Annotated in this window: 50 protein-coding genes and 1 tRNA gene (2 of these 51 only partly in view); 16 read left to right on the top strand and 35 right to left on the bottom strand. The window is 71.4% G+C overall.

The features are described 5' to 3' along the window. From ACFYW7_RS05975 to ACFYW7_RS05965, 3 genes are all read right to left on the bottom strand, one after another. A protein-coding gene (locus ACFYW7_RS05975) for a GNAT family N-acetyltransferase (RefSeq protein WP_389498281.1) crosses the window boundary here: on the bottom strand, positions 1–115 show its 5' end (the start). 443 nt of this gene lie to the left of the window's left edge; the window shows 115 of its 558 coding nt (coding positions 1–115); it begins with the start codon at positions 113–115; its stop codon lies beyond the left edge, outside the window. A 60-nt stretch (positions 116–175) separates the two neighbouring features. Then, positions 176–784 (bottom strand): DUF1349 domain-containing protein, encoded by a 609-nt coding sequence (locus ACFYW7_RS05970; RefSeq protein WP_389498279.1) that lies wholly within the window; start codon positions 782–784, stop codon positions 176–178. A 102-nt stretch (positions 785–886) separates the two neighbouring features. Continuing rightward, positions 887–2416, bottom strand: coding sequence for an aldehyde dehydrogenase (NADP(+)) (locus ACFYW7_RS05965; RefSeq protein WP_389498277.1), 1530 nt, complete (start codon positions 2414–2416; stop codon positions 887–889). A gap of 132 nt (positions 2417–2548) precedes the next feature. On the opposite strand from ACFYW7_RS05965, the gene ACFYW7_RS05960 reads away from it, so the two are divergent. Next, positions 2549–3322: an IclR family transcriptional regulator gene (locus tag ACFYW7_RS05960; protein ID WP_389498275.1), complete on the top strand. Its 774-nt coding sequence runs from the start codon at positions 2549–2551 to the stop codon at positions 3320–3322. A gap of 162 nt (positions 3323–3484) precedes the next feature. Continuing rightward, positions 3485–4936, top strand: coding sequence for a peptidoglycan D,D-transpeptidase FtsI family protein (locus ACFYW7_RS05955; protein ID WP_389498273.1), 1452 nt, complete (start codon positions 3485–3487; stop codon positions 4934–4936). Positions 4937–5022: 86 nt separating this feature from the next. Here the strand turns inward: ACFYW7_RS05955 and ACFYW7_RS05950 are convergent, their stop codons facing one another. Further along, entirely contained in the window at positions 5023–6474 is a 1452-nt protein-coding gene (locus ACFYW7_RS05950) for an NCS2 family permease (protein WP_389498270.1), read from the bottom strand. A gap of 312 nt (positions 6475–6786) precedes the next feature. On the opposite strand from ACFYW7_RS05950, the gene ACFYW7_RS05945 reads away from it, so the two are divergent. Further along, a complete protein-coding gene (locus ACFYW7_RS05945) occupies positions 6787–7353 on the top strand; it encodes a SigE family RNA polymerase sigma factor (RefSeq protein WP_389498267.1) in 567 nt (188 codons plus the stop codon). Beyond that, complete coding sequence (locus tag ACFYW7_RS05940; protein ID WP_389498265.1) at positions 7350–8204, top strand: hypothetical protein; 855 nt, start codon at positions 7350–7352, stop codon at positions 8202–8204. The genes ACFYW7_RS05945 and ACFYW7_RS05940 overlap by 4 nt, the downstream gene beginning before the upstream one ends. Before the next feature lie 328 nt (positions 8205–8532). Here ACFYW7_RS05940 and ACFYW7_RS05935 read toward each other — a convergent pair whose 3' ends face one another. From ACFYW7_RS05935 to ACFYW7_RS05860, 16 genes are all read right to left on the bottom strand, one after another. Continuing rightward, positions 8533–9327, bottom strand: a complete 795-nt coding sequence (locus ACFYW7_RS05935; RefSeq protein WP_389498263.1) for an HAD family acid phosphatase — start codon at positions 9325–9327, stop codon at positions 8533–8535. A gap of 115 nt (positions 9328–9442) precedes the next feature. Beyond that, on the bottom strand, positions 9443–10555 hold the full coding sequence (locus ACFYW7_RS05930; RefSeq protein ID WP_389498261.1) for a pectate lyase: 1113 nt from the start codon (positions 10553–10555) through the stop codon (positions 9443–9445). Between the two features lie 55 nt (positions 10556–10610). Continuing rightward, entirely contained in the window at positions 10611–11741 is a 1131-nt protein-coding gene (locus ACFYW7_RS05925; protein WP_389498259.1) for a pectinesterase family protein, read from the bottom strand. Between the two features lie 2 nt (positions 11742–11743). Further along, entirely contained in the window at positions 11744–13078 is a 1335-nt protein-coding gene (locus ACFYW7_RS05920; protein ID WP_389498257.1) for a polysaccharide lyase family 1 protein, read from the bottom strand. 50 nt (positions 13079–13128) lie between these two features. After that, positions 13129–13923: a rhamnogalacturonan acetylesterase gene (locus ACFYW7_RS05915; protein WP_389498255.1), complete on the bottom strand. Its 795-nt coding sequence runs from the start codon at positions 13921–13923 to the stop codon at positions 13129–13131. A 235-nt stretch (positions 13924–14158) separates the two neighbouring features. Then, positions 14159–15541 carry an ABC transporter substrate-binding protein gene (locus ACFYW7_RS05910; RefSeq protein ID WP_389498253.1) on the bottom strand — a complete coding sequence of 461 codons (1383 nt, stop codon included), beginning with the start codon at positions 15539–15541 and terminating at the stop codon, positions 14159–14161. 178 nt (positions 15542–15719) lie between these two features. Continuing rightward, positions 15720–17315 carry a family 43 glycosylhydrolase gene (locus ACFYW7_RS05905; RefSeq protein ID WP_389498251.1) on the bottom strand — a complete coding sequence of 532 codons (1596 nt, stop codon included), beginning with the start codon at positions 17313–17315 and terminating at the stop codon, positions 15720–15722. Continuing rightward, positions 17315–18157, bottom strand: coding sequence for a PmoA family protein (locus tag ACFYW7_RS05900; RefSeq protein WP_389498249.1), 843 nt, complete (start codon positions 18155–18157; stop codon positions 17315–17317). The genes ACFYW7_RS05905 and ACFYW7_RS05900 overlap by 1 nt, the downstream gene beginning before the upstream one ends. Then, positions 18154–19392, bottom strand: a complete 1239-nt coding sequence (locus ACFYW7_RS05895; protein WP_389498247.1) for a Gfo/Idh/MocA family protein — start codon at positions 19390–19392, stop codon at positions 18154–18156. Before ACFYW7_RS05895 ends, ACFYW7_RS05900 begins: the two co-directional genes overlap by 4 nt. Further along, positions 19389–20291, bottom strand: coding sequence for a carbohydrate ABC transporter permease (locus ACFYW7_RS05890; protein ID WP_389498245.1), 903 nt, complete (start codon positions 20289–20291; stop codon positions 19389–19391). The genes ACFYW7_RS05895 and ACFYW7_RS05890 overlap by 4 nt, the downstream gene beginning before the upstream one ends. Further along, on the bottom strand, positions 20288–21223 hold the full coding sequence (locus tag ACFYW7_RS05885) for a carbohydrate ABC transporter permease (RefSeq protein ID WP_389498243.1): 936 nt from the start codon (positions 21221–21223) through the stop codon (positions 20288–20290). Before ACFYW7_RS05885 ends, ACFYW7_RS05890 begins: the two co-directional genes overlap by 4 nt. 234 nt (positions 21224–21457) lie before the next feature. Next, positions 21458–23188 (bottom strand): L-arabinonate dehydratase, encoded by a 1731-nt coding sequence (gene araD / locus ACFYW7_RS05880; RefSeq protein ID WP_389498241.1) that lies wholly within the window; start codon positions 23186–23188, stop codon positions 21458–21460. Then, on the bottom strand, positions 23176–24084 hold the full coding sequence (locus ACFYW7_RS05875) for a dihydrodipicolinate synthase family protein (RefSeq protein WP_389498238.1): 909 nt from the start codon (positions 24082–24084) through the stop codon (positions 23176–23178). The genes araD and ACFYW7_RS05875 overlap by 13 nt, the downstream gene beginning before the upstream one ends. Then, positions 24081–24737 carry a GntR family transcriptional regulator gene (locus ACFYW7_RS05870; RefSeq protein ID WP_389498235.1) on the bottom strand — a complete coding sequence of 219 codons (657 nt, stop codon included), beginning with the start codon at positions 24735–24737 and terminating at the stop codon, positions 24081–24083. Before ACFYW7_RS05870 ends, ACFYW7_RS05875 begins: the two co-directional genes overlap by 4 nt. Positions 24738–24979: 242 nt before the next feature. Continuing rightward, entirely contained in the window at positions 24980–25795 is an 816-nt protein-coding gene (locus ACFYW7_RS05865; protein WP_389498233.1) for an MBL fold metallo-hydrolase, read from the bottom strand. Positions 25796–25834: 39 nt separating this feature from the next. Beyond that, complete coding sequence (locus ACFYW7_RS05860; protein ID WP_389498231.1) at positions 25835–26422, bottom strand: TIGR03086 family metal-binding protein; 588 nt, start codon at positions 26420–26422, stop codon at positions 25835–25837. A 253-nt stretch (positions 26423–26675) separates the two neighbouring features. Between ACFYW7_RS05860 and ACFYW7_RS05855 the strand changes: the two genes are divergently transcribed. After that, positions 26676–27845 (top strand): serine hydrolase domain-containing protein, encoded by a 1170-nt coding sequence (locus ACFYW7_RS05855; protein WP_389498228.1) that lies wholly within the window; start codon positions 26676–26678, stop codon positions 27843–27845. 201 nt (positions 27846–28046) lie between these two features. Here the strand turns inward: ACFYW7_RS05855 and ACFYW7_RS05850 are convergent, their stop codons facing one another. Continuing rightward, positions 28047–29216, bottom strand: a complete 1170-nt coding sequence (locus tag ACFYW7_RS05850; protein WP_389498226.1) for a hypothetical protein — start codon at positions 29214–29216, stop codon at positions 28047–28049. Continuing rightward, positions 29213–30154, bottom strand: a complete 942-nt coding sequence (locus ACFYW7_RS05845) for a 5-dehydro-4-deoxyglucarate dehydratase (protein WP_389498224.1) — start codon at positions 30152–30154, stop codon at positions 29213–29215. Before ACFYW7_RS05845 ends, ACFYW7_RS05850 begins: the two co-directional genes overlap by 4 nt. A 286-nt stretch (positions 30155–30440) precedes the next feature. Here ACFYW7_RS05845 and ACFYW7_RS05840 point away from each other — a divergent pair, with 286 nt between their 5' ends. Together ACFYW7_RS05840 and ACFYW7_RS05835 are read left to right on the top strand one after the other, a co-directional pair. Then, entirely contained in the window at positions 30441–31250 is an 810-nt protein-coding gene (locus ACFYW7_RS05840; RefSeq protein ID WP_389498222.1) for an NAD-dependent epimerase/dehydratase family protein, read from the top strand. A 143-nt stretch (positions 31251–31393) separates the two neighbouring features. Beyond that, on the top strand, positions 31394–32596 hold the full coding sequence (locus tag ACFYW7_RS05835; protein WP_389498603.1) for a TerD family protein: 1203 nt from the start codon (positions 31394–31396) through the stop codon (positions 32594–32596). 370 nt (positions 32597–32966) lie between these two features. Here ACFYW7_RS05835 and ACFYW7_RS05830 read toward each other — a convergent pair whose 3' ends face one another. The 4 genes from ACFYW7_RS05830 to ACFYW7_RS05815 all read right to left on the bottom strand — a co-directional run bounded on the left by ACFYW7_RS05830 (position 32967) and on the right by ACFYW7_RS05815 (position 38227). Continuing rightward, entirely contained in the window at positions 32967–34556 is a 1590-nt protein-coding gene (locus ACFYW7_RS05830) for a TROVE domain-containing protein (protein WP_389498220.1), read from the bottom strand. A 391-nt stretch (positions 34557–34947) separates the two neighbouring features. Then, positions 34948–35023 (bottom strand) — tRNA-Ser (locus tag ACFYW7_RS05825). Positions 35024–35088: 65 nt separating this feature from the next. Continuing rightward, positions 35089–36546 (bottom strand): alkaline phosphatase PhoX, encoded by a 1458-nt coding sequence (locus tag ACFYW7_RS05820; protein ID WP_389498217.1) that lies wholly within the window; start codon positions 36544–36546, stop codon positions 35089–35091. 253 nt (positions 36547–36799) lie between these two features. Further along, positions 36800–38227 carry a hypothetical protein gene (locus ACFYW7_RS05815; RefSeq protein WP_389498215.1) on the bottom strand — a complete coding sequence of 476 codons (1428 nt, stop codon included), beginning with the start codon at positions 38225–38227 and terminating at the stop codon, positions 36800–36802. A gap of 377 nt (positions 38228–38604) precedes the next feature. On the opposite strand from ACFYW7_RS05815, the gene ACFYW7_RS05810 reads away from it, so the two are divergent. Beyond that, complete coding sequence (locus ACFYW7_RS05810; RefSeq protein WP_389498213.1) at positions 38605–40431, top strand: endonuclease/exonuclease/phosphatase family protein; 1827 nt, start codon at positions 38605–38607, stop codon at positions 40429–40431. A gap of 82 nt (positions 40432–40513) precedes the next feature. On the opposite strand, the gene ACFYW7_RS05805 is transcribed toward ACFYW7_RS05810, so the two are convergent. Continuing rightward, entirely contained in the window at positions 40514–41245 is a 732-nt protein-coding gene (locus ACFYW7_RS05805) for an SRPBCC domain-containing protein (protein WP_389498211.1), read from the bottom strand. 19 nt (positions 41246–41264) lie between these two features. Further along, the gene (locus ACFYW7_RS05800) at positions 41265–42068 is read right to left on the bottom strand and encodes an ArsR/SmtB family transcription factor (RefSeq protein WP_389498209.1); all 804 of its coding nucleotides are present in this window, start codon (positions 42066–42068) and stop codon (positions 41265–41267) included. A 305-nt stretch (positions 42069–42373) separates the two neighbouring features. Between ACFYW7_RS05800 and ACFYW7_RS05795 the strand changes: the two genes are divergently transcribed. Both ACFYW7_RS05795 and dapA read left to right on the top strand, forming a co-directional pair. Beyond that, positions 42374–43453: a YihY/virulence factor BrkB family protein gene (locus ACFYW7_RS05795; RefSeq protein ID WP_389498207.1), complete on the top strand. Its 1080-nt coding sequence runs from the start codon at positions 42374–42376 to the stop codon at positions 43451–43453. 563 nt (positions 43454–44016) lie between these two features. Further along, positions 44017–44988 carry a 4-hydroxy-tetrahydrodipicolinate synthase gene (gene dapA / locus ACFYW7_RS05790; RefSeq protein WP_389498205.1) on the top strand — a complete coding sequence of 324 codons (972 nt, stop codon included), beginning with the start codon at positions 44017–44019 and terminating at the stop codon, positions 44986–44988. A 102-nt stretch (positions 44989–45090) separates the two neighbouring features. On the opposite strand, the gene ACFYW7_RS05785 is transcribed toward dapA, so the two are convergent. From ACFYW7_RS05785 to ACFYW7_RS05770, 4 genes are all read right to left on the bottom strand, one after another. Further along, the gene (locus ACFYW7_RS05785; protein ID WP_389498203.1) at positions 45091–46305 is read right to left on the bottom strand and encodes a WD40 repeat domain-containing protein; all 1215 of its coding nucleotides are present in this window, start codon (positions 46303–46305) and stop codon (positions 45091–45093) included. Further along, positions 46302–46859, bottom strand: coding sequence for a SigE family RNA polymerase sigma factor (locus tag ACFYW7_RS05780; protein ID WP_389498201.1), 558 nt, complete (start codon positions 46857–46859; stop codon positions 46302–46304). Before ACFYW7_RS05780 ends, ACFYW7_RS05785 begins: the two co-directional genes overlap by 4 nt. Positions 46860–47164: 305 nt before the next feature. Continuing rightward, positions 47165–48391 carry a WD40 repeat domain-containing protein gene (locus ACFYW7_RS05775; RefSeq protein WP_389498199.1) on the bottom strand — a complete coding sequence of 409 codons (1227 nt, stop codon included), beginning with the start codon at positions 48389–48391 and terminating at the stop codon, positions 47165–47167. Next, positions 48388–48957 carry a SigE family RNA polymerase sigma factor gene (locus ACFYW7_RS05770; RefSeq protein WP_389498196.1) on the bottom strand — a complete coding sequence of 190 codons (570 nt, stop codon included), beginning with the start codon at positions 48955–48957 and terminating at the stop codon, positions 48388–48390. Before ACFYW7_RS05770 ends, ACFYW7_RS05775 begins: the two co-directional genes overlap by 4 nt. 186 nt (positions 48958–49143) lie before the next feature. Here ACFYW7_RS05770 and ACFYW7_RS05765 point away from each other — a divergent pair, with 186 nt between their 5' ends. Continuing rightward, positions 49144–49641, top strand: coding sequence for a hypothetical protein (locus ACFYW7_RS05765; RefSeq protein WP_389498193.1), 498 nt, complete (start codon positions 49144–49146; stop codon positions 49639–49641). A 49-nt stretch (positions 49642–49690) separates the two neighbouring features. On the opposite strand, the gene ACFYW7_RS05760 is transcribed toward ACFYW7_RS05765, so the two are convergent. Then, the gene (locus ACFYW7_RS05760; protein ID WP_389498191.1) at positions 49691–50863 is read right to left on the bottom strand and encodes a N(5)-(carboxyethyl)ornithine synthase; all 1173 of its coding nucleotides are present in this window, start codon (positions 50861–50863) and stop codon (positions 49691–49693) included. Between the two features lie 165 nt (positions 50864–51028). Between ACFYW7_RS05760 and ACFYW7_RS05755 the strand changes: the two genes are divergently transcribed. The 5 genes from ACFYW7_RS05755 to ACFYW7_RS05735 all read left to right on the top strand — a co-directional run bounded on the left by ACFYW7_RS05755 (position 51029) and on the right by ACFYW7_RS05735 (position 54167). Further along, positions 51029–51394 carry a hypothetical protein gene (locus ACFYW7_RS05755; RefSeq protein ID WP_389498189.1) on the top strand — a complete coding sequence of 122 codons (366 nt, stop codon included), beginning with the start codon at positions 51029–51031 and terminating at the stop codon, positions 51392–51394. Between the two features lie 262 nt (positions 51395–51656). After that, complete coding sequence (locus tag ACFYW7_RS05750) at positions 51657–52277, top strand: hypothetical protein (protein WP_389498187.1); 621 nt, start codon at positions 51657–51659, stop codon at positions 52275–52277. Between the two features lie 36 nt (positions 52278–52313). After that, on the top strand, positions 52314–52580 hold the full coding sequence (locus tag ACFYW7_RS05745) for a DUF6234 family protein (RefSeq protein WP_389498185.1): 267 nt from the start codon (positions 52314–52316) through the stop codon (positions 52578–52580). Positions 52581–52783: 203 nt separating this feature from the next. Then, positions 52784–53185, top strand: coding sequence for a hypothetical protein (locus tag ACFYW7_RS05740; protein WP_389498183.1), 402 nt, complete (start codon positions 52784–52786; stop codon positions 53183–53185). A gap of 412 nt (positions 53186–53597) precedes the next feature. Then, positions 53598–54167: a DUF4232 domain-containing protein gene (locus ACFYW7_RS05735; protein ID WP_389498181.1), complete on the top strand. Its 570-nt coding sequence runs from the start codon at positions 53598–53600 to the stop codon at positions 54165–54167. A gap of 485 nt (positions 54168–54652) precedes the next feature. On the opposite strand, the gene ACFYW7_RS05730 is transcribed toward ACFYW7_RS05735, so the two are convergent. Together ACFYW7_RS05730 and ACFYW7_RS05725 are read right to left on the bottom strand one after the other, a co-directional pair. Next, on the bottom strand, positions 54653–54844 hold the full coding sequence (locus ACFYW7_RS05730) for a hypothetical protein (protein WP_389498179.1): 192 nt from the start codon (positions 54842–54844) through the stop codon (positions 54653–54655). A gap of 261 nt (positions 54845–55105) precedes the next feature. Beyond that, positions 55106–55859, bottom strand: the 3' portion of a protein-coding gene (locus tag ACFYW7_RS05725; protein WP_389498177.1) for a DUF6236 family protein. Its footprint extends 902 nt past the window's final position; the window shows 754 of its 1656 coding nt (coding positions 903–1656); its start codon lies off the right edge, out of view; the stop codon is at positions 55106–55108.

Here is a 55859-nt window from a genome sequence, read left to right as displayed (position 1 = left end):
CGCCGTCCGGGTAGTACGTAGAACGGGCCCGGAAGTGCAGATCGGCGATGGTCTCGGCCTCGGCGGGCAGGGCGGCGCGGATCACCAGCGCGCCGGTCACACGGTCACTGATCATGCAACGGAGGACGTCACGGTTCCGGTCACGGTTCCGTGCCTGGCACGGTGACGTCCGCCCTCAGCTGCCGTCGCGCAGGTCGCGCGGCCAGGCGGGGCGGAACTCGATGCCGTCGTACGTCACCACGCAGCCCTCCCCCATGGGCGACTGCGCCATGAAGCCCACCAGCGCCGCCCCGGTCTCCTTCTCCTCGCCCAGGGTGAAGAGGCGGACGAAGGTCCAGCGCTCGCCGTCGCGGGAGGCGTGGAAGGCGAACGCGCGACCCGTGCGGCTCACCCGGAGCCAGACGGAACTGCCGTCCACGGCGAAGGAGTTGGCGTCGTCCGAGTGTCCCCGGGTGACCACGGTGCAGACGGTGGGCACGTCCGGGGAGTACTCCAGGCACAGCTTCGCCCAGGCCCGCTCCCCCACGTGGACGTAGAGCACGCCCGCGTCGAAGGCCCCCCGGAAGCCGACCGTCACCCGGGCGATCAGCTGGAAGTCGCCCTCCGGGGCGCCGAGCAGCCGCGGCGCGTCCGAGGCCGGGTCGAGCCCTTCGCCGGTGGGCGGCACGAAGCGGTCCTGGCGGGGTCCGGACCAGCCGGTGAGGACGCCGTCCTCGTGCGACCAGTGCCCGTCGGGACCGTAGGTACGGAGGGGGAAGGGGAGTTCGGGGAGCGATACGTCCATGGGCCGAGTCTGTCAGGTCCGCGGCCGCGTCCTTCCGGGACGCGGGAAACCGCGTGGTCGTCCACGCGGCGCCCGCGTCCCGTCCGGGACACCTCCGGGGAACTACCGCTCCAGGCGCCCGTCGTGACGCCGGGGCAGGCCGAGCGGGTTGTCGTCCCGCAGCTCCGGCGGCAGCAGCGCCTCGGGCACGCCCTGGTAGGCCACCGGACGCATCCAGCGCTCGATGGCGCTGCCGCCGACCGACGTGGACGTCGACGTCGTCGCGGGGTACGGACCCCCGTGGTGCTGGGCCGGAGCGACGGCCACCCCGGTGGGCCAGCCGTTGACCAGCACGCGGCCCGCCAGCGCGGTCAGTTCGGCGAGGATCTCCGCGCCGCGCCCCTCGCCCGCGGCCTCCTCGGCGGAGAGCTGGACCGTGGCCGTGAGGTTGCCCGGCAGCCGCGAGAGCACCGCGCCGGCCTCGGACTCGTCCTCGTAGCGGGCCACGACCGTGAGGGGCCCGAAGCACTCCTCCAGGAGCAGGTCGTACTCCCCCTCGGCCGCGAGCCTTCGCGCGGGCACGGTCAGGAAGCCGGGGCTCACGGTGTGCTCGCCGGCCGCGCCGGGTGTCACCGGGCTCTGGACGTCCGGGAGCGCGGCGCGCTCGGCGACCCCGGCGACGAAGTTGTCGCGCATGCGGTGGTCGAGGAGCACCCCGGCGGCCGTGTCGCTGACCGCCTCGGTCAGCGACTTCAGCAGCCGGTCGCCCGCAGCGCCGGCCGGCGCGAGCACCAGGCCCGGCTTCACACAGAACTGGCCGACGCCCAGGGTCATCGAACCGGCGAGCCCCGCGCCGATCTCCTCGGCGCGCTCGGCGGCCGCGGCCTCGGTGACGACGACGGGGTTGAGGGAGCCCAGCTCGCCGTGGAAGGGGATCGGCACCGGACGGGCCGCGGCCGCGTCGAAGAGCGCGCGTCCGCCGCGGACCGAGCCGGTGAAGCCGGCCGCCGCGACCAGCGGGTGCCGGACCAGCTCGACGCCGGCCTCGAAGCCGTGGACGAGACCGATCACGCCCTCGGGGATGCCGTGCCGGGCGGCGGCGCGCCGCAGGACGGCCGCGACCAGCTCGGAGAGCGCCGGGTGGTCGGGGTGGGCCTTGACCACGACCGGGCAGCCCGCGGCCAGCGCGCTGGCCGTGTCGCCGCCGGGGACCGAGAAGGCGAAGGGGAAGTTCGACGCCGAGTACACGGCGACGACGCCCAGCGGCACCTTGTAGCGGCGCAGGTCCGGGATCGGCGGGGTCGCCGTGCCGTCGGGGTGGTCGATGACGACGTCGAGGAAGGCGCCCTCGTCGACGATCTCGGCGAAGGCGCGCAGCTGGTAGCAGGTGCGGGCGAGTTCGCCGGTGAGCCGGACCGGGCCGAGCGCGGTCTCCGCGTCGGCCGCCTCGACCAAGTGGTCCTTTGAGCCTTCGAGCAGGTCGGCGGCGGTGCGCAGGAACGCGGCGCGGACGGTGCGGTCGACGAGCGCGGGACGTGCGGAGTGCGCGGCGCGGACGGCCTCGTCCACCTCCTGGACCGTGGCCTCCACCGCGACCTGCTCCCGCTGCTTCCCGGTACGGGGGTCGACACTCCAGACTGGTGCTGCTGCCACCGCGGGTCCCTCCAGATGTGATGCCACAGTTCTTGTGTCACTCACCAGGGGTGTTCGATATGCTGAACGCTGTCTCTGATGGTGAATCTCCTGTTGGAGACTATTTCCCGTCCAACGAAGGGGTCAAGGGCGATGTCGGCAGGCGAGACAGGCGGCGGGGCGCAGGTCAAGTCCGCGGTGCGGACCGTGGAATTGCTGGAGTACTTCGCCGGCCGGCCCGGAATGCACTCCCTCGCCTCGGTCCAGGAGGCCGTCGGCTATCCCAAGTCCAGCCTGTACATGTTGCTGCGCACCCTCGTGGAACTCGGCTGGGTCGAGACGGACGCGACGGGCACGCGGTACGGCATCGGCGTACGGGCCCTGCTGGTCGGCACCTCGTACATCGACGGCGACGAGGTGGTCGCCGCGGCCCGGCCCACCCTCGACCGCCTCTCCGACGACACCACGGAGACCATCCACCTCGCGCGCCTGGACGGCACGAACGTCGTCTACCTGGCCACCCGGCAGTCGCAGCACTATCTGCGCCCCTTCACCCGGGTCGGCCGCCGGCTCCCCGCCCACTCCACCTCGCTCGGCAAGGCGCTGCTGGCCACGCACACCGACGAGCAGGTCCGCAAGCTGCTGCCCGAGACGCTCCCCGCGCTGACCGAGCACACGATCACCGACCGGGAGAAGCTCATCGAGGAGCTGCGCCAGGTGCGGGAGCAGGGCTTCGCGGTGGACCGCGAGGAGAACACGCTGGGGCTGCGCTGCTTCGGCGTGGCCATCCCCTACCGCACGCCCGCCCGTGACGCGATCAGCTGCTCGGTGCCGGTGGCCCGGCTCACCCCCGCGCACGAGCAGATGGTCAAGGACGCCCTGTTCGACGCCCGCGACCGCCTCACCCTGGCCACGCGCAGGCTCTGACCGGTCACGGCCACGGGCCGGACTCGGGGCGGGTCCGGCCCCGAGGCGCCCGCACGACGACGGGCCGCGCGGGACCGCGTGACGCGGCTCTCATGAAGGACTCATGAGAAATCCGGGCGGATGGGAACGATTCGCTCCCGTCCGCTCGTCCTTCTGTGCGGGATGAACAAGACGATCAGGCGTGCCGCCGTCTTCAGTCTGCTGCTCGTGCTCTCCCTGCTGATCAGGGCGACCTGGGTGCAGTTCTACGACGGCAAGGCACTCGCGGACGACAAGGACAACCGACGGAACGCGATCGCGCTGTACGCGAACCCGCTCGGGAACATCATCGTGGCCGGTGACGCGATCACCGGCTCCGCGCAGACGACGGGCGGCGATCTCAAGTACAAGCGGACCTACACGGACGGCAGCCTGTACGCGCCGGTCACCGGCTACAGCTCACAGGTCTACGGGGCGACCCAGCTCGAGGGCATCTACCAGAAGCTTCTCGACGGCTCGGACATCCAGCTCAAGAACCCGCTGGACACGCTCACGAACAAGCGCGCCGACCCCGGTGACGTGGTCACGACGATCGATCCGGACGTCCAGAAGGCCGGCTACAAAGCGCTCGGGGACAACAAGGGCGCGGCCGTCGCCATCGACCCGAAGACCGGCAAGATCCTCGCGGTCGTCTCGACACCGTCGTACGACCCGACGACGATCAGCACCGGCAACAACAGTGCCTGGAAGAAGCTGACGACCGACCCCGACAAGCCGCTGGTCAACCGCGCGCTGCGGCAGCCGCTGCCGCCGGGTTCGACCTTCAAGCTGGTCGTGGCCGCCGCCGCGCTGGAGGACGGGCTCTACGACGACGTGGACGCGAGGACGGACAGCCCCGACCCGTACACCCTGCCGGGCACGACGACCGCCCTGAAGAACGAGAACGCGTCCGCTCCCTGCGAGAACGCCTCGATCCGGGTCGCGCTCCAGTACTCCTGCAACAACGTCTTCGGCAAGATGGCGGTCGACCTGGGCCAGGACAAGGTCCGGGCGACGGCGGAGAAGTTCGGCTTCAACGACACGGAGCAGGACGTGCCGGTGCGGGCGTACACCAGCGTGTACCCCAAGGGCATGAACAGGTCGTCCACGGCGCTGACCGGCATCGGCCAGTACGACGTCACCGCGACGCCGCTCCAGATGGCCATGGTGTCCGCCGCCATTGCCAACGACGGCAAGCTGGTCTCGCCGCACATGGTGTCGCAGACCAGCGACTCCGACGGCAACGTGCTGAGGGACTACGACGACAGCACGGACACCAAGGAGATCGTCAGCTCGGACACCGCCCGGCAGCTCCGGTCGGCGATGCGGACGGTCGTCGAGGACGGCACGGGCACCAACGCCCTGATCCCCGGCGCGACCGTGGGCGGCAAGACCGGCACGGCCCAGCACGGCGAGAAGAACAGCAAGACGCCGTACGCCTGGTTCACGTCGTTCGCGAAGTCCGACTCCAACGGCAAGGAGGTCGCCGTCGCGGTCATGGTCGAGCAGTCGGACGCGGCGCGCTCGGAGGTCAGCGGCAACGGCCTGGCGGCGCCGGTGGCCCGGGCGATGATGCGGGCGGCGCTGAAGGGCTGAGACGGCCGCGGGCCCGTACGGGACCCGCGCCGCGCCTGATCGGGTGCGGCGCCGGCCCCCGTACGGGCCCGGTGACGACGGGCTCGCTACTTCACCCCGAGCAGCTGCTCCACCGGGTCGATCGCGAAGTACACCAGGAACAGGGCCGAGACGGCCCAGAGCAGCCAGTTGACCTCCTTGGCCTTCCCCAGCACCGTCTTGATGACGACGTAGGCCAGGAAACCGGCGCCGATGCCGTCGGTGATGGAGTACGTGAACGGCATCGCGACGATGGTCAGGAACGCCGGGATCGCGATCTCGTACCGGTCCCAGTCGATGTGCTTGACGTGGGTCATCATCAGGAAGCCGACCGCGATCAGCGCGGGCGCCGCGGCCTGGAGCGGGACGATGGTCAGCAGCGGGGTCAGGAAGAGCGCGAGCCCGAAGAGACCGCCGGTGACCAGGTTGGCGAAGCCGGTGCGGGCGCCCTCGCCGACGCCGGCCGCGGACTCGATGTAGGCGGTGTTGGAGGAGGCGGAGCCCACACCGCCCGCGACGGCGGCGGCCCCGTCGATGAACAGCACCCGGCCGATGCCGGGGACCTGGCCCTGCTCGTCGAGCAGCCCGGCCTCGGCGCTGATGCCGACGATGGTCCCCATGGCGTCGAAGAAGTCCGACAGGACCAGGGTGAAGACCAGCAGGACCGCGGTGAGGACGCCGGCCTCGGCGAAGCCGCCGAACAGGCTGAAGTGACCGATGAGCCCGAAGTCCGGACTGTCGACGATCTTGTCCGGGACCTCGGGGGTGGTCAGGCCCCAGCTCTTGACGTCGGCGATGGAGTTGATGACGATCGCGACGACGGTCATCGTCACGATGCTGATGAGGATCGCGCCCTTCACCTTGCGGGCCACGAGCGCGATGGTGAGCAGGACGCCGAGGCAGAAGACGAGGACGGGCCAGCCGGTGAGGTGGCCCGCGGCACCGAGCTGCACGGGGACGGTGGTGTTCGCGGCGTCCGGGATGCGGCTGACGAACCCGGCGTCCACGAAGCCGATGAACGCGATGAACAGGCCGATGCCGACACCGATGGCCTGCTTGAGCTGCTGCGGGATCGCGTTCATGATCGCTTCCCGGAGGCCGGTGAGCACCAGGACGCAGATCAGGACGCCTTCGAGGACGACCAGGCCCATCGCGTCGTCCCAGCTCATCAACGGCGCGAGCTGGAAGGCGACGACGGCGTTGAGGCCGAGGCCAGCGGCGATGGCGAGCGGGAGGTTGCCGCCGATCCCCATGATGACGGTCATGACACAGGCCACCAGCGCGGTGGCGGTGACCAGTTGGCCGGTGTCGAGCGTGTGACCGAACTTGTCCTTGGCGCTGCCGAGGATGATGGGGTTCAGGACGAGGATGTACGCCATGGTGAAGAAGGTGGCGAATCCACCGCGTATCTCCCGGCCCACGGTGGAGCCTCTGGCGGTTATCTTGAAGAACCCGTCGACCCCACCCGCCTTCGGTGGTGCGGCACTTGGCCGGTTGTCGACCTTCTGCGCTTCTGACATGGCGATGCTCCTCGTTGCCTGCGTGCCTGGTGTGCGGATGCTGGCTGGATTGTTCCCCCGTTCAACCGGTTTCAGGTTTTCCCCGTGTTACGGAATGGATGTACCCTCCACCACGCTCCGTACGAGCACCCCTACCGACGGCTGGTACGCTCTCCCGTCCCGCCGCACCCGAACACCCTTTACCCACAGGTGAGTCACCGGCGCGCGCGAGGGCTCCCGTCACAGGGCGCGGCCCTCGTCCCGGGGCGCGCACGCCGCACCCGCGCGGTGCCGGAGCGTGGCGGTGCCCCGGCCGCAGCGAGGGGAGGTCCCGTGGGCACGGTCGTCGACGACGCCGCGTCCGTGGAGTTCCACGCCTTCTTCGAGCGGCACTACGCCGAACTGGCCCGGCTCGCCCACATGTTGACGGGTGAGGCGGACGCCGCGGACGACCTGGCCGCCGACGCGCTGCTCGCGTTGTGGCACCGCTGGGACCGGGTGCGGGCGGCGGACCATCCGGTGGCGTACGCGCGCGGGGTGGTCGCCCATCTCGCCCGCACCCGGATCCGCGCGGCCGTGCGGGAGCGCCGGCGGATCACGCTCTTCTGGTCCCAGCGCGAGAGCAGGACCGAGATCCCCGACGTGCCCGGCGCGGTCGACGTCCAGGAGGCGCTGCGCCGACTGCCGTTCCGCAAGCGCGCCTGTGTCGTGCTGCGGCACGCGTTCGACCTGTCGGAGAAGGACACCGCGCTCGCCCTCGGGATCTCCGTCGGTACGGTGAAGAGCCAGACGTCCAAGGGGATGGCCGAACTGAAGCGACTGCTCGGCACCGACGGTGCGGCGGTGCGGATGCCGGTGGGAGCGCTGCCCGCGGGCGGAGCCGGAGGGCGGGACCGATGAGCCGGACGCGGGACGCGCACGACGAGCCGCGCGCCCGGCTGCGCGAGGCGGCGGGGGCGCACGAGCCCGACCGCGCGCGCATCCTGGCCCGGGTCGAGCGCGGCATGGCGGGCACCCGCGCGGGCCGGCCCGCGCGCGGCGCGCCGTCGCTCGGCTGGGTCCGGGTCGTGGGCGCCACGGCCGCGGTCGCGGGCATCCTCACGGTGGTCGGGTACGCGGCCGCCTCGGCGGTACGGGACGACGGACCGGCGCGGCGGACCGTGGCCGTCTCGCCGAACCCCGACCCGTCGCGGGACCCGACCGGCCGGGCGCCGGCATCCCCCGGGCCCGGCCGTCGTTCCGGCACGCCGGCGGAGCGGGACCGGCCGGAGCCGTCGCGTCCGGGCACGCCGCCCGGGGCGACCGCGACCGCCGTGGCCGGGGCGCCCTCCGGGAACGCCGCGGACGGCCCGTTGCGGTCGGAGGGCTCGGTCGACCCGCACAGCAACGCGTTCTGGGCGCAGAGCGACGTCACGCTGCGGACCGGCGAGCGACTCACCGCGCTCACCGTCGAGTTGAGGGTCCGGCAGACCGGCGGGGTGAGCGGGACCGGCTCCTGGGGTTCGCTGCCCGAGGGCGACTTCACGACGACGGTCACCGAGCGGGACGGCTTCCTCGTCTACACCTGGGTGCTCAGGGCGGGGCGCACCGTCTGGCCGGGCGAGTGGGTGTTCGCGGGCCAGTACGACCACGACCGCGGCGGCCGGGACGCGGGGGACGACGGCTACACGGTGACGGCGACCACGACGGACGGCCGACGGGCCGCCGTGGCCGGGGACTTCACGAGCGGGGGCGCGGACGGCGGCTCGTGACGGAATCCGCGTGACGGGCTCCCGCGACGGACGGCCGCCGTCGCGGGAGGAGCCGGGGAGGCGCAGGAGGGAGCCGCCGGGGACTCGGCGGCGGTCCGGACGGCACGGCGAGCGCGGGTGCGGGTGCGGGTGCTGATGGACTGCCTCGGATGTCACGAACGGTCGATTCCGGAGATTCACTTGCACCCGCGAAACAACCACACGTTCGTTTTTGACGTCATCGACTGTGTGGACCTGTCGGCCTGAGCCCCCCTCGGCCGACAGATGAACGCCCCCGCCGGTGACGACCGGCGGGGGCGTTCGCCCGTGCGGACACGGACGGGCTCGTTCAGCTCACGAAGTACGTGGGGTTCGGGAGCTTGTACGTCTTGTCGGCGTAACCGCCCTCGAGGTCCGAGTACTGGTCGCCGAAGTTGGCGACGATGTCGTACCCGAGGGACTCGATGTGCTTGCGGGTGCCGGCCTTGTACTGCACGGTCGTGCAGTTCCAGGCGGTGGCGGTGGCGCAGCCGCTCAGGTAGGCGGGCGGGTTGGCCGCGTCCTTGAGGAACATGTGCGCGGCGTCGAGGTTGACGTCGACGCCGACCTTCTTGAGGTTGGCGACCGCGGAGACGCGCTGCGACTCCTTCAGGCCGGAGTTGTAGAACACCTCGACGCCCTTGGCGGCGGCGTACTCGACGAGTTCGGGGCTGCCGAACACGGCCGGGCGGTCCGCCTGGGCGACGTACGCGGCCCAGGAGGCCGAGTTGTAGGTGTAGTTGGTCTTCTTCTCGTAGTCGAGGGAGAGCAGCAGCGTGTCGTCGATGTCGAAGACGACAGCGGGCTTCTCGTGGCGGTGGTGGGCCTTGCGGGCCGCCTGGTCGATGTACCGCTCGGCGGAGGCGTCGAGGCGGGCCAGGTCCTTGGCGTACGGGCTGTCGGGGGACGCCTGGTAGACCCCGTTGCCGTCGGCCGTGGTGCCGTAGTAGGTGTCGATGTCCTTGACCAGGACGCCGATGTTGTAGGGCTCGTGCGTCGAGTTCGCCGTGGACTGACCGGCGGTGGCGACGCCGGTGCCGTACAGGGCGGCACCGGCGACGACACAGGTCGCGGCGACGGCCGCGATGCGGAGTGGCTTATGCATGACAGGTTTCTACGCGCGTAACGTCCGCGGGCGCGAGGCCTTTTGCCGGATCGATACATACTTTTCAGCCGACTTGGCGACTTGACGAACCGGGCTCCCGCCCTTCCGGTGACCGTCAGTCCATGGTCGCGCCGATGGTCGTGCTGCCCGTGGTCAGGAAGGTGGTCGCGGGCAACGTCCCGCCGGACGAGCGGGAGTTGTACGTGGAGGTCGCGTCCGTGGAGACGAAGGCGGGGGTGGGGACGCCGGAGTCCCAGGTGTTGCCGGCGGACGTCACCGAGGAGCCCTTGGACACCGCCGCGGCGCCGTTGCCCACGGCGAGGTTCTTGCCGAGCCTCGCGGCGCTCGTGGCGAAGTAGTAGCCGTACTTGCCGTTGGCGTAGGCCGTGGTGCGGTTGATGACGATGGCACCGGTGTTGGAGTTCTCGGTGAAGCCGCTGCCGGCGTCGTCCCACGCGGCGGAGTTGTTGACGACGTGGGCGACCACCTCGCCGTCGCCGCCCAGCTTGTAGCCGTTGCCGTCGCCCGCGAAGGCCGAGTCGCCCCAGCGGTTCCTGCCGTTGCCGAAGGACCAGGTGTGCTCGACGGTGACGGGCGAGGAGAAGGACCAGAAGTCGATCCCGTCGTCCGAGTTGTTGTAGAGGCGGGCCCCGGTGATCAGATTGCCGCTGCCCGAACCGAACTTCACGGCGACTCCGTCCGCGTTCTCGCCGTGGGTGGCGGCGTCGTGGTTGCCGTAGGAGTCGAGGTTGCGCACCGTGTTGCTCACCGTGCCGTCGCCGGTCAGCGTGAACCCGGAGTCGCCGCCGTTGACGGTCTTGATGTTGTTCCAGACGGTGCCCGTGCAGGACTGGCAGACGACCGCGCTGTCCGGAGAGTTCTGGAACGTCATGTTCGAGACGTTCCAGTAGTCGGCCGTCAGTTTGAAGATCCAGGAGCCGGAGGGGAGCGAGGAGCCGTCGATCTTCACGGTCTCCGAGCCGTACGCCGTGAGCGTGACCGGCGCGGACGACGTGCCGTTGGTCGTGGACTGAAGGGTGGCCGTCGGGTAGTAGGTGCCGCCGCGCACCTGGATGACGGTCCCGGCGGTGGCGCCGGAGATCGCGCCGGTCAGCTCGGCGGTGGTGTCGACGACGACGGTGGCGGCCTGCGCCTGTCCGGGGAGGACGGCGAGGCCGGCGCCCAGCGCCAGAACGGCGCCGAGGACGAGAGCGGTACGACGAGACATGGAGTGGGGTCCTTTCGTCGTGCTGTCGGGGGTGACAGGGGGAGCAGCGGCTCGGTCACGGGCACCAGTCGCCGAGATAGACGGCGCGGGTGTGCCCCTCGGCCTCCGCGTCCGTGAGCTGGGGCCGGTTCTCCGGGACGGTGATCGCCGCGCCGGGGCCGGTGTTGCGGTACTCGGCGAAGCGCTGGCTCTGCCACGGGTAGGCGGCGGACATGTTCGTGTAGGGCGCGACCGCGTCGACACCGGTGTCCAGCCGGGTGTCGCGGACGGTCAGCATCGGCCGGGCGGTGGGGTCCGAGCCGGGCACCCAGGGGCGGGCCAGCTTGTAGTACGCGTCCGGCGCGGCGCTGCTGATCCGGCTGCGGGTGACCAGGTATCCGCGCGGGTCGGCGACGGCGGTGGACGGCGCGAAGACGAAGCCGTACGGGGCGCCGGCCAGGTCCGTGCGGTCCAGGGTGCGGAAGTGGCAGCGCTCGAAGACCGCCGTCGCCCGTCCGAAGACGAAGTCCACGTCCCCCTCGACGTAGCAGTCCCGGTAGTACTGCCGGGCGAAGGTGCCGAGCGCGATCGTGTCGGCGTACAGGGTGTCCTGGTGGCCGAGGAACCGGCACCGGTGGAACGCCGAGCGGTCGCCCTGCACCTTGACCGCCACGGCCTGGGTGCCGGTGATCCCGGGGTGGTCGGCGCGCAGCCAGTCGTTGGCGAAGGTGACCGCGCGGGCCGTGAAGCCGTCGGCGCGCAGGGTGGTCGTCGCGGACCCGGTGGTGCCATAGGTGCCCGAACCGTCGGGTCTCGGTGTGCCGTTGGCGTTGTCGTACACGACGACGACATCGCGCGGGTCGCCCGAGGCGCCGATCCAGGTCATCTCCGAACCCATCGCGCCGGGCAGGCCGGTGGCCGGGTCGACCACCCCGACCGAGACCGTCTCGCGGTACACGCCGGGAGCGATGACCAGGGTGAATCCGGCGCCGGTCGCGGCGGTCACGGCGGCCTGCACGGTGGTGTGGTCGCCGAGGCCGCCGGGATGGACGTACAGCGTCCGCGCGTCGCGTCGCGCGGACGGCGAACCGTGGCGCCCGAACGGCGGCCGCCCGGTGGCGCGGGCCGGCCCCGCGGGCACGGGAGCCAGTACGGCTCCGGTGCCCGCGGCGAGGAACGCCCTTCTGCCGATGGGGTGTCCGGGCATGGTCAGCAGATCCTTCCGGCGCCCGCGCGGTGGTCGACGATGCCGGGAACGGCCCTCGGCGGGTCGACCCTCGTCCGGAGGACCGGTGTCCAGCCGGCACCGGACTGGAGTGTCTCGGCGGGGATCTCCGCGTTGTGCACGGCGATCAGGTCGGTGCGTACGCCGTTGACGTAGTTGTCGGTCGCGGTCAGCGGCGCCTCCTTCCACTTCTTGAGGACCAGCGCCGGGCTGACCGAGTCCGGCAGGGTGAACGCGTTGTGCTCGGCGACGAGTCGGGACTCCATGCCGATGCCGTAGCTGTAGCCGTAGGAGGAGTCGGCCACGAAGTGGTTGTTGTAGGAGTCCACTTGTCCGAACCGGACGCGCGGGGCGCGTTCGACCAGGCCCGTGAACAGGTTGTGGTGCAGGGTGGTCCGCAGATGGCCCCGGTCCACGGCGGCGGTCGACGCGCTGTCGCTGTTGCCGATGAGGATCGTCTTGTCGTGGTCGGCGAAGACGTTCCAGGAGGCCGTCACGTAGTCGGCGCCCCTGACGATGTCCAGCTCGCCGTCGTGCTGTTCGTAGATCCGGCCGTAGTACGTCGGCAGCGAACTGTCCGGGTGGTCGCCGTCGGTGAACGTGTTGTGGTCGAGCCAGACGTGCGTGGCCCCGTAGACGACCGCGCTGTCGTACTCGGAGTTCCAGTTGCCGGTGTCGCCGTCGGTGGGGTCCCACTGCGGGAAGCAGTCGAGGGGGCTCTCGAAGGAGAGGTTGCGGACGATGACGTTGTCGACGCCCTTGATCTGGAGGCTCGCGCCCTTGAAGCCCGCGTTCCGGCCGATGCCGACGATGGTGGTGTTGCCGGGGACGAACGCCTTCATGGCGGTGTCCTGGTTCGCGGCGGAGGCGGCGCGCAGGTCCTCCTGCTCCCCGCTCACCACCTGGTCGTAGCCCCAGACCGCGGGGTCGTAGTCGGCGAGGTATTGGGCGAAGTCGTAGCCGGGGGCGGCGAAGGAGTCGCAGCCGTCGGCGTTGGCGTCGATCGTGCCCCTGACCTTGATGATCTTCGGTGCGCCGCCGCCCGCGGCGAGGGCGGCCTTGAACTCCGCCCAGGTCGTGACCGTGCTGACCCGCGCGGCCGCGGCGGCCGAACCGCCGGTGGTGCCGGTCCCCTCGGACGCCCAGCCGTCGCCCGCGGCGAGCGTCTGCCGGGCGAGCTCACGGGGGCGGGCCTCGGCGGTGGTGCCGGTGACGGTGAGCACGAGGGCGGTGCAGCCGATCAGCGCGGCGGCCCTCCGCACGGCGGCGGGGCGCAGGCGCCATATTGTGGCATGCGCATGCCATTTCTGTGTGTTCATGGTACGACTCGCTCTCCTTCGGGTTTCAGGGGCTCAGAGGGCTCAGGGGTTCAAGCGGTGGGCCAGGTGATCCAGGACTCGGGTATCTCCGCGCCCAGACGGCGTACGTCCCGGGGCGCGAGCACCCGGCGGTGCGCCAGGGCGCCCGCGACGAGGCGGGCCACGGCGATGGCTCCGGGCGGGTTGAAGTGCGTGTTGTCCTGTTCGGTCGCTGTCCAGTTGAAGTACTTCTTCGTCTCCTCGGCGCCGAGCCGCTGCCACAGCGCGATGGACAGGGCCTGGATGTCGAGGAGCGCCGCGCGCTCGGCCGCGGCGAGCGCGCGCATCGACGCCGGGTAGTCGCCGTGCGTCGGCGCCGCGTTGCCGTCGGCGTCGAACTTCCTGCGCTCCACCGGGGTGGCGAGCACCGGCCGGGCGCCCCGGGCCCGTGCCCCGTCGAGGTACTGCCGCAGACAGTCCTGGTACGTCGTCCACGGCTCGGTGTAGCGCGTCGGGTCGGCGCTCTTCTCGTCGTTGTGGCCGAACTGGACGAGCAGGAGGTCGCCGGGCCGGATCACGTCGAGGATCGCGGCGAGCCGCCCCTCGTCGATGAAACTCTTCGAACTGCGGCCGTTCACCGCGTGGTTGGCGACCACGACGTCCTGGTGGAGGAAGAACGGGAGCGCCATGCCCCACCCCGTCTCGGGAGCGGCGTCGGCGTACTTCTGGGCGGCGGTGGAGTCGCCGGCGATGTGGAGGGTGCGCGGCGCGCGGCGCGGGGCGGCGAGCGCGGGGCCCGACGCGGCGACGGCGAGCGGGAGGGCGGCCACGGCCGCCGAGGTGGCCTGTCTGCGCGTGAGGGACACGGGCGTGTGCCTTTCGACAGAGGTTCGCGGCAGGGGTTCGGCAGAGTCGGCGGGGGTGCCGGCGCGGGCTTCGGCGGGAACCCGGGAGGAACTCCTGCGGATGTCCCGCACCGGCTCCGGGAGGTTCCGGAAGGTTTCTGGTTCCGGAGGATTCCGGAGGGGCCGCCCGGGTCCGGCCGCGGCACTCACCGCGGCCGGACCCGGGGCACCCGGCGGACGCGCCGGGCACGTCCGGCTAGTGGTGGGCCTTCCAGTCGGCCTGTGCCTTGTTCAGCTGGTCGGCCAGCGTGTCCAGGAAGTCCTTCACGCTCATCTTGCCGAGCAGGACCTTCTGGAAGTTCGGCTCGTTGTCGGCCTTGGAGACGGTGTTCCAGTCGGGCAGGTAGTACGGCAGCTGCACGATCTTGGTGCTGGTGCCGTTCAGCGCCTCGGCGGCCAGCCTGGTCGGCTCGGCCTGCTGGACCCACGCCTCCTTGGCGGCGTCGATGTTCGCCGGGACCTGGCCCGCCGACTCGTTGAACTTGGAGTTCTCCGCCGCCGAGGCGGCGAACTCGATGAACTTCCAGGCGGCCGCTTTGTTCTTGCCGGACTTGAACAGGCTCAGTCCGTCGGCCGGGTTGGAGATCTGCACCCGCGTGCCGTCGTCCAGCGTGGGGTTCGGGACACCGCGGAACTTGCCGGCGCCCAGGGCCTTCAGATGGTCCTGGTAGGAGCCGAGGTTGTGGCTCAGCATGCCGATGGTGCCGCTGTCCCACTGCGCGACCATCTTGGTGAAGTCGTTGTTGACGTCGGCGGACGGGGTGACCTTCTTGTACAGGGCGACGTACTTCTCCAGGGCCGCCACGTTCTTCGGATCGTTGACGGTGGTCTTGTCACCGTCCCAGAACGAGGTGATGCCGGTCTGCCCGTACGCCGCGTCCAGTGCCGGGGCGATGGAGCCCTCGCCGCCCCGGATGGTGAAGCCGAACTTGTTCTTGTCCTTGTCGGTGAGCTTCGCGGCGGCGTCGTAGAACTTGGACCAGGTGGTCGGCGCCTCCAGGCCGGCCGACTTGAACAGGTCGGTGCGGTACCAGAGCGTGCCGTTGTTGGCGGAGGTCGGCACCTGGTAGAGGGCGTCGCCGCCGCCCGCGGCCCGGCTGACGTCGAGCAGGTTCTGGCTCAGCTTTCCGTTCAGCGCGCTCTTCCCGAGCCGGCTGTCCAGCGGCTCCAGCGCTCCCTGGACGGCGACCTCGGCGAGGATCGCCGTGCCCACGCCGCCGACGTCGGGCAGGCCGCCGCCCTGGATGGCGGTGTCGTACTTGGACTGGGCGCTCGCCGCCGGGATGCCGACGTACTTGACCTTGATGTCCGGGTACTTCTTCTCGAAGTCGGCGATGATCTGCTTCCAGATGTCGGTGCGGACACCGCCGTTGTTGTCCCAGAAGGTGATCTCGCCCTTGCCGGAGCCTTCGGTGCCCTTGTCCCCCGCGCTGCCGCCGCCGTCGTCACCGCAGGCGGTCACGGTCAGCGCGAGCACGGAACCGAGGGCGACGGCCAGGGCGGCCCGCCGGGCTCCACCGGCACCGGCCCCCGGACGGCCGGTTCCGCTCGGGCTGGTCTTCCATGGGCTTCTGTTCATCGGTCGGCTCTCTTCTTCCGGATCCAACGGGTCTGCGGAGTGGGCGAGATGTCCTCGGAGGTCTTCACACGGCGGCTTCGGGAAGGGGCGCGCCCTTCCCTCCACATCCGGCAAGCGCTTGCTACGGGGGTGCGTCATTGCGGCTCCCAACAGGCGGACGGACAACGGGAAGTGACCCTCAGGGGGTCGCGGTGACACGGGTCGTGGCGGCGGGGGTCGCGGTGACCCGGAAGCGCGTGAACGTGGCGGCTCCGGCGTGGCCCGCCCCGGCCGGCGCGAGCGCGAACAGACCGAGCAGGGCGCCGACCCACTGCCGGCCGGTCGCGGCGAAGACCTGCCCCGAGGGCTCCCGGCCGCCGCCGACGTCGTAGGAGAAGCGGCAGCGGGCCCCCGCGCCGATCTCGATCCACAGCCGGGCCCGGCCGCCGGGCGCGCTCCGCGCGGGAGCGGCGTCGCGCTCGCTCTCGCCCGGCCCCGGACGCCCGGCGGGGTCCGCCGGGGCGGCCCGCTCGGCGAACCGGTGGACGAGCCGCACCGATCCGTCCGGCTCCCGCCGGAGCCCGATCCAGCCGAACGCGTCCCCGAGCACCACGAGTCCGGCCCGCGCTCCGGGTTCCTCGCTGTCGAGGCGCAGGTCGACCCGGACCGTGGCGGCCGCACCCGGCATCCGCTGGGTCAGGACGTGGGGCAGTCGGCGCAGGTCGTGCGCGTCGGCCGTGCGGACGCACGTCAGCCGGAGCCCGTCGGCAAAGTGCTGGGTGGCCCAGCCGTCCCGGGGGTTGGCGGTCCACTGCCACTGGCGCCCGAACCGGCCGCCGGGGAAGTCGTCGTCGGTGGCGGGTGCGCAGGGCGGCTGGGGCGGCAGGTCCGGCTTGCGGTGCACGGCGACGGGGGCACCCTCGTCGCCGAGCACCGGCCAGCCGTCCGCGCCCCAGCGCATCGGCTGGAGGTGGACCACCCGGCCGTAGGGGCCGCGGTGCTGGAAGTGGACGAACCAGTCCTCACCGGCCGCGGTACGGACCCAGCCGCCCTGGTGCGGGCCGTTGACCCGGGTGTTCCCCTGCTCCAGCACCACCCGCTCCTCGTAGGGCCCGAAGAAGCCGCGCGAGCGGAAGGCGCCCTGCCAGCCGGTCTCGACTCCCCCGGCGGGCGCGAAGATCCAGAACCAGCCGTCGTGCCGGTGGGCCTTGGGGCCCTCCAGGGTGAACCAGCCGGGGATCCGGTCGCCGTCGACGATCACCTTGCCCTCGTCGAGCAGCCCGGTGCCGTCGGGGCGCATCCGGTGTCCGGTGAGCCGGTTCTTGATCCCCGACCGGGATCTGGCCCAGGCGTGCACGAGGTACGCCTCGCCGCTCTCCTCGTCCCACAGCGGGCAGGCGTCGATGAGTCCCCTGCCCTCCTTCACCAGGTGAGGCCGGGTCCAAGGCCCTCTGATCTCGGGGGCGTTGACCTGGAAGATGCCGTGGTCGGGGTCTCCCCAGAAGATCCAGAAGCGGTCGTCGTGGTGGCGCAACGAGGGTGCCCAGACACCGCGGTCGGGTCGGGGACGCCTGAACTCCCCGACGGGTTCGAGGCGTTGGAGGGCGTGTCCGACGAGGGTCCAGTTGACGAGGTCCCGGGAGTGCAGCAGGGGCAGCCCGGGGGCGCGGCCGAAGCTGGAGGCGGTGAGGTAGAAGTCGTCGCCGACGCGCAGCGGGTCGGGGTCGGACCAGTCGGCGTCGAGGACGGGGTTGCGGTAGGTGCCGTCACCCAGGTCGGCGGAGGGCAGGGCCATCAGGGGCTCACCGCCTTGCGTACCAGGGCGGCGGCGCCCGCCCGGTCGAGGACGCCGTCGGCGACGACGGTGACGACCCTGCGGACGAGCGTGCCGCCCGTCTCGATCGTGAGCCGTTCCTCGTGGGCGAGGGAGGATCCGACGCCCGGGTACTCGACGGCGCGGACGAACCAGGGGTCCTGGCGCGTCGCGCCGGTCGCCCCGGCGAGGACGATCGTCCAGCCGTCGCCCGCGAGGGCGAGCCAGTCGGCGGGGCGCCCGTGCACGGCCTGTTCGCCCTCGGCGTCGGCGGTGAAGACGTGCGGGGCGTCCGGTTCCTTGCGGGCCCGCCAGAAGAAGCCGCCGTACGCGGCGCCCGGCCGTCCGTTGGTGGCCGGGCTGCCCAGGGAGAGCGCCCGCTCGGTGACGTTGGTGAGCGAGAAGGTGAAGTCCAGCGCCCAGGCGGAGTCGGTGAGTCCGACGGCCGCGACCGTACGGCGTTCCCGCAGCAGTTCGGCGCCCGCGGCCACCCAGCGCAGCTCCTCCACGAAGCCGTCGGGGTCCCGCAGCTGGAAGGCGAGGTGCCGCTGGGCGCCGTGGTTGTCGAGCTCGGTCGGGCCCCGGTCGCGGACGTACGTGCGCCCGCCCCAGAAGTTGTGCCCCTCGACGTCGGGTACGGCGACACCGACGCCGAGGTGGTGTGCGTGGTCGGCCGGGCCGAGCTCGGTGACGGCCGTGCCGGCCAGCGTGGTGACGGGGTGCAGGTACGGGCGTGGGGAGAGCCGGGCCGGCAGTGCGGGCCGGGTGACGTACCGGCCGACGGGACGGCCCCCGATCCGCAGGACCAGCGAGTCGTTGTTCATCGGGTGCTCACCTCTTTCGGGAGCGCCCAGGAGGCGCCCAGCTCGGAGTAGAGGGCGAGGGTGTCGGCGGCGGCCGCGACGAATCCGTCGACCCCGCGCACCACGCGGCGCCGCTCGCCGGGCAGCAGGCGCCAGGCGTCCGGGGGCAGCGCGACCGGGTCGGGCGCCCGCCGGATCGCTTCGACGACCTTCATGAAGGCGCCCGTCGACTCGGGCGGGACCAGCAGCGCGGCGCCGGTGGTCAGGTGCTCGACCAGGTTCTCCAGCAGGTCCGTGCGGCCGTACTCGATCTCCTCGGGACCGCGTCCGGACCGCTGCAGGAGGATCCGGTCCTGCTTGTACCAGAAGGTGATCCGGCCGCCCGTGCCGTGCACCAGGACGTACGGCTCACCGGGCTGTTCGGCGCAGAGCGTCGCGGCGACCGTGATCCGGCCCCGGGCGGTGGTGAGGCGCACGCACGAGGTGTCGTCGGACTCGATGTCGTTGGCCCGCAGCAGTTCGGTCCGGATGTCGGTGACGTCCTCGGCGCGGGACGAACCGTCCAGCGCGAGAGCGGTGGCGAGGATGTGGGCCAGCGGGTTCGTCAGGACCCCGTCGACGACGTCCACGCCGTTCAGCCGGCGCTTCCCCGCCCAGGGCGCGCGCCGGTAGTACGCCTCGTCCCGTGCCCAGGCCCCCGCCCCGCCGATGCCGGTCACCCGGCCGAGCGCGCCCTCGCCGATCAGCTTCCTGACGGCGGGTACGGCGCCCGAGCCGAGCGACTGGAAGCCGATCTGACAGACCGTTCCGGCCGCGGCGACCCCGTCGGCCATCCGGCGGAACTCGGCGTAGGAGGGCGCGGGCGGCTTCTCCAGGAGCAGGTGGACACCTCGGCCCGCGGCGGTCAGCGCCAGGTCGGTGTGGGTGGGGATGGGGGTGCAGATCACCGCGAGGGCGGCGCCGGTGGAGTCGAGGAGCGCCCCGAAGTCGGCGGACTGCTCGACGTGCCGTCCGGCCAGCTCCGCCTCGGTGAGCGGGGTCAGTTCGCAGACGCCGGCGAGGCGGACCAGGCCCTTGTCCTGGAGGCGGCGGATGTTGTCCAGGTGCCAGGAGCCGTGGCCCCGGGCGCCCGCGAGGACGACGGGCAGCGGGAGTCCGGTGGGCGGCACGGCCGTCGGACCGCTCCCGGACGCGGCGCGCGGACCGGTTCCGTGTCCGGCACGGCCGGACGGCGAGGTGGGCGAGGTGGCGGTCATCCCTTCACCGCCCCCGCGCTGAAGCCGGTGATCAGCCACTTCTGGATGAACGCGAAGACGACGACCACGGGGACGGCGGCGACGATGCCGCCCGCGGCGAGTGCTCCCAGGTCCACGCTGTCGGAGCTCATCAGGGTGTTGAGGCCGACCGGGATGGTCTGCTTGCTCTGGTCGCTGAGGAACATCAGGGCGAACAGGAAGTGGTTCCAGGCGTGCACGAAGGCGAAGGAGCCGACGGCGATCAACCCGGGCCGCAGCAGCGGCAGGACGACGATCCGGAAGGCGTCGAAGCGGTTGCAGCCGTCCACCCAGGCGGCCTCCTCCAGCGAGTACGGCACGTTCCGGATGAACCCGCTGATGAGGATCATCGACAGCGGCAGCTGGAAGACGGTCTCGGCGATGATGACGCTGGCCAGTGAGTTGATCATGCGGAGTTCGGCGAAGATCTGGAAGAGCGGGACCAGGAGCAGCGCGCCCGGCACGAACTGCGAGCACAGGAGCGCGAGCATGAAGCCGCGTTTGGCCCTGAAGTCGAAGCGGGCGAGCGCGTAGCCGCCGGCGAGGGCGACGAGCGTGGTCATCACCAGGGTCGCGACGGCGATGAGCACGCTGTTCTGGAAGTAGGTCCCGAAGCTGCGCTCGGTCCACACCTTGTCGAAGTGTTCGAAGGTCATGGGCCACGGCACCAGCGAGGTCGAGCCGGCCGGGCGCAGCGCGAAGAGCAGGATCCAGTAGAAGGGGACCAGGGTGAAGAGGAGGTAGACGCCCAGGGGGAGGTAGATCTGCCACCGGGGGACCTCGTCCCAGGCGCGGCGCTTCCCCCGTTCGCGCCGGCGGGGTTCCTCGGCCGGTGGGAGGGGCGCGGGCGGCGCGATCGTCTCGGCGTCCTTGGTGATCACTTGTCCCCGCCTCCGAACTTGCTCAGTCGCAGGTAGACGATCGAGCAGAACAGCAGAATCACGAACGCGACCGTGGTCAGGGCCGACGCGTAGCCGAAGTTGTGGGCGTCGACGCTGGTGTTGGCGATGTAGAGCGGGAGGGTCGTGGTCTCGCCCGCGGGTCCGCCGCCGGTCAGCGTGTAGAGCAGGTCGACGTTGTTGAACTCCCACACCGCGCGCAGCAGCGTGGAGAGGATGATCGCGTCCTTGAGGTGCGGCAGCGTGATGTGCAGGAACTGCCGGACCCGGCTCGCTCCGTCGACCTCGGCGGCCTCGTAGAGGTCCTTGGAGACGGACTGGAGGTCGGCGAGGATCAGGATCGCGAAGAAGGGGACACCGCGCCACAGGTCGGCGACCACCGCCGCCGGGAAGACGGTGGAGGTGTCCGAGAGCCAGCTCGTCCCGTACGAGCCGATGCCGGCGTCGGCGAGGTAACGGGTGATTCCTGTCTGGGAGTTGTAGAGGAGCACCCAGATCGCCGAGGTGAGCACCCCGGAGACGGCCCACGGCGAGAAGACCAGCGCGCGGCCGGCGGCCCGCCCGACGAAGGTCTGGTTGACGATGAGCGCGAGCGCCAGGCCGAAGAGCAGTTGGAGACCCACCTCGACGACGACCCACTTCGCGCTGAAGGTCAGCGTGTCCCAGAACTGGGGGTCGTCGGTGAAGGCGTGCACGAAGTTGTCGAAGCCCGCGTAGCCGTTGCGCCACGGTTTGGTGGGGTTGTAGTTCTGGAGGCTGTAGTAGAAGACGCTGATGACGGGGTAGGCGATGAAGCCCAGCATCAGCAGCGCCGCCGGGGCGATCAGCAGATAGGGAAGCCTGCGCGGGGTCGCGGAAACACGGCGCCGCCGGGGTGGCGCGGGCGGTTTCGCCACGGCTGCGGCTTGGGCCATGACTGTTCTCCGTTCTGGCGGGTGCCGTGGAGCACTCGCCTGGTCCGTAGGAAGCGCTTACTCACTACGCAGAGGGCGGTCGCTTCACTTACGGTGTCCGAGGTGCTGACCGTTCGGGGTGCGGGCGGTTCGGTGTGCCGGCCCTGGAGGTGCGGGCCGTTCGGTCCAAGCGGCCGGGTGGGGCCCGGCCGTGGGGCGTCACGTCCGGCCGGGTGGGGCCCGGCCGTGGGGAGTTCAGCCCGCGTACGGGTCCGGCACCTTGCCCGGCCGGGCGAGGAACGCGAAGTCGCAGCCGGTGTCGGCCTGGGTGATCTGCTCGTTGTAGAGCGCGCCGTAGCCGCGCTCGAACCGGACGGGCGGCGGGGTCCACTCGGCCCGCCTGCGCTCCAACTCGGCGTCGTCCACGCCCAGTCGGAGTGACCGCGCTTCGACGTCGAGGGTGATCGGGTCCCCGTCGCGCACCAGGGCGAGCGGGCCGCCGACGTACGACTCGGGCGCCACGTGCAGCACGCACGCGCCGTAACTCGTGCCGCTCATCCGGGCGTCGGAGATCCGCACCATGTCCCGGACCCCCTGCTTCAGCAGGTGTCCGGGGATGGGCAGCATCCCGTACTCGGGCATGCCCGGTCCGCCCTTGGGCCCGGAGCCCCGCAGCACGAGGACGCTGTCCGCCGTGATCCCGAGCGACGGGTCGTCGATGGTCCGCTGCATCGTGCGGTAGTCGTCGAAGACCACCGCGGGACCGGTGTGCCTGAGCAGGTGCGGCTCGGCGGCGATGTGCTTGATGACGGCGCCGTCGGGACAGAGGTTGCCGCGCAGGACGGCCACTCCGCCCTCGGCCGCGACCGGGTTGTCCCGGGTGCGGATGACGTCGTCGTTGTGGACCCGGGCGCCCGCGAGCTGCTCGCGCAGGCTGTCGTGGGACACCGTGGGCCGGTCCAGGTGCAGCAGATCGGTGATCCGTGACAGGAACCCGGGCAGCCCGCCGGCGAAGTGGAAGTCCTCCATCAGGTACTTCTGTCCACCGGGCCGGACATCGGCGAGGACCGGCACGGTCCGGGCGATCCGGTCGAAGTCGTCGAGCGTGAGCGTGACACCGGCGCGCCCGGCCATGGCGATCAGATGGATCACGGCGTTCGTCGAGCCGCCGAGGCCGAGCACCGTCGTCACCGCGTCCGCGAAGGCCTCCTCGGTGAGGATGTCGCACAACGTCCGGTCCCGGTGGACGAGTTCGACGATCCTGAGTCCCGCGGCGGCGGCCATCCGGTCGTGTCCCGAGTCGACCGCGGGGATGCTCGACGCGCCGGGCACGGTGACGCCGAGCGCCTCGGCGGCGGCCGTCAGCGTGGACGCCGTGCCCATGGTCATGCAGTGGCCCGGCGACCGGGCGAGCCCGTTCTCCAGCTCGGTCATCTCGCAGTCGCCGATGAGACCGGCTCGCTTGTCGTCCCAGTACTTCCACATGTCGGTGCCGGAGCCGAGGACCTGATCGCGCCAGTGGCCCGGGAGCATCGGCCCGGCGGGCACGAACACGGTCGGCAGGTCGACCGAGGCGGCCCCCATGAGCAGCGCGGGCGTGGTCTTGTCGCAGCCGCCCATCAGCACCGCCCCGTCCACCGGGTACGACCGCAGCAGTTCCTCGGTCTCCATCGCGAGGAGGTTGCGGTAGAGCATCGGGGTCGGCTTCTGGAAGGTCTCGCTCAGCGTGGACACCGGGAACTCCAGCGGGAATCCGCCGGCCTGCCACACGCCCCGCTTCACGGCCTGCGCCCGGTCGCGCAGGTGGACGTGGCAGGGGTTGATGTCGGACCAGGTGTTGAGGATCGCGATCACCGGCTTGCCGAGGTGCTCCTCGGGAAGGTAGCCGAGCTGCCGGGTCCGGGCCCGGTGGCTGAACGAACGGAGCCCCTCGGCGCCGTACCACTGATGGCTTCGCAGGTCCTCGGGCCGTTTCACAGCGACCATCCGGCGGCTATCGCGGCGACCTCGGAGCGCTCGCTCTCGGGCAGCGGCCTGCTCGGCGGCCGGACGTCGCGGCGGCACAGGCCGAGCGACGAGAGGGCTTCCTTGACGACGGTGACGTTGTTCGCGGAGGCGTTCGCGCCGCGCAGTTCCTCGAAGCGCCGGATCCGCTCCCAGACCTTCATCGCGGCCGGGTAGTCGCCGGACCGGAGCGCCTCGATCATGTTCAGCGAGACGGCCGGAGCGACGTTCACCAGGCCCGAGGTGAAGCCGGTGGCGCCGGCCGAGAAGTAGGAGGGGGCGTACGGCTCGGCGAGCCCGGCGACCCAGACGAACCGTTCGAGCCCGGCGTCCCGGGCGAAGGAGGCGAAGCGCGCCGCGTCGGGGACGGCGTACTTCACGCCGATGACGTTCGGGCAGAGGTCCGCGAGTTCGGCGAGCCGGGAACCCTCCAGGGCCGGATTGCGGATGTACGGCACGACGCCGAGCTCCGGCACCGCCTCGGCGACGGCCCGGTGGTAGTCGACCCAGCCGCCCTCGGCGACGTAGGGATGGACGGGCTGATGGACCATCACCATCGAGGCCCCGAGAGCGCGGGCGTGCCGCGCCGAGGCGACGGCGGTCGGCACGTCGTGCCCGACGCCGACCAGGACGGCCGCCCGCCCGCCGGCCTCCTCGACGGTCAACTCGGTGACGAGGCCGCGCTCTTCGGGTGTGAGGGCGTAGAACTCACCGGTGTTGCCGCCCGCGGTGAGGGTGCGGACACCGCCGTCGATCAGCCGGCGCAGCAGCAGCCGGTGGGTGTCCCGGTCGATCGTGCCGTCCTCGGCGAACGGGGTCACCGGGATCGCCACGACCTCGGCGAGTGCGGCCCGCTGTGTCTCGAACGTCGGTGTCATGCCTGTCCGTCCTCTTCCTGGCCCTGGGGGAAGGCCCTTCGTACGAACGACGCGATGTGCCCGTGCAGCGCCGCGGCGGCGCCGTCGGCGTCACCGTCGAGGGCGAGCCGCAGGATCTCCCGGTGCTCGCCGGCCTCCCGCTCCCAGGAGGGATCGGCCGCCCAGGCCACCGCCGAGACGAGGGCCGCCTGGTCGCGCACCTCGTCGAGCATCCGGCCGAGCAGCGGGTTGCCGCAGGGCACGTAGAGGGCGCGGTGGAACTCCCGGTTGGCCAGGGAGCGTTCGGCGGTGTCGGTGGCGTCGTCGGCGCGGGTGAGCGCGTCCCGGGCGGCGTCGAGGGAGGCTCCGAGGCGCACCGCCCGGCGCAGCGCCTCGGGTTCGAGGAGCAGCCGCACGTCGTACACCTCGCGCGCCATGTCCGCGTCCACCATGCGCACCGTGACGCCCTTGTACTGGTTCATCACGACGAGTCCGGTACCGGCCAGGGTCTTGAGCGCCTCGCGCACGGGTGTCTTGGACACCCCGAACTGTGCGGCGAGGTCGGTCTCGACCAGGGCCTGTCCCGGGGTCAACCGCCCGGTGAGGATGCGGTGTTTGATCCCCTCCAGCACGAACTGCGTGCGGGACGGGATCGGGGTGGGCACAGAGGTCATGCGCGCCTCTCTGGTCTCACGTCTCGGATCGCGGGAGCCGGGGACCGTTCGAGGGTGTCGGCCGAGGGCGTCCGGCACGGACACACCTCGCGAACATCCCCGACGGGCACGGATCTCGGTTCCGGCGTATATCGCGTCTCATATATGACGTACGAAGTACGACGCGTCGAAACTAGGAGCGTGACCGTGTTTCGTCAACGCTTCCGACAAAGGAAGTTGAGGTGACGCGCGAGCGCGGGGCGTCAGACGGTCCGGGTCTCGCCCTCGCGCGCGGTGGAGGTCCGGCCGGCGCCGAAGACGGCCGCGGCGCGCCCGGTCGCGGCCTCCGGGGTGAGCGTGGGACCCACGTGGGTGACGAGCAGCTCGCGCACGCCCGCCTCCTCGGCCACCGCCCCCGCGTCCTCGGGGGTGAGGTGCACCCGGTGTTCGCTTTCGTGATGCCGGTCGAGGTCGGCCTCGCAGAGGAACAGGTCGGCCCCGTGGGCGAGTTCGACGAGTGCGGGGCAGGGACCGCTGTCCCCGGAGTACGCGAGCACCCGCCCCGCGCACTCGGCGCGCAGCCCGTACGCCTCGGTGTCGTGCACGACGGCACGGGTGGTGAGCCGCAGCCCTCCGACGCGGGTCTCGTGGCCGTCGTACAGGGGACGGAGAGCGAGGACGCCGCTCAGGAACCCGGGATCACGCTGTCCGAGGAACCCGGCGAGACGGTGGCCGAGCTCGGGCGGCGCGTACACGGGCAGGGGGGCCGCGGGAGTGAGGCCGCCGTAGGCCAGTCCGTACATCGCGGACAGCAGATCGGCGCAGTGGTCGACGTGCAGATGGGAGATCCAGACGGCGTCCAGCCGCGCCGGGTCGGTGTGCCTCTGCAACGCGGCGAAGGTCCCGGGGCCGGCGTCGACCCACACCTCGGCGCCCCCGCCGCGCAGCAGGTAGCCGGAGCAGGGGCGGCCGGGGCGCGGGTGCGGGGACGCGGTGCCGAGCACCGTCAGGGTGAGCGCGGATCCCGGGGCGGGAACGGGATCCGGGTCGGCGTCGGTCGCGGGGGCGGCGGGGTGCATGCGGGGAGCGTACGCACCGGTGACGCCCCGGCGGCCCCGCTACGGCTTCCAGCCGGGATCGCGTCCGCTCAGGCCGATGACACGGTCGAGGAGCGGGGCGTCGTCGGGCACCGGGACGACGGGGCCGAAGATGCCTCCGCCCCGGGTCGGGTCCTCGGCCGCGGCGCGGAGGAACGCGTACGAGGCCCGCAGCGCGGCGGCGTCGGGCGTGTACTCCTGACCGGTGGCCCGTGCGAGGTCCCAGCCGTGCACCACCAGTTCGTCGGCGGCCACGGCACCCGCGACGGCGCCCGGCAGCGTCACTCCGCCCGCCCGGGTCGTTCCGGTCCAGGCGGCCGGGTCCCGCCAGGCCTCGGCGAGTTCGTCGAGCGCCTTCGCCAGGGCCGCGCGCCAGCCGGGCCCGGTGTCGGGCACCGCGGTGTCCGGGCCGGTGTCGGTCGAGGGGCCCAGGTCCTTGCGCCCGGCGTCGCGGAAGGCGCCGGCCAGCCCGGTCAGGTGCCCCAGGACGTTGTGCACCGCGTAGTCCGGGCACGGGGTCGCCCCGCCGAGCACGTCGTCCGTGACGCCGTCCGCGAGGCGCGCCACGATCAGGGCCTGTGGCCCGAGGTCGAAGGTCTGGCCGGTCATCCGATTCTCCTCAGAACTCGGTCCGGAACCAGGTGTCCGGAACCAGGTGTCCGGAACCAGGTGTCACGACGGGTGGACCCCGCCGGTCCCCCCGACTCATCGGTCTCCCGGACCCGGACTCCCCCGCCGGGACGCCCGTACGGCGCAACGCCGGGCGCCCCGCTCCTCCGTATGCAGCAGCGGCGCGGGCGGGTGGACCTCCCGGGACCGAAGCTGGGCGTGCCCCCGGCCACCGTCCGATTCGGGAGAATCCATGTCACTGTCCCGCCGCCTCCGGCTGCGTCTGCCGCTCGGCGCCCTGCTGGCCGCCGCCTGTCTGGCCGGCGTCACCTCCGCGCCCGCCGACGCCGGCACCGCCCCCGCCGACCGCGATCGCGCGCTGCGGGAGCAGCTCGCCGACCTGGTGCGCAGCCCCGGTGGCCCGCCCGGTGTCATCGCCGTCCTGCGCCGGGAGGGCGATTCCCGCGTCCTGCGGGCCGGGGTCGCCGACCTCGCCACCGGACGTCCGATCTCGCCGGACGACCACATGCGGATCGCCAGTACGGCGAAGGCGTTCAGCGGCGCCGTGGCGCTGCGGCTGGTGGACCGGGGCGCGCTCTCCCTCGACGACACCATCGGGCGCCGGCTGCCGTCGCTGCCGCGGCAGTGGCGTGCCGTGACGCTGCGCCAGCTGCTGAACCACACGAGCGGGCTGCCCGACTACACCAGGAGTCCCGAGTTCCTGGAGATCCTCACGGCCGATCCGCGCCACCACTTCGACTCGCGGCGGCTGCTCGACTACGTCGCCGGCGATCCGCTGCTGTTCCGGCCGGGATCGCGGTACATGTACTCGAACTCCGACAACATCGCCGTCGCGCTGATGGCCGAGGCCGCGACCGGCAAGCGCTACGAGCAGCTGCTGCGCGGACTCGTCTACCGGCCGCTCGGCCTGCGCGACACGAGCCTGCCGCAGGGCTACGAGATGCCCGAGCCGTACATGCACGGCTACGACGTCTCGCCGCCGGACGCCCCGGAGGACGTCAGCGAGGTGCTCAGCGCGTCGGGCGTGTGGGCGTCGGGCGGGATCGTGTCGACTCCGGCGGACCTGACCCGCTTCATCCGCGGCTACGCGGGCGGGGCCCTCGTCTCCCGCGCCACCCTGCGCGAGCAGCGCCGCTGGATCGACGGGGCCTCGGAGCCGGCGGGCCCCGGGAAGAACAAGGCGGGGGCGGCGATCTTCCGCTACGCCACCCGCTGCGGAGTGGTCCTCGGCCACACCGGCAACTTCCCCGGCTACACCCAGCTGATCGCCGCCACACCGGACGGCCGGCGCTCACTGACCTTCTCGCTCACCACCCAGGTGAACAAGGAGACCAAGCCGGAGCTGCTGAAGAAGCTGCGCGAGGTCGAGGAGAACTTCGTCTGCGCGCTGCTGAAGAACTGAGGCGGACGAAAGGCCCCGGAGATACCGCCGCCCGCCGATGCGGGCGGCGCCTTTCCGCCCGGCGGCGCCCTCACCCCGGCGGGGCCGTTCGCTCGGCGCCACCCTCACCCCGGCGGCGTCCGCACCTCGGCGGTGCCTTCACCCCGGCGGCGCCCTCACCTCTACGGCGCCCTCGCCCCGTTGGCGCCCCCGGGTGTGCCGTCACCCCAGCCGGGCCAGCGCCCCCCGTACGGTCTCCAGATCCGCGTCCGAGGCCAGCCCCGCGTGATAGAGCCGGAGTTCCGTCGCCCCCAGCGCGCGGGCGTGGGCGGCGTCCGCCGCCAGGGTGTCCGGCCGGCCGCCCATCCCCGACACCACGGTGAAGTTGGCGGCCAGGACCCGTCCTCGCGCGCCCGCCTCCACGAACGGGGTGAGCGGCGCCGCGCCGCCCGTGCAGGGCACGACCACCCCGTCGGCCACGGACAGGACGTGCCGGGGGTCGACCCCGGCGTTGGCCCCGCAGTGGTACGAGACCGGATCGGCGTGCAGGAGCACCTGGAAACCGGCCGGCGCGGCGGAGCGGACCGCCGCGACCACCTCCTCCTGGAGCGACCGGGCCACCCCGTCCCGCCACTCCCGTGTCACCCCGGCGGTCTGCGCCCCGAGCAGCTTCTCGACGCCGGCCCAGCCGCCGTCCGACGGCGCCCCCCGCCACACCGGCCCGAGCGCCGCGCGTACGGCCGCCGCCAGCTCCTGGGCGTCGAGGCCCAGCCCCTCGTACCCCTCCCGGCACGTGGCGCAGAAGCAGAGCGACATCAGGTACTGTCCGGCGTCCCCGAGCGCCACCCCGCCGGTCTTGTCGTGGGCGTGCAAGTGGGCGAGCCCGTACCAGCCGAGCGACTCCAGTTCCGTACCGGACGCGCCGGGCCGGACCGCGGCCTCGGCCGCGAGGTCGGCCAGATAGGCCCGGGTGTCGGGCTGCGCGACGCAGGGGGCCCAGGGATACCGGTCCCCGTGCGCGTTGACCACGGAGGTCGTCGGACGGTCTTCGCCCATACGGGAGTTGTGGGCGAGGACGACCCAGGTGTGCACGTCGAGTCCGGCACCGGCGAGCGCGGCGGCGGCCTCTCCGTAGGCGTCCCCCGGCGCCCAGTCCCCCGCCGGGTGGGGGCGAAGGGCGCGCCCCGCCCAACGGGCCTCGTCCACCGGGTAGTGCACGGCGGCGTGCGCGGCCGTGACGATCCGGTGCCGGGGGTGGCGGGGGGTCAGCGCGCGCGTGGAGTGGTAGGCGGCGGCGAGCGTCACCTGGTCCACGCCGAGGGCGGCCGTCCTGGCGGCGGCGTCCGCGTCGCCGTTGACGTCCCAGGGGTACAGGAAGGCGGAGGTCCTCATCGGTCCTCCTCCAGCAGCGCGTACCCGCGGTCGATCAGCTGCGCGAGCTGCTTGACGTGGTCCTCGGCCGGTTCCTGGAGCGGCGGCCGCACCTCGCCCACGTCCAGCCCGCGCAGCCGGACGCCCGCCTTGACCAGGGCGACCGCGTAACCGCGCCCCTGGGCGCGCAGGTCGACGAAGGGCCGGTAGAAGCCGTCCAGCAGCCGGTTCACGGTCGCGTCGTCCCCGGTGTTCAGCGCCCGGTGGTAGGCCAGCGCGATCTCGGGGGCGAAGCAGAAGACCGCCGAGGAGTAGAGCGTGATCCCCACGCCCCGGTAGGCGAGTCCGGTCAGCTCGGCGGTCGGCAGGCCGTTGAAGTAGAGGAAGCCGCCAAGCCCCTCGCCGCGTACGGCGCTCACGATCCGCTGCATCAGGTCCAGGTCGCCGAGCCCGTCCTTGAAGCCGATGATCCCGTCGGTGCGGGCGAGTTCGACCACGCCGGCGGGGGTGAAGACGGCGTTGTCGCGCTGGTAGACGATGACGTCCAGGGAGGTGGCGGCGGCGACCTCGCGGTAGTGCCGCAGCAGCCCCTCCTGCCCGGCCACCACGAGATACGGCGGCATCGCGAGCAGTCCGTCGGCCCCGGCCGCCTCCGCGAGGCGCGCGTAGCGCACGGCGAGGGCGGTCCCGTATCCGGCGCCCGCCACCACCGGCACGCGCCCCCCGGTCGCCTCCACGGCCGCCCGTACGCACGCCTCGAACTCCTCGGGGGTGAGCGCGTGGAACTCGCCGGTGCCGCAGCAGGCGAAGACCGCCGCGGCTCCCGCCTCGACGCCGCGCCGTACGTGCTCCCGGTAGACGTCGAGGTCGACGGAACCGTCGGGTCCGTACGCGGTGACGGGGAAGAACAACGGCCCACTGGGAATGCTCAGCCGAGCGACAAGAGGGGCTGACGTCACGGACTCTCCCTAAAAGATGCCCACCGAGTGCATGTTTCTGATCCACGTCTATATTTCTGAACACGCCCACGCTAAGCCGCCACCTCTGGGCCGGTCAAGCGCGCAAACCCGCAACACGAAGGCGGATTTCGCCCCTCCGCGCGACACTTGACGCGGCACGCGGACTCTCCCTAGCGTGTACACGGATGTGAATTCCATACACGAATGCGGCCGACTGGCGGAGAGCCCCGCCGACTGTCCGGCGGCACCCTCCCCCGACACCCGGCCCGCACCGAGGAGACCCCGCATGCCCGCTCCCCGCACCGTTCTGCTCACCGGCGCCGCCGGGGGACTCGGCACCCTGATGCGCGGACTGCTGCCGCGGTACGGCTACGAACTGCGGCTGCTCGACATGCTCCCGGTCGAGGGCGAACCGGGCGCGATCACCGCGGACCTCGCCGACCGGGCGGCGCTGCGCGAGGCGGTGCGGGGCGTCGACGCGATCGTCCACCTCGCGGGCATCTCCCTGGAAGCCTCCTTCGACAAGATCCTCAAGGCGAACATCGAGGGGACGTACAACCTGTACGAGGCGGCGCGCGAGGAGGGCGTACGCCGTGTCGTCCTCGCCTCCTCCAACCACGCGGTGGGATTCACCCCGCGCCCGCGGGGCGACGACCCCCTGATCCCCGTCGACACCCCGCGCCGCCCGGACACCTTCTACGGCCTGTCCAAGTCGTTCGGCGAGGACCTCGCCCAGCTCTACTGGGACAAGCACGGCCTGGAGACCGTCTCGGTGCGCATCGGGTCCTGCTTCGCCGAACCGAGCAGCGTGCGGATGCTGTCGGTCTGGATGAGCCCCGAGGACGGCGCCCGCCTCTTCCACGCCGCCCTGACCGCCGAGGACGTCGGGCACACGGTCGTCTACGGCTCGTCCGCGAACACCCGCCTGTGGTGGGACCTCTCCAGCGCGCGGGCCCTCGGCTACGCGCCGCTCGACGACTCCGAGCCGTACGCCGAGAAGCTGATCGCCGAGCAGGGGGACCTCGACCCCGACAACCCGGACCACGCCCACCTCGGCGGCCATTTCACGACCCACCCGCCGATCTGGCCGTACTGACCCGGCGGCGGGAGGGAGGGCCGTCGCGGCGGCCTCGACGGCCGAGCCGGTCCACGGGGGCAGAAGATCCTACGCCCCCACAACTCCCTCTTGGGTAAGGGAACGGTAAAGCACCTCCGCTCGTTACCCCAGTCATGACAGCTATGATGCCCGGCTCGAACATCCCTCTCCCCGTCTCCCGCGTGACGGTGGACGTCACCGCCCCGGTGCGGCTCGACGTGTCGAGCCTGCTGCTCACCGCCGACGGCAAGGTGCGCTCCGACGACGACTTCATCTTCTACAACCAGCCCACGGGCCCCGGCGTGACCTACCGCTCGGGCGGCGGCGCGGCCCCGGACTCGATCACGGTCGACACGACCGCGGTCCCGCCGGGCATCGAGAAGATCGTCGTCACGGCGAGCCCCGACGCGGCGGGCCAGTCCTTCCAGGGCATCGAACCCACCGCGACGATCCGAGGCGCGGACGACAACGCGGTCCTGGCCACGTTCACCCCTCCCCGGCTGGGTTCGGAGACGGCCCTCGTGATCGTCGAGATCTACCTCCGCAACGGCGCCTGGAAGGCCCGGGCGGTCGGCCAGGGGTACGCGAACGGACTGGCGGGCATCGCCACCGACTTCGGCGTGAGCGTCGAGGAACCCGCCCCGGCACAGCCCACCGCCGCGCCGCAGCCCCCGGTGACGCCCCCGGCCCCGCCGACGGACCCCCGCCTCTCCGCCCCGCCGGTCCCGGCCGCTCCCCCGTCTCCTCCGGCGCCCCCTGCCGCCACCGGCAAGATCAACCTCGACAAGGGCCGGGTCAGCCTCCAGAAGAACCAGACGGTGTCCCTGGTCAAGGGCGGCAGCCCGTTCCTGGCCAAGGTCCAGATGGGCCTCGGCTGGGAGCCCGCGTTCCGCGGCAAGGACATCGACCTGGACGCCTCGGTCATCGCGTACGGACCGCAGCGCAACCACATCGACAGCTGCTACTTCGGCAAGCTCTCCATCGTGAACGGCGCGATCAAGCACTCCGGCGACAACCTCACGGGCGAGGGCGGCGGGGACGACGAGGTGATCACCGTCGACCTCGGCCGGCTCCCCCAGGAGGTCACCGGCCTGGTCTTCACGGTCAACTCCTTCTCCGGCCAGAAGTTCACCGAGGTGGCCAAGGCCTACTGCCGCCTCCTCGACGCCGCCACCGGCGAGGAGCTCGTCCGCTTCGACCTCACCAACGCCGAGGCCCAGACGGGCGTCATGATGGCCAAGCTGATCAAGCAGTTCTCCGGCGAATGGGAGATGACGGCGATGGGCGACTTCGTCAAGTCCCGCACGGTCCGCGGCATGGTGAAGCCCGCGGCCCAGTCCCTCTGACACCCAAGCCGCACCCGACAACGGCCCGCCCGGCCCCCACAAGCGCACGCGCGCCCGGCAACGCACGCGAGGGGCCGTGCCGGTACATCACAGGCCCGTCGCCACCGACGGCCACGCCTCACCCGACGGCGACGGCGACGGGCGGATGTACCGGCACGGCCCCGACCCACGACGCACCCGCCCCCGCGAACGCCGGCGCACCGCCGGAGATCGGCACCGTCGGAGACCCTCACCGAGGGAGCCCGCGCGGCCGCCCCCACCGGACCGGCACGCACAGGGACACGGCACCCACCACCAGACCCGCACACAGCGGCGCGGCCCGTACCGAAGTACGGACCGCGCCCCCGTCTCGCGCCGACGGCCTCGGCCCTCAGCCGGCCTGGGCCCACGGCCAGTCAGCGTCCCGTGCCGACTCCAGAAGCGGAACCATCCGGAAGGCCGCGTCCGAGAGCCCCCCGAACGTGTGCCGGTTGCCCTTCCCCGACGGGCCGTGGCCCGCCCGGTACCCGGCGAGGTTCCAGGTGTAGACGGGAACGTGCGCCGGGACCTGCTCGGTCGCGTCGCCGTAGTGGCTGTACGCGGCCTGTTCGTCGGTGACGATGACGACCCGGTCGTGCTTCCGGTAGTGGGCGCGGACCGCCTCGGTCGTGTTGGTGCCGCCGAGGTCACCGAACCGATCGATGACCTTGAGCACCGACTCGCCCCTGGTGAACCCCACCCGCTTGCTGGTGGTGCCGAACTCGACGAGATCCGCGTCCGCCGCCCGCAGCGCGAGCGCCGAACCGAAGACCGCGGCCGCGTCGGCCCGGTTGAGCTCCGAGCGCTCCGACAGCCGGGAGTAGAACATCGAGCCCGACCGGTCCACCAGCACCAGCGTGCGGCCGGGCAGCGCGGGCACGTTGGCCAGCGAGTGGCCGAGCGCCTGCTCCAGCGGGTACGACCAGCGCAGCGACGGCGCGTTCCGGTGGGCGGCGAGGTAGCGGAACGGGAACTGCCGCGAGCGCGCGACCTCCGCCGGGTCGCTGATCCTCGCGGCGACCCGCGCCGCCACCTCGTCGCTGACACCGGCCTCGTCGAAGTTGCGCAGGTTGCGGACGAGCGCCATCGTGCCCATGGACGGGATGACGGCCTCCCAGGCCGCCTTGTCCATCGGTCCCTGGAGCCAGCCGGCCAGCGCCTCCCAGGTCATGCCCGCGTCCGCCAGCCGCCGCGCGCCCTGCGCGCCGGTCACGACCTCGCGCCGCTCGGCGAGCGGCAGCGCCATCAGGTCGCGGTGCGCGGCGAGCACCGGCAGCGACTCGGGGACGACGGCCGCGTCCGGGTGGTGGCGCCGGTCCAGCGCGTACTGGAACAGGTCGCCCTGCCACGGCCTGTCCGGGTCCGGCGCCGCGTGCACGAGGTTGAGGATGTCGCCGAAGCGGTAGCCCTTGGACGCGGTGTCGTACTTCAGCAGCGACTTGCCGCTGTAGAGACGCCGTACGGCGTCGGCGACGCCCCGCTTGACGGGCTTGGGCACGTTCCGGCCGTACCGGGAGGTCCAGTAGGCGAGCAGTTCGCCCGGCTCGTCCGGCCGGCGCAGCACGGAGGCGACGACCTGCCGGTTGGCGGGGCCGTCGGTGGCGCCCACGTCGAGGCGCGCCTTCACGTACTCGGCGGCGCCCACCAGCGAGGCGGTGCGCAGGTTGCCCTCACCGCGCAGCCAGCCGAGCAGGGCGGCCGTCCAGGACGGGTCGGTGACGGCGAGCTCGCGCACGAGCGTGGCGAACCGGTCGTCGCGCTCCGCGCCGGCCTCGTAGAAGGTCTGCTGCGAGACGAAGTTGGCGATGGCCAGGAGGAAGAGCTCGGAGCGCGCGTCGCGCTCGGTGCCCCGGCCGCCCTGGTGGGTGCGCAGCACCCGGCCGGTGGACGTCACGCGGGAGGTCGGCTGCGCCTTTGCCGCCTTGTTGTTGAAGCGTGCCATGGTGAATTCCCCCGAATTCTCTGAACGACGGTGACGCCGTGTTTTCCGGAGGGAGGCACAGCAAATGGAGGGTGCCCGAGATCAGGAGTCGGCGACGGTCGCTGTAAACTGGCGCGTCTTCCGTTCCGCCACACCGACCCGAGGTCGATGACGGGATTCGAACCCGCATGAGGTTTTCACCCCACCAGTTCCCGAAGTAGCCGTTGCCTTCGCACCGGGCACCCACCATGAGCTGCGCCTCCCGAGATCAAGTAGGCGGCGGCGTGGATTCTTTTACAGAGAAGTAGCCGCTGCCCGCGCACCGGGAGGTGCATGAAGTTGTGGTGTCCAGAGTTCAGACTCGGCGGAACCGACGTAGGTGCTCTGGCCTCTGAGCTACACCGGCACGTTGTACCGGCGGCGGGATTCGAACCCGCGGCCTCCCCATTAGCAGTGGAAGTAGGTCCTGCCTTCGCACCTGGACAGGCATCACTTTAGGAGGGTGGCCGCGCGTCGGGCGAGCGAATTAAATCGCTGGGGAGCCAGCGGGAGTTCAGCTCCGCTTCTGCCGCTTCCAGGGGCCGGTGATGGCGAGCATGATGCCCGGCACCTGGATGTTGGCGAACAGGGTCCGGCCGTCGGGCGAGAAGGTGACGCCGGTGAACTCGCTGTACTCCGGCGCCTCCGCGGTGCCGATGTTGAGCTCGTTGCGGGCGATCGGATACGTGCGGCCGCTCTCGGTGGCGCCGAAGAGGTGCTGGACGCCCTCGCCGTCCTCGGCGATGACGAGGCCGCCGTACGGGGAGACGGTGATGTTGTCGGGGCCGTCGAAGGCGCCGTCGACGGAGGGGTCCGGGTTCACGCCGATGAGGACCTTCAGCGTCAGGGTGCGGCGCTTGGGGTCGTAGAACCAGACCGCTCCGTCGTGCGCCTGGCCGGGGCTCTCGGTGCGGGCGTAGGAGGAGACGATGTAGACGCCGCCGTCGCTCCACCACATGCCTTCGAGCTTGCGGGCGCGGGTGACCTGGCCGGCGGTGAACTGCTTGCGGACGGAGACGGTCCTGGCGTCGCGGTCCGTGACGTCCACCCAGTCCACGCCGTACACCGTGCCGATCTTCGTGGCACGGGAGAGGTCGTCGACGAACTGGCCTCCGGAGTCGAAGCACTTGAAGGCCTGGAGCGCTCCGGCGTCGTCGGCGAGGGTGCGGAGCCTGCCGTGGCCGTGCTCGAAGCCCTGCGGGGGCGTCCAGCGGTACAGCAGGCCGTTGGGGTTCGAGGCGTCCTCGGTGAGGTAGAGCCGGCCGCGCTTGGGGTCGACGACGACGGCCTCGTGCGCGTAGCGGCCGAGCGCCTTGACGGGCTTCGGGTTCCTGTTGCGGCGGCGGTCCTCGGGGTCGACCTCGAAGACGTAGCCGTGGTCCTTGGTGAATCCGTTGGTGCCGGCCTTGTCCTCGGTCTCCTCGCAGGTGAGCCAGGTGCCCCAAGGGGTGTTGCCACCGGCGCAGTTGGTGGCCGTGCCGGCGATGCCGACCCACTCGGCGACCTTGTCCTTGCGGACCTCGACGACCGTGCAGCCGCCCGCGGCGGCGGGGTCGTAGACGAGGCCCTCGGTGAGCGGCACCGGGTGGGGCCAGTTGGCGCGAGGGCCGGCCAGCTCGTGGTTGTTGACCAGGAGGGTGGCACCGCGCGGCCCGTCGAAGGTGGACGTCCCGTCGTGATTGGAGGGCGTGAACTCGCCCGACTCCAGCTTGGTCCGGCCGCTGTAGGTGATCACGCGGTAGGAGAAGCCCGCGGGAAGCGCGAGGAGACCGTTCGGGTCGGTGACGAGCGGGCCGTAGCCGACGCCGCCGTGCCTGGCGTCGGTCGATTCCTCGCCGAAGCCGTCGGTGCCGGTCTCCGTGGCCGCGAGGGCGTTCGGGGCGGTGGCGAGGGCACCGACCGTGCCGACCAGGGCCACGCCTGCACCGGTGATCGCGGACTGTCTGGCGAAGTCCCTGCGGGTGAGCGACATGTCATGTCTCCTGTGACGGTGGACTCGGGTTGCCGTGAGGGCGGGTGGCGACCTCGGTGTGCGGCCACACGTTCCCGCCCCTGTCTGAACACGAGTTGAACGCTCGCCGACTTCAGGAGCCCCGCTTGGGTGAATCCACCCGACCGGCGCACAGGAACGCACGGCTCCGGTGGAACGGCCGGTGCGGCGCGCCCCGGACGGGCGGGGCGCGCCCGCGCTCACGCCGACGCCGCACCCCGGCGGCCCGACCCGCTCAGCCTCCCTGTTGCGACCGCGCCTTGAACGCCGCCTTGCGGGCCTCCTTGGCGACCCGCTTGTCCGGGTGCAGCCGGCCCATGGCCTCCAGGACGTCCGGGACGGCGGGGTGCTCGACCCGCCAGGCGGCGTCGAAGAAACCGCTGTGCTGCTGGGCCAGGCCCTCGACCAGCGCCTGGAGTTCGGCGGAGTTCCCCTCGGCCGCGAGCTGTGCCGCCACCGTGTCGATGGTGAGCCAGAAGACCATCGCCTCGGACGGCGGGGGCACGTCCGAGGCACCGTTCTCGGAGAGCCAGACGCGGGCGAGGCCGCCCAGCTCGGGGTCGTCGAGCACGGCGCGCAGCGCGGGCCCGGCCTCCGGGCCGACCAGCGAGAGCGCCTGCTGGCAGTGCAGGCGGCGCAGCGGGGCGCCCTGGTCGGCGCCCCGGGCCGCGGCGAGCAACTCCTGCGCGGCCGGAAGGAGTTCACGCCGGGCGAGCCACTGCTCGATCTCGGCCTGGGCGGCCGCCGGGGGGAAGTCGGCCGTGCCGTCCAGCAGCGTGTCCGCGCCCTTGTCCGTCAGCTCCCCCACCGCGGGGGCGGGGAAGCCCGCTTCGATGAGCCGGGCGCGGAGTCCGTACAGGCCGAGCGGTGTCAGGCGCACCATTCCGTACCGCGACACGTCCAGGTCGTCCACGGGGGCGGCCTGCTCCTCGTCGGCGTCCGCCATCAGCGCCTCGTCGACCGGCTGGAAGGCGACGAGGCCGATGGGCTCCAGCAGCCGGAACTGGTCGTCGAGCCGCATCATCGCGTCCGAGACCTGCTGCAGGACGTCGTCGGTGGGCTCCCCCATGTCTGCGGGCACGACCATCGAGGCGGCGAGTGCCGGCAGCGGCACCGGTACCTCGCCGAGCGCGCTCTCGCCGACGGTCAGCAGATAGAGGCTGCCGAGCACCTCGTCGAGGAGCCGGGCCTCCTCCTCGGGGTCCCAGTCGAGGGCGGAGAGGTCGATCTCGCCGCCCTCGCCCATGGTGTCGACGAGATCGTCGAGGTCGGGAACGCTCGCGTCGGCCAGCACGGTGTCGAGCGCGGCGAGCCAGATGCCGAGGACGTCCTGCGGGGCACCGGAGGTGAGCAGCGCCAGTTCCTCGCCCGCGGCGACGGTGCCCTCCGTCTCGTCCACGATCTCGACGAGCCCGGTGTCGACGGCCAGCCGCCAGGCCTCACTGGCGTAGGCGGCCGCGTCCTCGCCGGTGAGACCGAGGACGTCGGCCGCCCCGGGGAGCTGTTCCTCGGCCAGTTCGCCCCCCGCGCCGACCCGGGTGCCGGGGCCCGCCCAGCGGGCCAGGCGCGCGGCGCGGGAGAGCAGTGGCGCGGCGAGCGCGTCCCGCGCCAGTTGCGCCTCGGAGTTCAGCCGCACGGGCGGCAGGGAAGAGCGGTCTGACATCGGCTGGGTTCTCCTCCGGAACAACCACGACGAGCAGGGCAGGCGGTTCAGCGGGCTTCCGCCCGGGCCGCGGCGGGCGGCGGATCGCACCGGGCGCCGCGGACGGGGGAATCCGCGGGCGGCCGAGGAAATCCGCGCCGACGGCTCAGCCTAGACGGATTTCCACCCATGCCGCCCGGTTCATGTCTCCGAGAGGTCTCGTACACCGCTGAAACCTTGACAACTCCCCTCACCACACACGAGATTGACGCGCGTAGAAGTTCAACGGCCGTACGTCCGCACCCCTTCTACGCGCGTCACTGGCCCGCACGCAGGTCGCGCTCCTCCCACCGTCCACCCTCGTCCCGGCGCTCAGACACGTCCCCGGAGGGATTCCCTTGCCGAGCAAGAGAACCGCGCGCATCGGCGCGCTGACCGTCGCCGCGGTCTGTTCCACCATCTCCGCCGTGGTGCTCACCACACCGGCCCACGCGGACACCGTCCACATCCACGACATCCAGGGCACCACCCGGACCTCCCCGCTCGCGGGTGCGAAGGTCACGGACGTGTCCGGCATCGTCACCGGCGTGCGGACCTACGGTTCGTCGAAGGGCTTCTGGCTCCAGGACCCCACGCCGGACGCCGACCCGGCCACCAGTGAGGGTGTCTTCGTCTTCACCAGCTCCGCCCCCAAGGTCGCCGTCGGCGACGCGGTCACGGTGGCGGGCACGGTCTCGGAGTTCGTCCCGGGCGGCGTCTCCACCGGCAACCAGTCGGTCACGGAGATCACCAAGCCGACGGTCACCGTCGTCTCCAGCGGCAACGCCGTCCCCGCCGCCACGGTCGTCGACGCCAGGTCCGTGCCGGACGTCTACGCCCCGGCCGGCGACACCGCCGCGAGCGGTTCGGTCAACGGTCTCACCCTGGAGCCGACGAAGTACGCCCTGGACCGCTACGAGTCCCTGGAGGGCATGAACGTCCAGGTCACCGACACCCGGGTGGTCACCGCCACGGACCCGTACACGGAGCTGTGGGTCACGGTGAAGCCGCGAGAGAACGCCACCCACCGCGGTGGCTCGGTGTACGGCTCGTACACCTCGCAGAACACCGGCCGGCTCCAGATCCAGTCCCTCGGCGCGACCGCCGACTTCCCGGCCGCGAACGTCGGCGACAAGCTCGCCGGCACCACCGCGGGCCCCCTCGACTACAACCAGTTCGGCGGCTACACCCTCGTCGCCAACCAGCTGGGCACCTTGCAGAAGGGGGGCCTGGAGCGCGAGACCACGCACCGGCAGGCTCGGGGCGAGCTGGCGGTGGCGACGTACAACGTCGAGAACCTGGACCCGGGCGACGCCACGTTCGAGGCCCACGCGTCCGCGATCGTGAACAACCTGAAGTCGCCCGACATCGTGTCCCTGGAGGAGATCCAGGACGACAACGGCGCGACGGACGACGGCACGGTCTCGGCCGCCCGGACGGTCCAGAAGCTCATCGCCGCGATCAGCGCGGCGGGCGGCCCGGCGTACGACTGGCGTTCCGTCGACCCGGTCAACGACCAGGACGGCGGCGAGCCCGGCGGCAACATCCGCCAGGTCTTCCTGTTCAACCCCGAGCGGGTCTCGTTCACCGACCGCGCGGGCGGCGACTCGACGACCGCCGTCGGCGTCACGAAGGTGCGCGGCAAGGCGCAGCTCACCGCGTCCCCCGGCCGGGTCGACCCGGCGAACGAGGCCTGGAAGAGCAGCCGCAAGCCGCTCGCGGGCGAGTTCGTCTTCCGCGGTCACACGGTCTTCGTGATCGCCAACCACCTCAACTCCAAGGGGGGCGACCAGGGGCTGACCTCGCAGTACCAGCCTCCGGCGCGCAGCTCGGAGGTCCAGCGGCACGCCCAGGCGACCGCGGTGAACGCGTTCGTCGACGAGATCCTGAAGGCGCAGAAGAACGCCGACGTCATCGCCCTCGGCGACATCAACGACTTCGAGTTCTCCGACACGGCCAAGATCCTGGAGGGTGACGGCGAACTCTGGTCGGCGATCAAGTCGCTGCCGAAGAGCGAGCGTTACACCTACGACTACCAGGGCAACGCCCAGGTCCTCGACCAGATCCTGGTCAGCCCGTCGATCCGCAGGGGCTGCGACCTGGAGTACGACAGCGTGCACATCAACTCGGAGTTCTCCGACCAGATAAGCGACCACGACCCGCAGGTTCTGCGGTTCCGTCCGTAGTCCCTGGTCGCTCCGGTACGCGAGAGCCCGGCCCCGTCGTCCGGGGGGCCGGGCTCTTCGCACGCGCGGACGTCCGACCGGGTCAGCCGGCGAAGACCTCGTCGAGCCAGCCCTTCCAGGCGGCCTCGTTGCCCTCGGCGTCGGCGTCGGGCGCGAAGTCGTGGACGCTGATGCCGACCGGCGCGCCCCAGCGGTCGCGCCCGAAGAAGCGGATGAGCGCCTGGTCGGTGCGCAGTCCGACGAAGTGCGGGGTGCGGTAGTCGACCACGGCGTCGAAGACCCTGCCACCGGGCCCCTGGGCACGGACCCGCTCACCCCCGGCGGTGCCGTCCGCGAGGCCGAGCGCCCGTCCGACGGCGGCGAAGGAGCCGGCGGCCGCGGACGCGCCGGGCCCCTGGAACGTCGCGAAGGCGACCGGGCGGCCCGCGAAGTGGGTCACGTACTCACGCAGGGTGTGCAGGTAGAAGTCGGTGTGCTTGTCCGCCCCGTCGTACTGGTTGTCCCAGTCGTCGGTGAAGATGCCGCTGTGCACGTACCGGACCCAGGACCGCCGGCCCTCGTCGCGGGCCTCGATGGTGTGGTCGATCTGGTTGAGACTCTGCGTCGGGAACCCGACGTCCTCGCTGCGCACGGTCAGCCGGTGCGGCGGGTCCCAGGCGGTGATGGTGCTGCCGAACGGTCCGGCGCCGCCCTCGCGGGGCTCGTACTCCATGGGCCACAGCCAGCCGCCGCTGCCGCTGGTGATCGCGTCCCACATCAGGTCCGGGGCGACGTCGACCTCGTACTCGCGGGCGATCTCGAATTCCTTGGGCATGATCATGACTCCTGAGTGATCAGTGGGTGGCTTCGGGGAAGGCGGGCGCCGCAACGGCTCCGGTCGCGGCTCCGGCTCCGGCTCCGGCTCCGGCTCCGGCTCCGGGCAGGGTTTCGGGCCCGGATGCGGCCCCGGGCCCGGGTGCAGCCCCGGCCCCGGCCAAGGCTTCCGGTCCGCTCGCGACCTTGGACCCCGGCGAGGCCTCGGGTCCGGTCGTGACCTCGGCCCCGGGCACCGCTTCGGGTTTGACCGTGGGGTGGACGGCGAGGACGATCCGGTGCGGGCGCCCGCCCTCCGCGTCCGCGTCGTGGTACTTGCGGATCAGCGCGCCGACCCCGGCCGTCAGCTCCTCGATGAACGCGGCCCGGTCGGCGGCCGAGGCGAAGGTGACCTCTCCGTCGAGCGCGTACGTCGCCAGCCGCTTGCGGGCCTTCGCCGCGCCGGTGACGAGCGAGCCGACGTCCCGGACGAGCCGGGCGCCGAGCGCGAGCAGCCAGCGGGCGGACAGCTGGTCCCGGAAGCGGTCCGGATCCGGCTGCACGGCGGCCAGCGCGAGCGGCGAGATGACGTACGACGCGGCCGTCGCCCGCATCAGCCGCTCGGTGACGTTGCCCTTGCGGCGCTCGCCCGCCAACTCGACCAGGCCGTGCCGCTCCAGCGTCTTGAGGTGGTAGTTCACCTTCTGCCGGGGCAGGCCGACCCTGCCGGCCAGCATGGCGGCCGACGCGGGACCGGCGGCCAGTTCGGCCAGCAGCCGGGCCCGTACGGGGTCCAGCGACACGGCGGCGGCCTCGGCGTCCTCGATCACGGTCACGTCCAACATGACTCCACCGTCCCACCGAAAACTTTTTTTGTCCAGACGGTTCGAATGGTCGGTGAGTCGCGACTCCGGGGCGGTACGGGGACCAGGGGCACGGGGGGGGGATCCAGGGCCACCGGGGTGGTGCGGGCCACGGGGGCCAGGACCACGAGGGGCAGAACCACAGGGGCGTGGCAGGAACGGCCGACCCAGGCGGCCGGGGAGTCCGGGGCGGCCCGGCGACGCCCGGTCCGCGGCGACCGGGAACCCTCGGCGGCCAGAACGCTCCCCGGGGGCTTCAGCGGCGGGATTCGGGCAACACGCCGGTCATGGACGAGAAGCGACCGGAGACGAAGCAGAGAGCTCTTCCGGACACGGGGACGGCGGGGCACCCCGGGAAAGACCGCCCCGCCAAACTCCCCGCACGAGCCTGGTGGGCCGTCGCGTGGCGCACGGCGAAGGAGTTCAGGGAGGACGAACTCGGCGACCGGGCGGCCGCGTTGACGTACTACGGCGTGCTGTCCCTGTTCCCCGCCCTGCTGTTGCTCGTGTCGCTGCTGGGCGTCATCGGGCAACGGGTCACGAACAGGCTCCTCGACAACGTGGGGGACCTGGCACCCGGTCCGGCGCGCGAGATCCTGCGGGACGCGGTGGCCCAGCTGGGCGACAGCGGCGGTACGGGCGGGGTGCTCGCGATCGTCGGGCTGGTCATGGCGCTGTGGTCCGCGTCCGGTTACGTCGGCGCGTTCATCCGCGCGTCCAACGCCGTGTACGACCTGCCGGAGGGCCGTCCGGTCTGGAAGGTCACGCCGCTGCGGCTGACGCTGACCCTCACGTTGATGCTGCTGCTCACCATGAGCGCGATCATCGTGGTGTTCACCGGCCCCCTGGCCGAACGGGCCGGCACCGCGATCGGGCTCGGCGACGCCGCGATCGCCGCGTGGTCGATCGCCAAGTGGCCCGTCCTGCTGGTGTTCGTCCAGCTGATGATCGGGCTGTTGTACTGGGCCGCCCCCAACGTCTCGGGCCGCGGCTTCCGTTGGTTCAGCCCCGGCAGTGTCGTCGCCACCCTGATCTGGCTGGCCGCGTCCGCCGGATTCGCCGTCTACGCCGCCGGCTACAGCTCGTACAACAAGACGTACGGGACCCTCGCGGGCGTCATCGTCTTCCTCGTGTGGCTCTGGCTCACCAACCTGGCCGTCCTGCTGGGCCTGGAGTTCGACGCGGAGCTGGCCCGCCAGCGGGCCATCGCGCACGGCCGGCTCCCCACCGACGAGCCCTACGTCGAACCCCGCGACACCCGCAAGTGGCCCCCGCGGCTACGGGCGTTGCGCGCGGCCCGGGAAAAGGTGGAGACGGGTGTCGTGCCGATGGGCAAGGCCGGGCCGGACGCCGCCGGGCGGGTGTGAGCCCGGGCGGCGAGGGCGGTACACGATGCGGCGGCGGGCCGGTGTCCGGTCCGCCGCCGCATCGCTCCCCTCCGGCTCCGTGGACGGCCCTCGACGGTGCCCTCGACGACCACCGGACCGCCTTCGGAGCGGGCTCACCGCGCGACGGCCCCCGCACCCACGCCCGTACGCACACCCCTACCCATGCGCGTGTTCGTGCTCGAGTTCACGCTCGTGCTGGTGCTCGTGCTCGCGGAGGGTCGGGTACCCGGGCCGGCCCGTGCCATCCCTGCGGTCCCCGGTCGCCCAGCCGGGTCAACCGGCTCTGGAACCAGTCGAGTCGGGCCTGGAGCAACGCCGCCTCCGCGACCAGTCCGGACACGCCGAGACCGGGGTCCGGCCCCCCGAGGCCTGCGCCGAGGACCCCGAGTCCGGCATCGGCGGTCACGGGGCCGGCGGCCCGGACCGACCGGTTCGGCACCAGTGCCTCGACCCCGAGGAGACCCGATCTCGTAGCATTCATTGCGAATACATCGTAGAAGAATTAAGTGGAGCTTCACGATGGAGCGGTCGACACTACTCCCATGACCCCTCCCACGACCCCTCCCGCGACCGGCGTCACGACCGCCGCGGGAACTCCCCCGGGCACCTCGCACCCGACGCGAGCCGCCGCCCCCTTCGGCCGCGCCCTCTGCGCGATGGTCACGCCCTTCACCGAGACGGGCGAACTGGACGCCGACGGGGCCCAGCGCCTCGCCGAGCGTCTGGTGGCCGAGGGGTGCGACGGGCTGGTCCTCTCCGGGACGACGGGCGAGTCACCGACCACGACGGACGCCGAGAAGGCCACGCTGGTCCGGGCGGTGCGGGAGGCCGTCGGTGACCGGGCGTCGATCGTGGCGGGGGTGGGCACGGCGGACACCCGGCACACCGTGGAGCTGGCCCTGGCGGCCGAGAAGGCGGGCGCGGACGGGCTGTTGGTGGTCGCGCCGTACTACAGCAGGCCTCCGCAGGACGCGGTCGAGGCGCACTTCCGGAAGATCGCCGACGCCTGCGGGCTGCCGCTCGTCGTGTACGACATCCCGGGCCGCACCGGCACGCGGGTCGAGCCGGAGACGATGATCCGGCTCTCGGAGCATCCCCGGATCGTGGCGGTCAAGGACTGCGCGTACGACCTCCTCGGCACCCAGAAGGTGCTGTCCCGCTCGGAGTTGGCGTACTACGCGGGCTGCGACGAGTACGTCCTCGCGCTGTACGCGATCGGCGCGGCCGGATACGTCAGCACGGTCGCGAACGCGGCTCCCCGCCACCTGCGGGCGATCCTGGACGCGTTCGACTCCGGGGACACCGCCGGGGCGGGCCACCACCAGCGACGGTTGCTCCCCCTGATCGAGTCGATGATGGCGGCGGGTCTGCCCGGCGCGGTCACGGCGAAGGCGGTGCTCGGCGCCCTCGGGCTGCCCGCGGGTCCGGTGCGGGCGCCGCTGCGGCCCGCCGACCGGCACGCGGTCGACGGGCTGCTGGCGACGTACGAGCGACTGGTGGCCGAGGTGTCCTGACGGGTGGGGCCGACCCCCGTCCGCCCCCTTCCGTCCTGGAGCGGGACGGCGCGTTTCCGCGCCGTCCCACTCCCTCTGCCCACCGCTCGGCGCTCGGCGCTCTCAGCGCTGCGCGAAGAGCGGAGTCCAGCGACCGGCCGCGCCGTCGTCGCCCTTCCGGAATCCGCTGAGCGGGACCTCCTTGTCGCTGCCGATGGTGATGAGCACGAGCCGGCTGTGGAACTCGTTCGTGCCGGGCAGGATGTCCCAGGCGATCAGCCGCTTGTTGTCGACCCAGGCGAGCAGTTGCTGCCCGCGCACCTTGGCCACCCGCTTGCCGGTGTAGGGATCGACGATCTCCGAGGCCGTCGTCTTCGCCCCACCCGCGAACTCACCGGCGGCGAGCTTGCCGTCCGGGGACAGTCGCGCTTCGACGGACCAGTGCAGGTGCTTCTCGTTCGCGGGCTCGTCGGTCTTGTCGCCCTTGAGGTCGTAGAACTGGACGTCGGGCTGCATGGTGCGCCCCGTGTAGACCAGCCGGTCGTCGTGACTGAAGGCGAAGTCCTGGCGGACGTTGACATTCTCGTTGTCCGTGACCTCGCTCCAGGAGCTCTTGCCGGAGGCCACGTCGACGATGGAGAAACCGGTCCGGTCCGATTCCTGGTAGTGCTTCTCCCAGTCGTTCTTCTTGCCGTCCCCGTCGGAGTCGTAGTCCGCCTTGTAGACGAGGTCCGGGTTCTTGGCGTACGTCGTCGCGACGAGTTGACTGCCGTCGGAAGAGAACTCGGCCGACGCGACCGCGTGGTCCACCGGGATCCAGCGCTCGATCTTCCCGGTGAGCAGGTCGAGCAGACCGATCCGCTTGGCCGGGAGTTCCTTCTCCAGGACGGCCGCGGTGCGCATCCCGGGAGCGACGCTGACGTAGGACCACTTGGTGGTCTTCACATACTTCCCGGTCTTCTGGTCGAGAAGACTGTAGGTACGCTCGAGGACGCCGACCTTCGAGGACCTCTCGACCCGGTCCGACGTGTAATAGGCGGCCAGTGCCGTGTCCCCCGCCGCGATCAGGTCCTTCGGCGGCGTCTGGTCCGGGTGGGCGATGATGTCGCTCAGGTTCGTCTCGCTCGCCAGGCGCGGGCCGTCCTGGCCGGAGTCCAGCAGCGGCACCACCACGGCGACGGCGACCACGGCGACGGTGGCCGCGGCGACGGCCGCGAACCTGCTGTTCCGGCGGCGCCGCTTGACGGTCAGCACCCGGTCGGCGAAGTTCGGCGCCAGCGGTGACTGCTGGACCGCCTTCCACCGCAGTGAGTCGCGTACCAGTTCTTCGACGTTCACGGACGCACCTCCACGGGCGAGAAGTCACGGGACGGCTGCCGCTCGGCCCCGGACGGGGCGAGTGCGGCGAGTTCGGGGGCGAGGGCGCGCAGTCGCGCCAGCGAGCGGTGCGTCGTGGAGCGGACGGTCCCGACGCTGCAGTTCAGCAGCCGGGCCACGTCGGCCTCCGGCAGGTCCTCGAAGTAGCGCAGCACCAGGACCGTGCGCTGCCGGGCGGTGAGCCGGGCGAGCGCTCCGCACATCACGACGCGCAGTTCGGTGGCTTCGGGGGCGTCCGCGCCCACCGTCCCCTCCGGGGGCTCGGCGACGCTCGTCTCCCGGCGCGGCCACTTGAGCCGCCAGCGGCTGACCTGCTGCCGGTAGAGGATCTGCCGTACGTACGCCTCGGGTTCGTCGATCCGGTGCCAGCGGCCCGCCGCCTTGATCATGGCGTTCTGCAGCAGATCCTCGCCCGCGTGCCGGTCCCCACCGCTCAACAGGACGGCCGTCTTGAGGAGCACGGACGACCTGGTCGCCACGAACTCCCGGAAACTCTCCTGCCCTTCGGCATCCATCGTCACCTTCTCTTCCCCGGCGGACCCTGTGTCCGGCCCCTGTACTCCTTGGGACGCGGCCGGCACGGTCCCGCTATGCCTGATCAGGCGAAGATCCCCGACTCGTTCGGACATCCGTGTTCCGCCGCCGGTGACGCGCCTTCTCACCGATCGAGTCGACGACGCCGTCCGGACCACCGGGCACGACCGGGACCCCACCCGATCCACCCGATGTACCGGATCCGCCCGCGGGCCGGTGCCCCGCCGTGGGCGGCCCGCCGGCCGAGGAACGGTCGGCGGGCCGCCCACGGTACGCGGGGAACCGATCAGCGCGAGCTGAAGAGCGGGCTCCAGCGTCCCGGATAGTCGTCACTCGCCTTGCGGAAGTCGCTCAGCGGTACGACCTTGTCGGTGCCGATGGTCACCAGCAGCAGCTGGTTGCGGAACTCCCCCTTGCCGCCGCACTTCTTGGGGTCGCAGCCCCAGGCGATGAGGCGCTTGTCGTCCGCCCAGGCCAGGAGCTGCTGCCCCGGTACGGTGGTGATCTGCTCACCGGTGCGCGGATCCAGGATCGCGGAGGCGATCGTGGTCCCGTGGCCCGCGAAGCCACCGGCGGCGAGCTTCCCGTCGGGCGACAGGGCCGCCTCGGCCTGGCCGACCGCCTTCTCCTCCGCCGGCCGGTCCGCCCGGTCGCCGTCGAGGCGGTAGTACTCGCGGAAGGGCTTCAGCACTGTTCGCGCGTAGACGAGCGTGCCGTCATGACTCCATTCGAAATCCTCGCGGCGGTTGTTGCCGAACAGCCCCGTTTTGTCTTTCCGCAGAGGCGCCTTGTGCCAGTCCGTCTTGCCCGAGTCCACGTCCACCACGCTGAACCCGGTACGGCTCGGCACGGGTCCCGGCACCACCTTGCCGTTGACGTTCTGCGGGTGGTCGGCGAAGTTGCGGTCGGGGTTCTTGGCGTAGGTCGTCGCGACGAGCTTCGTGCCGTCCGGCGAGAAGGCGACGGCCGCGACCCCCCGGTCCAGCGTGATCCAGCGGTCCACCTCGCCGGTCGTCAGATCGAGCAGTCCGATGCGCTTGGCGGGCAGTTCGCCCTCCAGCACGGCGGCGGTGCGGGAGCCGGGCGCCACGTCCAGGAAGGCCCAGTCGGCCTGCTTGTACGTGCCCGCCTTCTGGTCGAGGAGCCCGTACACACGCTGGGAGACGCTGTCGCCGTTCGGCTGTTTGACGTTCTTGCTCACGTAGAAGGCGGACAACACCGTGTCCCCCGCGGCGATCAGGTCCTTCGGCGGCGACTGATCGGGGTGGGCGATGATGTCGCTCCGGTTCATCTCACTCGCCGGCCGCACCCCGTGCCCGCTCCCGCCGAGGAGAGGCAGGGCCACCCCGACGGCGACCGCCACCGCGGTGGTCGCGGCGAGGGACGCGAGCCTGCGGGTCCTGCGCCGACGCCGGAGGGACAGGACCCGGTCGGCGAGGTGGGGGGACGCGGTCACACTGTCCGCGCCGACCTCCTCCTGAAAGGCGTCACGCACCAGATCGTCGACGTTCACGGACGCACCTCCACGGGCGAGAAGTCACGGGACGGCCGCTGCTCGGCCCCGGCCGGGCCGAGCGCGGCGAGTTCGGGGGCGAGAGTGCGCAGCCGGGCGAGCGAGCGGTGCGTCGTGGACCGTACGGTTCCCACCGAGCACCCCAGGATGCGGGCCACGTCGGACTCCGGAAGATCCTCGAAGTAGCGCAGCACGAGCACGGTGCGCTGGCGCGCGGTGAGCCGGGCCAGTGCCCCGCGCATCACGAGGCGCAGCTCGGCGGCCGACGTGGCGTCCGCTCCCGGGGCCCTCCCGCTGCCCGCCTCCGGTGTCACGGCGACGCTCAGTTCCCGGCGCCGCCATTTGAGCCGCCAGCGGCTGACCTGCTGCCGGTAGAGGATCTGCCGTACGTACGCCTCCGGTTCGTCGATCCGGTGCCAGCGGCCCACCGCCTTGATCAACGCGCTCTGCAGCAGATCCTCGCCCGCGTGCCGGTCCCCGCCGCTCAGCAGAACGGCCGTCTTCAGTAACGCGGACGATCTGTTCGCCACGAACTCCTGGAAACTCTCCTGCCCTTCGGCATCCATCGTCACCTTCTCTTCCCCGGCGGACCCTGTGCCCGGCTCTGTGCACCTCGTGACGCTCGCGCCCGTCCGCTTCTATGCCTGCCGCGGTGAGAAAAATGCCGGACCCCGCGCGGAGCACTCGTTCCGGGCCCCGCACGGGTACGGAATCCCCGCGACTCCGCCCCGCCTCTGCCGTACGTTGTCGAGGTGAGCCGACCTCTGCTGTACCTCGACGTCGACGGCCCCCTCAATCCGTACGCGGCCCAGAAGGAGCGCCGGCCCGAGGGGTACACGACGATCCGGGTGGCCCTGGAGCCGGGTCGGCCGCTGCGCGTCTGGCTCCATCCCGACCACGGCCGCGCTCTCCTCGCCCTCGGCTACGACCTGTGCTGGGCCACCACCTGGATGGACGCCGCCAACCGCTGGATCGCCCCCGTCATCGGTCTGCCCGAGCTGCCCTACGTCGACTTCACCGGTGCCCTGTTCGCCGAGCGGCCCGACGGCGTGCACTGGAAGACGGAACGCATCGTGGCCCACGCCGCGGGCCGCCCCTTCGCCTGGGTGGACGACGAACAGAGCCCGGCCGACGACGTGTTCGTCGCCGCCCACCATTCCGGACCCGCGCTGCTGCGTCACGTGAACCCCCGGCTCGGGCTGCGGGAGCCGGACTTCGAGGCCTTGAGGGAGTTCGTGAGGGGACGGTGACGACCACGTCCTCGGCCGGCCGCCAAGGAGCGCGGCCCGACCGCCGGCTCTAGGCTTCCAGGCCCGGCGGAACCGCCGGGGCCTCGGCCGGATGGGGGTAGGCGGCCGACCGGTGCTGGAAGGAGAGGATCTTCGGGTTCTGGACGACCCCGTCGCGGATCTCGACGGCCTTCGCGACGGTGACGTCGGCGTCCCATGCCGTGGGACCGCTCATCACCCTGCGCAGGTAGGGGAGCAGCGCCTCGCTGATCTCCCACGTGGCGGAGTTCCACAGGTGGGACGGGCTGTGGTCCACCGCGTAGTAGTGGCACCCCGGTCCGACCGCGGGCATGGGGTCACCGAAGGTGGTCGGACGGGCCCACCCGAAGCCCATGCCCTCGTCGCAGGCGACGTCGATGAAGAAGGTCCCCGGCCGGAACAGGGCGAGCTCCTCGTCGGTGACGAACGTGAGCGGCGCGTCCGTGTCCTGCAGGACACAGTTGACGATGATGTCGAACCCGGACAGGTACTCCGCCAGCGGCACGGACCCGGCCGCGGTGAACGCCAGCAGGCGCGTCGGATCGTCCTCCTGTTCCGCGAAGTGGCCCATCACGACCGAGGGCATCGGGGAGGCCACGGCCGCGGCGGCGCGCTGGGTGAGCACCGTGACGTCGGAGACCCCCATGGCGCCCAGGCCCGTGACCGCTCCGCGCGCGGTGGCGCCGAAGCTGATGACGACCGCGCGCAGGCGGCGCCCGTAGCTGCCGGTCAGCCCGCCGAGCTGCAGGGCGTGCAGTACGGAGCAGTAGCCCGCGAGCTCGTTGTTCTTGTGGAACACGTGGACGCTGAAGGCGCCCGCGGCGGTCCAGTGGTTCATGGCCTCCCAGGCGATCAGGGTCAGCCTTCGATCGATGGCGATCTGGGTCATCTTCTCGTCCTGCACGCAGTGGGGCCACCCCCACAGCACCTGGCCCGCGCGCAGCTCGGCGATGTCGTCGTGCGTCGGTTTGGGCAGCAGCACGATGTCGCACTCGGCGATAAGCCGCTCACGGGAGCGCAGGCCGCCCACGAGAGGGCGCAGCGCGTCGTCGGCGACTCCGAACCGTTGGCCGTAGCCCTGTTCGAGGAAGATCTTCTCGCGCACTTCCGGGGCGATCCGGTCGAAGTGGCGAGGGTGCAGCGGCAGGCGGAACTCGTTCTCCTTGCGGGAGGAGGCGAGTACTCCGAGACTCATCAGGCTCATGTGGGGCGGCTCGTTTCCGACCGGACGCTGTGTGCTCCGGTCTTGCCGTTCCCCGAGGGCGACGCCGAAATGGATGACGGCGTGCGAGGTACGCTCGGTACGGCCACCGTACTCCGGTCCCGGAGACGGAGCGGACACGCTCGTTCGAGCACAGGGCGCTCGGAGGTGTCCTCGATCAGCTGGTCCGGCCGCGTCGTCGAAGCTGCGCCGACTTCACGTACTGTCCTGCGGGCTTTCTCGAACCTGCTGGAGGACACCGTGACGGACCCGCTGTTGATCACGCTTGCCGATGCCCTGGCGAACCTCGTGGTCTCCATCGACCTGAGTGATGACGACGACGTCGACCCAGACGTCTGCGTGCCGTGGCTCGAGGACGTCGCGGCCACGCTCAACCAGCTCTCCGCCGAGGATCGGCACAGGCTCGCGCGGATCATCCGGGAGGTGGCCGCCGGGGAATCCGATACTCGGAGGCAGGCGGCACTCCTCGAAACGCCGGACCATTTCGGCCTCGAGGATTCGGACGACGCATGAGCGACTCCGTCGTTCCGGTTCTCCTCTTCTGGGTCTTCGGAGTGCCGCTCGCCGAGTCTCCGTCATCACTGCTCGGCCAGGTCACCAAGTGCTGGTGCTGTACGGCAGCGGAGTACAGCAACCCCCACGACCGCGGTCGCCCGTCATCGGCCGCAGCCGCACGGTCGACCGGTCAGGCGGACCTCAGCGACCGTCGCGCCCATAGCTCGCACCGAGGGGCGGCTCCATACGCGATCGGTGATCCGTGTGGCAGGGTGCGCACATGTCCGTCGACGTCGCCTATCCGATCTTCCACACCAGCGATCCCACCCAGGCGCTCCGAGTGGGGCGCCGGCTACTCACAGTGGCCGATCGGCAGGGGGCGCGGGTGTGCGTGGACGTCGAACTCACCACGGTCGAGGACGTACTGGACGCGGCGAGGGCACTGCCCGACGCCTGGTTCAGGAAAGAGGACACCGAGGACTGGGTCCGTGATCCAAGCGACCCGACCGGACTGCACTGCGGGGTCCACGCGCCCCTGCTCTCCACCGAACCCGCCTTCTTGTCGGCGCATCTGCCGCTCTGGGCCTCGATGCCGGACCAGCCCGTAGGCGGCATCGAGGACAGGTTCACGGCCCTGGCCGGCAGGCATGTGGCAGAGATCCACTGGAGCTCTCTGGTGTGGCCGACGGTTCCGGAACGTGGCCTGTACGCGGAAAGCAACCATGCCAAGGTGTCCGTGCTGTTCAACACCGCCACCCGCGAACTGGACGAGCGCGGCGACGGGCACACCGTCCTCGTGCATGTCCGCCGCGGAGGCGACAAGGAGTACCAGGAACGCCATGCGGCCTGGCTGGCCGAGCAGATCGGCCGGACCGTCATCGGTCCGCCGCAACCGAGCTAGTGGCCCAGACACCTACACCGGCCACGTGCCACAACCGTGCCACATCGTGCGCTCGACCCGGAGAAGACCGTCACGACCGATCCCTTGTGGGGCTATCTGGTCGCCGCCGGCGGCGTCGGAGTCCTCGCCGTTGCGGCGGCCGTGACAGCCGCATGGGTCGACGCCGTCGTGACGGTTGTCGCCCAAGCCGTTATGGCCGTCTTGATCTTCATGATCTTCTTGGGTGGGGGCGAGGTCCAGTCTCACCAGGATCAGTTGTGCCACGACGTGCCGTCAGCGGCCAGTTGCAAGGACAGTGGCTAACCCGTGTGCCGCCGTCTCGGTTTCCGTCTCGTTCAGCAACGTTCACGGCCGTTCAGACGGGACCAGGGACTGAGGGCCGACCGGAGCCCAGCCGCCGATGAGCGCAGGTGAACGCTCTCGTACACAGCCCGCCGCCATGCCAACGCGCTTGGAAAGCGTGTATGAAGACGGGCCTGTCAGTACCGGCACCTACCGTCCAGGGCATGACCATCAGACCATCTGTACGCTGGCGGGCTCGCCTGGATGACGAGGCAAGGGAACTCACTTCCGGGGTGCGAGACCCGAGCGACGCCTTCTTGTCCGAACTCTTCCCCGAGTCACTGCTGACGGCGACGGACAAGGCGCTACACGCGTTCGAGTCCGATGTACAGACGCTCCAGGACCGGGCCGACGAGCAGATCTTCGGAGCGGTCGAGCGGGTCGTTCGGGCGTTGAATGAGATCAACGAGGATCACGACGGCGCCGGCTACGAGACCGAAGAGCGCGAAGAGTTGTGCCTGTACATCGATCAGACCTTGACGGAGCACGGCATCGACGTCCCTGCCCTGGCAGTGAGGCGAGGTATCAGCCGCACAGAAATCACGGATGACTGGCGGGACTGGTAGCTGCTGCTGAAGTCTGTGAGCACCGCCGCACCACAAGCGCACCAGAACGAGCGGGGAACAGCGGGGAATCACGGTGAAGGCAGCTGGCTCCACGAGGCCGCAGTTCAGCCGTTCGCGCAGGTCAGTGACTGAACCAGCCGCAAATGTTCGCAGCTTCCCAAGCTGAGAGCGTGACGGGTGCACATCGGGTGGCCGCATCGCCCTTGTTTCCAAGGCGTGTTGCCTTCGGTGTGTCAGCAACGGCCATCTGCACGGGTGCAGCCTGTCGTCACCGTTCCGTCACAAGTAGTCGCCGCACGGAACCCTGCCGCTCTCCCGCCCTATCTGCCCTCACGCACCACGACCACGCGTACCGCGGGGCAACAACCGACGACCGAAACCCGCGGACGAGACGACTCAGGGGGACGACAACATGCGTCACAGCAACGGCATTCGCAGGGCGGGTCTGGCGACGACGGCGGTCACGGCCGTCGCGGCGGCGGTGACCGGCATCCTGCCCGGCACCGCCATGGCGGCGAGCACCACCACCTCTACCCCGCCGCCCGCCTGCCCGGCCTCCGCCCTCCAGGTCAGCGCCCGGCAGGCCGCCCACCCGCCCGTCGGGACCGGGACCGGGGCGGCGGTCGTGCAGTTCACCAACGTCTCCCGGAAGACGTGCGTCCTGAAGGGCCATCCGACGGTCGCGGGCGCCGGCAACGGCTCCCCCGCCCGCAACACCCCGCTCAAGGTCACCCCCACCGGCAGGGCAGCCACCGTGACGGTCCGGCCGCACGGCAAGGCGTGGGTGAAGCTGACCTTCGTCCAGGTCCAGGGGGAGGGCGACGGCTACTGCGTGTCGGGCAAGACCCCGGCGGCGTATCCGACGATGGTCATCGGGCTGCCGCACTCCGGGAAGCACCAGGTCGCCCTGAACGACGGGTGGTGGGCCGAGTGCGACAACAAGGTGACCGTCACCCCGGTCTCGGCGGTCAAGCCTTCCTGACCCCCCTGTCCCCACAAATCGAGCAGCCTGCATGACGATCGCGAGGCTCTGACCTACACGTTTACGAGGAACTGCACATAAGTACAGGTCAGCGACTCAATGCACCTTCGGTGTGCTGAGTCGCTGACCTGCGGTGATCAAACTCCGATGACACAAACTCGCGTCCGTCAAAGTCCGATGGCAAACGGTCGAGCGAGGCATAAGCGTGCGTGGTCGGTTGGCGCACCCGCCGTCGTGGCTGACTGTCGTCGGCTGAGGTTCAGACGGGGCGGGTCGAAGGTGCCGGCTGTCGGTCGAGCGGGCTGAAGCTGGGCCGTCTCTGGGCCGTCCGACGTTGCTCAACAGCGGCCAATGACGACCAACGACGACGGCCAAGCGTACGAGCCCATCGCCCCCGAGCAGCGAAAACGCAGGTCGCCAAGATCCCTGGCAAGACCCAGGGCAAGAAGAAGTAGTGCGCCGAGCGGTTAGCGAAGTCGTTTGAGTCAGGCCGTGTGACGCTGGCGAGCGCGGAGCCAGCGGACACCCTTCACGGTGTACACGGCGGACATGAGCACGAAGCCAGCGCCGGTGAGCCAGAAGCAGGGTTCCGCGACTGCGAGACTCAGCACCAGGCCGCCGAAGAGCAGCAGGGAGGCGACGACGTCCAGCAGGTCAAGGCGCGCCTCGAAACGCACCGCCGAGTCGGATCCGCGCAGTCGACGGAGGACGGGAACGAGGCCGAGGGCCTGCAAGACGGCCAGACCGAGAGCGAGCCAGACGCACCAGCCGGTATGTCCACGGCGCGCACCCCGAGGACACGGCGTTCGAGCTGCAGAATTACCTGCCGGTGCCGTAAGGGCAGGTCGGGGGGCTCGCTCGTGCGGCGCGTAGGGCCCAGGGTGGTTGACCGCCGGCCCCAGGGCGTCCCACTCGCCGGGTCGCAACGCGCGGGCGCCCTACACGGCGCCTTTCAGACCGAATTGGCTGCCGAGCTCGTAGACATAGCGGTAGGGCGAGTCGTTGAGACGCGTCTGGGAGGCCTGCAACGCGTGGGCCGACCGTACGATGCCTGCGACCAGTTGACCGGTCGCAAGTACCGCTCCCCCAAAGGTTGCTGCGGCTGCTCCGTGCCCATCCCACGTATTGCCGAACACGGGGGCTGCCACTGCTGCCGCCGCCAGGCTCGTAACGATGCTGTGCCCCCCATCCAAGGTGCGATAGGCGATGCTTCTGGTGATATTCCTGGTTCCCAGATTCTTGTGATGCAGCAGGCTTGTCTCGATTTCCTCCAGCGGACCTTTCAGTCGTTCCTTGAGTTTTCGGTTGATCTCGTCGAGAGATTCCAGGTCGGAGAAGCTGGAAAACATTCTGGCCATCTCTTCGCGGATGATCGTAAATTCCGGCTCGTGCAATCTTCGGAAATCGACTATCTCCTCCAGGTTTCCCCGTGCCGGAACTGGCAGCAGTTGACTGATAACGAGGGATGCGCCTACCTCTTCGCTCAGAAGTCCCGACGTCCCCTGAATCATCCGCTGAGGTGTCGACAGGAGGACCCAGTCAGAATTCTGCGAGCAGTGCCATTCGGCCAGCGTGGCGAGGACGTCCCGTATCACGGGTGTGGGGCCGATCAGCGTTCCGGCCCAGGCTCCCTGCGAGTGGGGCACAAACCACATGCCCGCTTCGGTCGCCAAGAACTCAAATACCCGTCCT

Source organism: Streptomyces sp. NPDC002580 (assembly GCF_042889485.1).
GTDB lineage: Bacteria > Actinomycetota > Actinomycetes > Streptomycetales > Streptomycetaceae > Streptomyces.
This window is presented reverse-complemented; position numbering and strand designations above follow the sequence as displayed.

Bases quoted from the DNA above. Each gene is read 5' to 3' on its own strand.
- ACFYW7_RS05900 (WP_389498249.1), bottom strand. From the start codon at position 18,157: ATGAACAACGACTCGCTGGTCCTGCGGATCGGGGGCCGTCCCGTCGGC.
- ACFYW7_RS05955 (WP_389498273.1), top strand. From the start codon at position 3,485: ATGAACAAGACGATCAGGCGTGCCGCCGTCTTCAGTCTGCTGCTCGTG.
- ACFYW7_RS05840 (WP_389498222.1), top strand. From the start codon at position 30,441: ATGCCCGCTCCCCGCACCGTTCTGCTCACCGGCGCCGCCGGGGGACTC.
- ACFYW7_RS05905 (WP_389498251.1), bottom strand. From the start codon at position 17,315: ATGGCCCTGCCCTCCGCCGACCTGGGTGACGGCACCTACCGCAACCCC.
- ACFYW7_RS05830 (WP_389498220.1), bottom strand. From the start codon at position 34,556: ATGGCACGCTTCAACAACAAGGCGGCAAAGGCGCAGCCGACCTCCCGC.
- ACFYW7_RS05795 (WP_389498207.1), top strand. From the start codon at position 42,374: ATGGACGAGAAGCGACCGGAGACGAAGCAGAGAGCTCTTCCGGACACG.
- ACFYW7_RS05850 (WP_389498226.1), bottom strand. From the start codon at position 29,216: ATGAGGACCTCCGCCTTCCTGTACCCCTGGGACGTCAACGGCGACGCG.
- ACFYW7_RS05865 (WP_389498233.1), bottom strand. From the start codon at position 25,795: ATGCACCCCGCCGCCCCCGCGACCGACGCCGACCCGGATCCCGTTCCC.
- ACFYW7_RS05875 (WP_389498238.1), bottom strand. From the start codon at position 24,084: ATGACACCGACGTTCGAGACACAGCGGGCCGCACTCGCCGAGGTCGTG.
- ACFYW7_RS05940 (WP_389498265.1), top strand. From the start codon at position 7,350: ATGAGCCGGACGCGGGACGCGCACGACGAGCCGCGCGCCCGGCTGCGC.
- araD (WP_389498241.1), bottom strand. From the start codon at position 23,188: ATGGTCGCTGTGAAACGGCCCGAGGACCTGCGAAGCCATCAGTGGTAC.
- ACFYW7_RS05800 (WP_389498209.1), bottom strand. From the start codon at position 42,068: ATGTTGGACGTGACCGTGATCGAGGACGCCGAGGCCGCCGCCGTGTCG.
- ACFYW7_RS05855 (WP_389498228.1), top strand. From the start codon at position 26,676: ATGTCACTGTCCCGCCGCCTCCGGCTGCGTCTGCCGCTCGGCGCCCTG.
- ACFYW7_RS05835 (WP_389498603.1), top strand. From the start codon at position 31,394: ATGATGCCCGGCTCGAACATCCCTCTCCCCGTCTCCCGCGTGACGGTG.
- ACFYW7_RS05885 (WP_389498243.1), bottom strand. From the start codon at position 21,223: ATGGCCCAAGCCGCAGCCGTGGCGAAACCGCCCGCGCCACCCCGGCGG.
- ACFYW7_RS05895 (WP_389498247.1), bottom strand. From the start codon at position 19,392: ATGACCGCCACCTCGCCCACCTCGCCGTCCGGCCGTGCCGGACACGGA.
- ACFYW7_RS05770 (WP_389498196.1), bottom strand. From the start codon at position 48,957: ATGGATGCCGAAGGGCAGGAGAGTTTCCAGGAGTTCGTGGCGAACAGA.
- ACFYW7_RS05815 (WP_389498215.1), bottom strand. From the start codon at position 38,227: ATGTCAGACCGCTCTTCCCTGCCGCCCGTGCGGCTGAACTCCGAGGCG.
- ACFYW7_RS05735 (WP_389498181.1), top strand. From the start codon at position 53,598: ATGCGTCACAGCAACGGCATTCGCAGGGCGGGTCTGGCGACGACGGCG.
- ACFYW7_RS05910 (WP_389498253.1), bottom strand. From the start codon at position 15,541: ATGAACAGAAGCCCATGGAAGACCAGCCCGAGCGGAACCGGCCGTCCG.
- ACFYW7_RS05920 (WP_389498257.1), bottom strand. From the start codon at position 13,078: ATGAACACACAGAAATGGCATGCGCATGCCACAATATGGCGCCTGCGC.
- ACFYW7_RS05740 (WP_389498183.1), top strand. From the start codon at position 52,784: ATGACCATCAGACCATCTGTACGCTGGCGGGCTCGCCTGGATGACGAG.
- ACFYW7_RS05960 (WP_389498275.1), top strand. From the start codon at position 2,549: ATGTCGGCAGGCGAGACAGGCGGCGGGGCGCAGGTCAAGTCCGCGGTG.
- ACFYW7_RS05935 (WP_389498263.1), bottom strand. From the start codon at position 9,327: ATGCATAAGCCACTCCGCATCGCGGCCGTCGCCGCGACCTGTGTCGTC.
- ACFYW7_RS05860 (WP_389498231.1), bottom strand. From the start codon at position 26,422: ATGACCGGCCAGACCTTCGACCTCGGGCCACAGGCCCTGATCGTGGCG.
- ACFYW7_RS05870 (WP_389498235.1), bottom strand. From the start codon at position 24,737: ATGACCTCTGTGCCCACCCCGATCCCGTCCCGCACGCAGTTCGTGCTG.
- dapA (WP_389498205.1), top strand. From the start codon at position 44,017: ATGACCCCTCCCACGACCCCTCCCGCGACCGGCGTCACGACCGCCGCG.
- ACFYW7_RS05805 (WP_389498211.1), bottom strand. From the start codon at position 41,245: ATGCCCAAGGAATTCGAGATCGCCCGCGAGTACGAGGTCGACGTCGCC.
- ACFYW7_RS05820 (WP_389498217.1), bottom strand. From the start codon at position 36,546: ATGTCGCTCACCCGCAGGGACTTCGCCAGACAGTCCGCGATCACCGGT.
- ACFYW7_RS05780 (WP_389498201.1), bottom strand. From the start codon at position 46,859: ATGGATGCCGAAGGGCAGGAGAGTTTCCGGGAGTTCGTGGCGACCAGG.
- ACFYW7_RS05930 (WP_389498261.1), bottom strand. From the start codon at position 10,555: ATGTCTCGTCGTACCGCTCTCGTCCTCGGCGCCGTTCTGGCGCTGGGC.
- ACFYW7_RS05760 (WP_389498191.1), bottom strand. From the start codon at position 50,863: ATGAGCCTGATGAGTCTCGGAGTACTCGCCTCCTCCCGCAAGGAGAAC.
- ACFYW7_RS05950 (WP_389498270.1), bottom strand. From the start codon at position 6,474: ATGTCAGAAGCGCAGAAGGTCGACAACCGGCCAAGTGCCGCACCACCG.
- ACFYW7_RS05750 (WP_389498187.1), top strand. From the start codon at position 51,657: ATGTCCGTCGACGTCGCCTATCCGATCTTCCACACCAGCGATCCCACC.
- ACFYW7_RS05925 (WP_389498259.1), bottom strand. From the start codon at position 11,741: ATGCCCGGACACCCCATCGGCAGAAGGGCGTTCCTCGCCGCGGGCACC.
- ACFYW7_RS05970 (WP_389498279.1), bottom strand. From the start codon at position 784: ATGGACGTATCGCTCCCCGAACTCCCCTTCCCCCTCCGTACCTACGGT.